This window comes from Paractinoplanes lichenicola, from assembly GCF_016785085.1.
Classification (GTDB): Bacteria; Actinomycetota; Actinomycetes; order Mycobacteriales; family Micromonosporaceae; genus Actinoplanes; species Actinoplanes lichenicola.
This window is the reverse complement of sequence record NZ_JAENHO010000018.1, coordinates 57,672-113,226: the sequence shown is the minus strand read 5'-3', so window position 1 is coordinate 113,226 and position 55,555 is coordinate 57,672. Positions and strand designations below refer to the sequence as shown.

Annotated in this window: 57 protein-coding genes and 1 riboswitch (2 of these 58 only partly in view); of the genes, 12 read left to right on the top strand and 45 right to left on the bottom strand. The window is 70.7% G+C overall.

From position 1 onward, the window contains the following. Together JKJ07_RS44195 and JKJ07_RS44190 are read left to right on the top strand one after the other, a co-directional pair. Positions 1 to 712 carry the 3' portion of a helix-turn-helix transcriptional regulator gene (locus tag JKJ07_RS44195; RefSeq protein ID WP_202998034.1) on the top strand. The gene continues 167 nt to the left of window position 1, outside the view, so only the last 712 of its 879 coding nucleotides appear in the window; the start codon falls outside the window, past its left edge; the stop codon is at positions 710 to 712. Between the two features lie 10 nt (positions 713 to 722). After that, on the top strand, positions 723 to 1,547 hold the full coding sequence (locus tag JKJ07_RS44190; RefSeq protein ID WP_202998032.1) for an alpha/beta fold hydrolase: 825 nt from the start codon (positions 723 to 725) through the stop codon (positions 1,545 to 1,547). 39 nt (positions 1,548 to 1,586) lie between these two features. Here the strand turns inward: JKJ07_RS44190 and pheT are convergent, their stop codons facing one another. From pheT to JKJ07_RS44140, 10 genes are all read right to left on the bottom strand, one after another. Beyond that, positions 1,587 to 4,064, bottom strand: a complete 2,478-nt coding sequence (gene pheT, locus JKJ07_RS44185) for a phenylalanine--tRNA ligase subunit beta (RefSeq protein WP_202998030.1) — start codon at positions 4,062 to 4,064, stop codon at positions 1,587 to 1,589. Between the two features lie 4 nt (positions 4,065 to 4,068). After that, complete coding sequence (gene pheS / locus JKJ07_RS44180; RefSeq protein WP_202998150.1) at positions 4,069 to 5,130, bottom strand: phenylalanine--tRNA ligase subunit alpha; 1,062 nt, start codon at positions 5,128 to 5,130, stop codon at positions 4,069 to 4,071. Positions 5,131 to 5,288: 158 nt separating this feature from the next. Next, positions 5,289 to 6,293: an alcohol dehydrogenase catalytic domain-containing protein gene (locus JKJ07_RS44175; protein ID WP_202998028.1), complete on the bottom strand. Its 1,005-nt coding sequence runs from the start codon at positions 6,291 to 6,293 to the stop codon at positions 5,289 to 5,291. Further along, positions 6,293 to 7,069 (bottom strand): TrmH family RNA methyltransferase, encoded by a 777-nt coding sequence (locus JKJ07_RS44170; RefSeq protein ID WP_202998149.1) that lies wholly within the window; start codon positions 7,067 to 7,069, stop codon positions 6,293 to 6,295. Before JKJ07_RS44170 ends, JKJ07_RS44175 begins: the two co-directional genes overlap by 1 nt. A 284-nt stretch (positions 7,070 to 7,353) precedes the next feature. Beyond that, on the bottom strand, positions 7,354 to 7,746 hold the full coding sequence (gene rplT / locus JKJ07_RS44165; RefSeq protein WP_133875640.1) for a 50S ribosomal protein L20: 393 nt from the start codon (positions 7,744 to 7,746) through the stop codon (positions 7,354 to 7,356). A 39-nt stretch (positions 7,747 to 7,785) separates the two neighbouring features. After that, a complete protein-coding gene (gene rpmI / locus JKJ07_RS44160) occupies positions 7,786 to 7,980 on the bottom strand; it encodes a 50S ribosomal protein L35 (RefSeq protein WP_184956366.1) in 195 nt (64 codons plus the stop codon). 70 nt (positions 7,981 to 8,050) lie between these two features. Next, positions 8,051 to 8,671 (bottom strand): translation initiation factor IF-3, encoded by a 621-nt coding sequence (gene infC / locus JKJ07_RS44155; protein ID WP_202998148.1) that lies wholly within the window; start codon positions 8,669 to 8,671, stop codon positions 8,051 to 8,053. A gap of 293 nt (positions 8,672 to 8,964) precedes the next feature. Next, on the bottom strand, positions 8,965 to 9,402 hold the full coding sequence (locus JKJ07_RS44150; protein WP_202998026.1) for a PH domain-containing protein: 438 nt from the start codon (positions 9,400 to 9,402) through the stop codon (positions 8,965 to 8,967). Next, positions 9,402 to 10,247, bottom strand: coding sequence for an ATP phosphoribosyltransferase (gene hisG, locus JKJ07_RS44145; protein WP_202998024.1), 846 nt, complete (start codon positions 10,245 to 10,247; stop codon positions 9,402 to 9,404). The genes JKJ07_RS44150 and hisG overlap by 1 nt, the downstream gene beginning before the upstream one ends. 48 nt (positions 10,248 to 10,295) lie before the next feature. Then, positions 10,296 to 10,559: a phosphoribosyl-ATP diphosphatase gene (locus JKJ07_RS44140; RefSeq protein ID WP_202998022.1), complete on the bottom strand. Its 264-nt coding sequence runs from the start codon at positions 10,557 to 10,559 to the stop codon at positions 10,296 to 10,298. A 77-nt stretch (positions 10,560 to 10,636) separates the two neighbouring features. Between JKJ07_RS44140 and JKJ07_RS44135 the strand changes: the two genes are divergently transcribed. From JKJ07_RS44135 to JKJ07_RS44115, 5 genes are all read left to right on the top strand, one after another. Continuing rightward, on the top strand, positions 10,637 to 11,509 hold the full coding sequence (locus tag JKJ07_RS44135) for an ABC transporter substrate-binding protein (protein WP_202998020.1): 873 nt from the start codon (positions 10,637 to 10,639) through the stop codon (positions 11,507 to 11,509). Continuing rightward, positions 11,506 to 12,369 (top strand): amino acid ABC transporter permease, encoded by an 864-nt coding sequence (locus JKJ07_RS44130; protein WP_202998018.1) that lies wholly within the window; start codon positions 11,506 to 11,508, stop codon positions 12,367 to 12,369. The genes JKJ07_RS44135 and JKJ07_RS44130 overlap by 4 nt, the downstream gene beginning before the upstream one ends. Continuing rightward, complete coding sequence (locus JKJ07_RS44125) at positions 12,369 to 13,109, top strand: amino acid ABC transporter ATP-binding protein (protein ID WP_202998017.1); 741 nt, start codon at positions 12,369 to 12,371, stop codon at positions 13,107 to 13,109. Before JKJ07_RS44130 ends, JKJ07_RS44125 begins: the two co-directional genes overlap by 1 nt. 103 nt (positions 13,110 to 13,212) lie before the next feature. Beyond that, positions 13,213 to 13,629, top strand: a complete 417-nt coding sequence (locus JKJ07_RS44120; protein ID WP_202998016.1) for a hypothetical protein — start codon at positions 13,213 to 13,215, stop codon at positions 13,627 to 13,629. A 10-nt stretch (positions 13,630 to 13,639) separates the two neighbouring features. Further along, positions 13,640 to 14,056, top strand: coding sequence for a hypothetical protein (locus tag JKJ07_RS44115; RefSeq protein WP_202998015.1), 417 nt, complete (start codon positions 13,640 to 13,642; stop codon positions 14,054 to 14,056). On the opposite strand, the gene ribH is transcribed toward JKJ07_RS44115, so the two are convergent. The 6 genes from ribH to rpe form a co-directional block, all read right to left on the bottom strand. Next, entirely contained in the window at positions 14,053 to 14,532 is a 480-nt protein-coding gene (gene ribH, locus JKJ07_RS44110) for a 6,7-dimethyl-8-ribityllumazine synthase (RefSeq protein WP_202998014.1), read from the bottom strand. The genes JKJ07_RS44115 and ribH overlap by 4 nt on opposite strands. A 48-nt stretch (positions 14,533 to 14,580) precedes the next feature. After that, entirely contained in the window at positions 14,581 to 15,786 is a 1,206-nt protein-coding gene (locus tag JKJ07_RS44105; protein ID WP_202998013.1) for a bifunctional 3,4-dihydroxy-2-butanone-4-phosphate synthase/GTP cyclohydrolase II, read from the bottom strand. Further along, a complete protein-coding gene (locus JKJ07_RS44100) occupies positions 15,779 to 16,378 on the bottom strand; it encodes a riboflavin synthase (RefSeq protein WP_202998012.1) in 600 nt (199 codons plus the stop codon). Before JKJ07_RS44100 ends, JKJ07_RS44105 begins: the two co-directional genes overlap by 8 nt. Before the next feature lie 124 nt (positions 16,379 to 16,502). After that, on the bottom strand, positions 16,503 to 17,558 hold the full coding sequence (ribD, locus tag JKJ07_RS44095) for a bifunctional diaminohydroxyphosphoribosylaminopyrimidine deaminase/5-amino-6-(5-phosphoribosylamino)uracil reductase RibD (RefSeq protein WP_202998011.1): 1,056 nt from the start codon (positions 17,556 to 17,558) through the stop codon (positions 16,503 to 16,505). 121 nt (positions 17,559 to 17,679) lie between these two features. Next, positions 17,680 to 17,855: riboswitch (FMN riboswitch) on the bottom strand. Positions 17,856 to 17,955: 100 nt separating this feature from the next. Beyond that, the gene (locus tag JKJ07_RS44090) at positions 17,956 to 18,963 is read right to left on the bottom strand and encodes a GGDEF domain-containing response regulator (protein ID WP_202998010.1); all 1,008 of its coding nucleotides are present in this window, start codon (positions 18,961 to 18,963) and stop codon (positions 17,956 to 17,958) included. Then, on the bottom strand, positions 18,960 to 19,628 hold the full coding sequence (gene rpe / locus JKJ07_RS44085; RefSeq protein ID WP_202998009.1) for a ribulose-phosphate 3-epimerase: 669 nt from the start codon (positions 19,626 to 19,628) through the stop codon (positions 18,960 to 18,962). Before rpe ends, JKJ07_RS44090 begins: the two co-directional genes overlap by 4 nt. Positions 19,629 to 19,956: 328 nt before the next feature. Here rpe and JKJ07_RS44080 point away from each other — a divergent pair, with 328 nt between their 5' ends. After that, on the top strand, positions 19,957 to 20,820 hold the full coding sequence (locus JKJ07_RS44080; protein ID WP_202998008.1) for a septum formation family protein: 864 nt from the start codon (positions 19,957 to 19,959) through the stop codon (positions 20,818 to 20,820). 81 nt (positions 20,821 to 20,901) lie between these two features. Here JKJ07_RS44080 and JKJ07_RS44075 read toward each other — a convergent pair whose 3' ends face one another. The 4 genes from JKJ07_RS44075 to JKJ07_RS44060 are packed head-to-tail and all read right to left on the bottom strand — an operon-like array spanning position 20,902 to position 25,273. Further along, complete coding sequence (locus tag JKJ07_RS44075; RefSeq protein WP_202998007.1) at positions 20,902 to 22,374, bottom strand: RsmB/NOP family class I SAM-dependent RNA methyltransferase; 1,473 nt, start codon at positions 22,372 to 22,374, stop codon at positions 20,902 to 20,904. Continuing rightward, complete coding sequence (gene fmt, locus JKJ07_RS44070) at positions 22,371 to 23,297, bottom strand: methionyl-tRNA formyltransferase (protein ID WP_202998006.1); 927 nt, start codon at positions 23,295 to 23,297, stop codon at positions 22,371 to 22,373. Before fmt ends, JKJ07_RS44075 begins: the two co-directional genes overlap by 4 nt. 5 nt (positions 23,298 to 23,302) lie before the next feature. Continuing rightward, positions 23,303 to 23,860, bottom strand: coding sequence for a peptide deformylase (def, locus tag JKJ07_RS44065; RefSeq protein ID WP_202998005.1), 558 nt, complete (start codon positions 23,858 to 23,860; stop codon positions 23,303 to 23,305). 36 nt (positions 23,861 to 23,896) lie between these two features. Continuing rightward, the gene (locus tag JKJ07_RS44060) at positions 23,897 to 25,273 is read right to left on the bottom strand and encodes a cytochrome P450 (protein WP_202998147.1); all 1,377 of its coding nucleotides are present in this window, start codon (positions 25,271 to 25,273) and stop codon (positions 23,897 to 23,899) included. A 279-nt stretch (positions 25,274 to 25,552) separates the two neighbouring features. Here JKJ07_RS44060 and JKJ07_RS44055 point away from each other — a divergent pair, with 279 nt between their 5' ends. Then, entirely contained in the window at positions 25,553 to 27,925 is a 2,373-nt protein-coding gene (locus JKJ07_RS44055) for a primosomal protein N' (RefSeq protein WP_307834765.1), read from the top strand. Between the two features lie 288 nt (positions 27,926 to 28,213). Here the strand turns inward: JKJ07_RS44055 and metK are convergent, their stop codons facing one another. The 13 genes from metK to pyrR all read right to left on the bottom strand — a co-directional run bounded on the left by metK (position 28,214) and on the right by pyrR (position 42,695). Next, a complete protein-coding gene (gene metK / locus JKJ07_RS44050; protein ID WP_202998003.1) occupies positions 28,214 to 29,404 on the bottom strand; it encodes a methionine adenosyltransferase in 1,191 nt (396 codons plus the stop codon). A gap of 75 nt (positions 29,405 to 29,479) precedes the next feature. After that, positions 29,480 to 30,697: a bifunctional phosphopantothenoylcysteine decarboxylase/phosphopantothenate--cysteine ligase CoaBC gene (gene coaBC, locus JKJ07_RS44045; RefSeq protein WP_202998002.1), complete on the bottom strand. Its 1,218-nt coding sequence runs from the start codon at positions 30,695 to 30,697 to the stop codon at positions 29,480 to 29,482. Positions 30,698 to 30,953: 256 nt separating this feature from the next. Further along, complete coding sequence (rpoZ, locus tag JKJ07_RS44040; protein WP_015623990.1) at positions 30,954 to 31,217, bottom strand: DNA-directed RNA polymerase subunit omega; 264 nt, start codon at positions 31,215 to 31,217, stop codon at positions 30,954 to 30,956. 13 nt (positions 31,218 to 31,230) lie between these two features. Next, positions 31,231 to 31,830 carry a guanylate kinase gene (gmk, locus tag JKJ07_RS44035; RefSeq protein WP_202998001.1) on the bottom strand — a complete coding sequence of 200 codons (600 nt, stop codon included), beginning with the start codon at positions 31,828 to 31,830 and terminating at the stop codon, positions 31,231 to 31,233. Positions 31,831 to 31,862: 32 nt separating this feature from the next. Continuing rightward, the gene (mihF, locus tag JKJ07_RS44030) at positions 31,863 to 32,180 is read right to left on the bottom strand and encodes an integration host factor, actinobacterial type (protein ID WP_020517554.1); all 318 of its coding nucleotides are present in this window, start codon (positions 32,178 to 32,180) and stop codon (positions 31,863 to 31,865) included. Positions 32,181 to 32,364: 184 nt separating this feature from the next. After that, entirely contained in the window at positions 32,365 to 33,195 is an 831-nt protein-coding gene (gene pyrF, locus JKJ07_RS44025; protein WP_202998000.1) for an orotidine-5'-phosphate decarboxylase, read from the bottom strand. Positions 33,196 to 33,230: 35 nt separating this feature from the next. Next, positions 33,231 to 34,493 (bottom strand): adenosylmethionine--8-amino-7-oxononanoate transaminase, encoded by a 1,263-nt coding sequence (locus tag JKJ07_RS44020; RefSeq protein WP_202997999.1) that lies wholly within the window; start codon positions 34,491 to 34,493, stop codon positions 33,231 to 33,233. Continuing rightward, the gene (locus tag JKJ07_RS44015; RefSeq protein WP_202997998.1) at positions 34,490 to 35,506 is read right to left on the bottom strand and encodes a quinone-dependent dihydroorotate dehydrogenase; all 1,017 of its coding nucleotides are present in this window, start codon (positions 35,504 to 35,506) and stop codon (positions 34,490 to 34,492) included. The genes JKJ07_RS44020 and JKJ07_RS44015 overlap by 4 nt, the downstream gene beginning before the upstream one ends. Then, complete coding sequence (gene carB, locus JKJ07_RS44010) at positions 35,503 to 38,847, bottom strand: carbamoyl-phosphate synthase large subunit (RefSeq protein WP_202997997.1); 3,345 nt, start codon at positions 38,845 to 38,847, stop codon at positions 35,503 to 35,505. Before carB ends, JKJ07_RS44015 begins: the two co-directional genes overlap by 4 nt. 2 nt (positions 38,848 to 38,849) lie before the next feature. Continuing rightward, positions 38,850 to 39,956: a glutamine-hydrolyzing carbamoyl-phosphate synthase small subunit gene (gene carA / locus JKJ07_RS44005; protein WP_202997996.1), complete on the bottom strand. Its 1,107-nt coding sequence runs from the start codon at positions 39,954 to 39,956 to the stop codon at positions 38,850 to 38,852. Then, complete coding sequence (locus tag JKJ07_RS44000; RefSeq protein ID WP_438871501.1) at positions 39,953 to 41,158, bottom strand: dihydroorotase; 1,206 nt, start codon at positions 41,156 to 41,158, stop codon at positions 39,953 to 39,955. The genes carA and JKJ07_RS44000 overlap by 4 nt, the downstream gene beginning before the upstream one ends. Positions 41,159 to 41,214: 56 nt before the next feature. Continuing rightward, positions 41,215 to 42,138: an aspartate carbamoyltransferase catalytic subunit gene (locus tag JKJ07_RS43995; RefSeq protein ID WP_202997994.1), complete on the bottom strand. Its 924-nt coding sequence runs from the start codon at positions 42,136 to 42,138 to the stop codon at positions 41,215 to 41,217. Beyond that, positions 42,135 to 42,695 carry a bifunctional pyr operon transcriptional regulator/uracil phosphoribosyltransferase PyrR gene (pyrR, locus tag JKJ07_RS43990; RefSeq protein WP_202997993.1) on the bottom strand — a complete coding sequence of 187 codons (561 nt, stop codon included), beginning with the start codon at positions 42,693 to 42,695 and terminating at the stop codon, positions 42,135 to 42,137. Before pyrR ends, JKJ07_RS43995 begins: the two co-directional genes overlap by 4 nt. 290 nt (positions 42,696 to 42,985) lie before the next feature. On the opposite strand from pyrR, the gene bldD reads away from it, so the two are divergent. Continuing rightward, the gene (bldD, locus tag JKJ07_RS43985) at positions 42,986 to 43,474 is read left to right on the top strand and encodes a transcriptional regulator BldD (protein WP_020517563.1); all 489 of its coding nucleotides are present in this window, start codon (positions 42,986 to 42,988) and stop codon (positions 43,472 to 43,474) included. 480 nt (positions 43,475 to 43,954) lie between these two features. On the opposite strand, the gene JKJ07_RS43980 is transcribed toward bldD, so the two are convergent. Next, a complete protein-coding gene (locus JKJ07_RS43980; protein ID WP_202997992.1) occupies positions 43,955 to 44,446 on the bottom strand; it encodes an NUDIX hydrolase in 492 nt (163 codons plus the stop codon). Between the two features lie 96 nt (positions 44,447 to 44,542). Here JKJ07_RS43980 and JKJ07_RS43975 point away from each other — a divergent pair, with 96 nt between their 5' ends. Then, the gene (locus JKJ07_RS43975) at positions 44,543 to 45,037 is read left to right on the top strand and encodes a GNAT family N-acetyltransferase (RefSeq protein WP_202997991.1); all 495 of its coding nucleotides are present in this window, start codon (positions 44,543 to 44,545) and stop codon (positions 45,035 to 45,037) included. A 179-nt stretch (positions 45,038 to 45,216) separates the two neighbouring features. Here the strand turns inward: JKJ07_RS43975 and nusB are convergent, their stop codons facing one another. From nusB to aroB, 4 genes are all read right to left on the bottom strand, one after another. Continuing rightward, positions 45,217 to 45,627, bottom strand: coding sequence for a transcription antitermination factor NusB (nusB, locus tag JKJ07_RS43970; protein ID WP_202997990.1), 411 nt, complete (start codon positions 45,625 to 45,627; stop codon positions 45,217 to 45,219). 25 nt (positions 45,628 to 45,652) lie between these two features. After that, complete coding sequence (efp, locus tag JKJ07_RS43965) at positions 45,653 to 46,210, bottom strand: elongation factor P (RefSeq protein WP_184956334.1); 558 nt, start codon at positions 46,208 to 46,210, stop codon at positions 45,653 to 45,655. 62 nt (positions 46,211 to 46,272) lie between these two features. Further along, positions 46,273 to 46,707: a type II 3-dehydroquinate dehydratase gene (gene aroQ, locus JKJ07_RS43960; RefSeq protein WP_202997989.1), complete on the bottom strand. Its 435-nt coding sequence runs from the start codon at positions 46,705 to 46,707 to the stop codon at positions 46,273 to 46,275. Beyond that, the gene (gene aroB, locus JKJ07_RS43955; RefSeq protein ID WP_438871499.1) at positions 46,704 to 47,765 is read right to left on the bottom strand and encodes a 3-dehydroquinate synthase; all 1,062 of its coding nucleotides are present in this window, start codon (positions 47,763 to 47,765) and stop codon (positions 46,704 to 46,706) included. Before aroB ends, aroQ begins: the two co-directional genes overlap by 4 nt. Before the next feature lie 68 nt (positions 47,766 to 47,833). On the opposite strand from aroB, the gene JKJ07_RS43950 reads away from it, so the two are divergent. Beyond that, complete coding sequence (locus JKJ07_RS43950; RefSeq protein ID WP_202997987.1) at positions 47,834 to 48,550, top strand: Clp protease N-terminal domain-containing protein; 717 nt, start codon at positions 47,834 to 47,836, stop codon at positions 48,548 to 48,550. On the opposite strand, the gene JKJ07_RS43945 is transcribed toward JKJ07_RS43950, so the two are convergent. The 7 genes in view from JKJ07_RS43945 to JKJ07_RS43915 are tightly spaced (at most 34 nt apart) and all read right to left on the bottom strand, a layout consistent with a single transcriptional unit that may run on beyond the window. After that, complete coding sequence (locus tag JKJ07_RS43945) at positions 48,547 to 49,050, bottom strand: shikimate kinase (protein ID WP_202997986.1); 504 nt, start codon at positions 49,048 to 49,050, stop codon at positions 48,547 to 48,549. The genes JKJ07_RS43950 and JKJ07_RS43945 overlap by 4 nt on opposite strands. Further along, positions 49,050 to 50,228: a chorismate synthase gene (gene aroC, locus JKJ07_RS43940; RefSeq protein ID WP_202997985.1), complete on the bottom strand. Its 1,179-nt coding sequence runs from the start codon at positions 50,226 to 50,228 to the stop codon at positions 49,050 to 49,052. The genes JKJ07_RS43945 and aroC overlap by 1 nt, the downstream gene beginning before the upstream one ends. 34 nt (positions 50,229 to 50,262) lie before the next feature. Continuing rightward, on the bottom strand, positions 50,263 to 51,099 hold the full coding sequence (locus tag JKJ07_RS43935; protein WP_307834752.1) for a shikimate dehydrogenase: 837 nt from the start codon (positions 51,097 to 51,099) through the stop codon (positions 50,263 to 50,265). Positions 51,100 to 51,111: 12 nt separating this feature from the next. Further along, complete coding sequence (mltG, locus tag JKJ07_RS43930; RefSeq protein WP_202997984.1) at positions 51,112 to 52,311, bottom strand: endolytic transglycosylase MltG; 1,200 nt, start codon at positions 52,309 to 52,311, stop codon at positions 51,112 to 51,114. Continuing rightward, entirely contained in the window at positions 52,308 to 52,766 is a 459-nt protein-coding gene (gene ruvX, locus JKJ07_RS43925; RefSeq protein WP_202997983.1) for a Holliday junction resolvase RuvX, read from the bottom strand. Before ruvX ends, mltG begins: the two co-directional genes overlap by 4 nt. Positions 52,767 to 52,789: 23 nt before the next feature. Continuing rightward, on the bottom strand, positions 52,790 to 55,474 hold the full coding sequence (gene alaS, locus JKJ07_RS43920) for an alanine--tRNA ligase (protein WP_202997982.1): 2,685 nt from the start codon (positions 55,472 to 55,474) through the stop codon (positions 52,790 to 52,792). After that, on the bottom strand, positions 55,471 to 55,555 hold the end of the coding sequence (locus JKJ07_RS43915; protein WP_202997981.1) for a hypothetical protein. It continues 191 nt past the right edge of the window; 85 of the gene's 276 nt are visible here — the last part of the coding sequence; its start codon lies beyond the right edge, outside the window; it ends in the stop codon at positions 55,471 to 55,473. The genes alaS and JKJ07_RS43915 overlap by 4 nt, the downstream gene beginning before the upstream one ends.

Below are 55,555 nucleotides of genomic sequence, written 5' to 3'. Positions count from 1 at the left end.
GGGTCGCGGGCCGCATCCGTCGGCCGCTGTGCTGGCGGCGATCTCGGCGGCGTTGCGGCTCACCGGTGACGAGCGGGCCCACCTGTTCCGGTTGGCCGGGCAGTCCGCGCCGGCCCCGGCCGAGCCGGAGCGGCCGGTCGAGGTCGATCCCGGGCTCGCGCACCTGCTGGACGCGGTTTCCGACACCACCCCGGCCTTCGTGACCGACGACCTGGGCACCGTGCTCGCGCAGAACTGGCTCAACGTCACGCTGTTCGGGCGGTTCGCCGGGCGGCCCGGCCTGGCCGGCAACCTGGTCTGGCACTGGTTCACCAGCCCCGCCTGGCGTGACCGGCTCGACCCGCCCGAGTCGCAGGAACAGACCGGCTACGCGTACGTGGCGGATCTGCGCGCCGTCCTCGCCGAGCACGGGCCCGGCGGCCGCGCCGAGCGGCTGGTCGAGCGGCTGACCGCAGCCAGCGGCGAGTTCCGGGCGATGTGGGAGCAGCACCCGGTGGCCACCCTGCACTGTGCGACCAAGGTGGTGCACGACGAGCGCGTCGGCCGGCTCGACCTCGACTGCGAGATCGTGATGAGCCCGGGCGCGCGGCAACGGATGCTGATGATGAAACCGGCGGCCGGCAGCCCGAGCGCCGACCGGATCGCGGCGCTGCACGCCCACCGGCCAGACCCGCACCATCAGGACGTGGTTGACGAGGCGAGCCGTCCCTAGCGTCCTTCGCATGCGTAACGTCATTCTCGTGCACGGCTTCTGGCACGGCAGCTGGTGCTGGAGCCCGATCACCGCTCGTCTCGCCGCGCGTGGCATCCCTTCGGTCGCCGTCGACCTCGATGGTCACGGCCTCGGGGCGCGGGCGCCGCGCTCCCGCTGGTCGGTTCCGTTCGACCCACAGACGTACGCCACCGAGCCGTCACCGGTCGCCGGCATCACCGCGTCGTCGGCCGCGGCGACGCTGATCGAGCAGGTCCGGACGATCGGTGGCGGCCGGCCGTGCGTCGTGGTGGCGCACAGCATGAGCGGGCCGGTGGTCACGCTGGCCGCGGAGCGGGAACCCGGCCTGTTCGCTCACATCCAGTACGTGTCGGCGTTCGCGCCGGTCAGCGGGCACGCCACCGCCGACTACATCGGGCTGCCGGAGAACGCCGGCGACCTGGTGGCCCCGCTGCTGGCCGCCGACCCGGCCGTGGTCGGCGCGCTCCGCATCCGGACGGACGACCACGCGGCCCTGCGTGAATGCTTCTACGGCGACGTCGAGCCGGCCCGGGCCGAGGCCGCGATCGCCTTGCTCAGCGTCGACGGCCCGATGGGCATCCCGGGTGAGGCGTTCCCGGTGACGCGGGCGCGGTTCGGGGCGGTGCCGCACAGCTATGTGATGTGCACCAGGGACAACGCCGTACGACCGGAGCTGCAGCGCCGGCTGATCCGCGAGCTCGACGCCGTGTCGGCCGCGCCCACGAAGGTCTTCGAGCTGGACTCGTCGCACTCGCCGTTCCTGTCGCGCCCGGACGAGCTGACGGACGCGATCGAGACGGTCGTTCTGCCCTAGGCAGCGCCGGGCGGGGAATGCCCCGCCCGGCGCAACCCGTCAGGCGCCGCGCAGGACGGCGCCGAAGCGGGACGTCACCGCGGCCACGGCGGCGTCCCTGGCGGCCAGGGTCTCCTCCGTGGTGAGGGTGCGGTCGGGCGCGCGGAAGGTCAGCTTGTAGGCGAGCGACTTCTTGTTCTCGCCGAGTTGCTCCGACTCGTACAGGTCGAACAGGGACACCGACTCGAGCAGGGTGCCCGCGCCGGAGGCCAGCACCGCGGAGACGTCGGCGGCGGGCACCGCGGCGTCGAGCACCAGGGCCACGTCGATCAGGGCGGGCGGGAACGACGAGATCGCCGGGGCCTGCGTGACCGGCGGCAGCGGCAGCACGTCCAGGTCGAGCTCCGCCACGCAGGTGCGCTTGGGCAGCTCGAACGCGGACACGACGGCCGGGTGCAGCTCGCCCGCGTGCCCGACGACCGCGCCGTCGACCGAGATCGCCGCGCAGCGGCCGGGGTGCCAGGGGGCCAGCTCGGCCGCGGCCACCGACACCCGGTCGGCGGTGACTCCGGCCGCCGACAGGGCGATCCGGGCCGCCTCGACGGCGTCGGCCCACGACGCGGCACGACCCGGGCCCCACCAGCCGGCGGGCTCGATCTCGCCGGTCAGCGCGACCGCGAGGTGCCACGGCTGCACGGGCACGATCTCGTTGGCCGCCGACCACTCGGTGGCGGTGGGCCGGCGGTCGACACCCATCGCGGGCGGGGCGGTCGAGGCCAGGCGGGGCAGGAACACCGTGCCCATCTCGAACAGGGCCACGTCGCGCTTGCCCCGGCCCAGGTTGCGGCGGAGCGTGCCGAGCAGCGTCGGCAGCAGCGACGTGCGCAGCAGCGGCTCCTGCTCGCTGAGCGGGTTGGTCAGCCGCACGGCGCTGCGCCGCGGGTCGTCGGCCGCATAGCCGAGCTGGTCGGCCGCGGCGGGCGCCACGAACGGATACGACAAAACCTCGACGTAGCCGTTCTCGGCCATCGCCCGGCCCACCGTGCGCCGGCGACGCTGGGCCGCGGTGAAGCCGCTGCCGCCGCGCGCGGGCGGCAGAAGCGAGGGGATGTCGTTGTAGCCGCCCAGCCGGGCCACCTCTTCGACCAGGTCGATCGGGGCCAGCAGGTCGGGCCGCCACGACGGCGGGGTGACCTCGAGCGGGCCGGCCCCGGTGACCTGGCAGCCGACCCGCGACAGCAGCGCGGTCACCTGCTCGGTGTCGTAGGCCAGGCCGATCCGCCGCGTCGGCAGGGCCGGGTCGAGCGTGATCGTCGCGGGGGCGGCCACGTGGTCGATGTCGAGCACCCGCTCGTCGACCGTGCCGCCGGCGTGCTCGGTCAGGATCCGCACCGCACGCTCGAGCGCGACCAGGGTGAGCTGCGGGTCGACGCCGCGTTCCCAGCGCTTGGCGGCCTCGCTGAACAGCTTGTGCCGGCGGGCCGTGCGGCCGACCATCACCGCGTCCCAGTGGGCCGCCTCGAGCAGCACGTCGACCGTGTCGGCCTGCCACTCGCTGGTCTCGCCGCCCATGACCGCGGCCAGCGAGATCGGGCCGGTGTCGTCGCAGATCACCATGTCTTCCGCGTCGAGCACCCGGGCCACGCCGTCGAGCGTGGTCAGCTTCTCGCCGGGCCGGGCGCGCCGCACGACCAGGCCGCCGTTGAGCCGGTTGAGGTCGAACACGTGCATCGGCTGGCCGAGCTCGAGCATCAGGTAGTTCGTGATGTCGACGGGCAGCGAGATCGTGCGGATGCCCGCGGCGACCAGGCGCTGCTGCATCCACGCCGGCGAGGGCGCACTGGGGTCGATGCCGCGCACGACCCGGGCCGAGAACCGGTCGCAGCCAACCGTGTCCTCGATTTTGACCTCATACGGGGCTTCTTCCGTCGCGCCCTGAAAGGACAGCGCAGCGGGGTCGGTGTAGGCCGCGTCGAACACGTAGGACAGCTCGCGGGCCAGGCCGCGCAGGCTCATCTCGTAGCCGCGGTCGGGCGTGATCTCGACCTCGACCAGCACGTCGGCCAGCCCCACCACGGGACGCGCGTCGTCGCCGGGCTTCGCGGCGCCCTCGCCGAGCACGATGATGCCGTCGTGATCGCCGCTCAGGCCCAGCTCGGCGGCCGAGCAGATCATGCCGTTCGAGTTCCGCCCGTACGTCTTCCGGGCGCCGATCTTGAAGCCGCCGGGGAGCTCGCCGCCGGGCAGGATGACGGCCACCAGGTCGCCCTCGGCGAAGTTGCGGGCGCCGCAGACGATCTCCTGCGGCTCCGACCGGCCGACGTCGACGGTGGTGAAGCGGATCGGCTTCTTGAACCCGGTCAGCTCCTCGATCGTGAGCACCCGGCCCACCACCAGCTCACCCCGTACGGTGGCGGCCTGGTCGACGATCGACTCGACCTCCATGCCGAGGTTGGTCAGGGCCTCGTCGAGCCGCTCGGCGGTGAGGCCCGCGGGCAGCTCGACGAATTCACGAAGCCAGGACAGTGAAGTCTTCATGTGCTCAGACCTCCATTCCGAAGTTGGCGGTGAACCGGACGTCGCCCTCGACCATGTCGCGCATGTCGCTGACGCCGTTGCGGAACATGAGGGTGCGCTCGACGCCCATGCCGAACGCGAAGCCCGAATAACGCTCGGGGTCGATGCCGCAGGCGGTCAGCACCCGCGGGTTGACCATGCCGCAGCCGCCCCACTCGACCCAGCGCGGGCCGTCGCGATGCTGGGCGAACCAGACGTCGAACTCGGCGCTCGGCTCGGTGAACGGGAAGTAGTGCGGGCGCCAGCGGGTGCGCGCGTCGGGGCCGAACATCGCCTTGGCGAAGTGGTCGAGCGTGCCGCGCAGGTGGGCCATCGTGATGCCCTCGTCGACGACCAGGCCCTCGATCTGGTGGAAGACCGGCGAGTGGGTGGCGTCGAGCTCGTCCGAGCGGTAGGCCCGGCCGGGGCTGACCACATAGATCGGTGGCTGCCTGGTGAGCATCGAGCGCACCTGACCGGGTGAGGTGTGCGTGCGCATGACCAGACCGGGCAGGTCGACGTAGAACGTGTCCATCGACCCGCGTACGGCGTTGTCGGGCCCGATGTTGAGGGCGTCGAAGTTGGCCCACTCCAGCTCGAGCTCGGGCCCCTCGACGATGTCGTAGCCCATGCCCGCGAACAGGTCGCCCATGTGCTCCATGAGCGTGGTCAGCGGGTGCCGCGCGCCGCGGGGGCGACGGTCCCAGGGCAGCGTGACGTCGACGCGCTCCTCGACCAGCACCCGGGCCGCGCGCTCGATCTCGAGCTCCTCCAGGCGGGAGTCGTACGCACCCTGGACGGACTGCCGGGCCAGGTTGACCCGCTTGCCGGCGTCGGACTTGGCGGCCGGCGGCAGCGAGCCGATCTCGCGGCGGGCCAGGGACACGGGGGCGCGATCGCCGAGGTGCGCGGACTTGAGCGCGGCCAGCTCGTCCAGGTCGGACGCGGCGTCGAAGGCCTTGCGGGCCTCGTCGACGGCGCCCTCGAGCGCGGCCGGGTCGAGCAGGGCGGCCTGCTTCGGGTCGTATGGATCGTTGCGGTAGGACATTGTCTCCCTCACGGTCATGCCGGACGGCATTCTACGGAGGCGCGGCTGGGCCGCAGCCCGCCGGTCAGGGAGACGAGGGTGTGTCAGACCCGCAGCCCGCGACCAGCGGGCCGGCTAAACAGCGTCATCGGGGTCTGCACGTCGTCGAGCATATCGCCTCACCCGGGCCGGACGGCGACGACCATGCCCGCGTGCGCCGGGATCGGCGAGTCCATGGCGGTCAGCGCGACCCCGGCCGCCTCCAGGGGGATCTCGGAGCCGACGAGGCGGCCCGGGTCGAGCCGGCCCCGCGCGACCAGGTCGAGCATCGGCGCGTAGTCGGCCGCGGCCATGCCGTGCGAGCCGACCACCTGCAGCTCGCGGGCCACCACCAGATCCCAGGGCAGCGGGGCACGGGCGTCGGCCCCGAGCATCAGGCCGACCTGCACGTGCCGGCCGCCGCGGCGCAGGGCACGCACCGAGGCCTCGGCGGTGGCGGCCGACCCGTACGCGTCGATCGCGATGTCGGCCTCCTCGTTGATCTCGTGGACGATCACGGCCCCGAGCGCGGCGGCCAGCGAGTTCGCCGCGGGTGACGGGTCGACGGCGAGCACGCGCATCTTGAGGGCGGTGGCGATCAGGATCGCCGACAGGCCCACGCCGCCGCAGCCGTAGACGGCGATCACGGCGTCGTCCCGTACGGGTCCGTGGCCGGTCAGGGCGCGGAAGGCGGTGGCGAACCGGCAGCCCAGGGAGGCCGCCTGCACGAAGTTGACGCTGTCGGGCAGGCGGACGAGGTTGGTGTCGGCCGCACGCACGACGACCCGCTCGGCGAACGAGCCCGCGTGGGTGAAGCCGGGCTGGGTCTGGTCGGGGCAGATCTGGGCCCGGCCCTCGGCGCAGAACTCGCAGGCGCCGCAGCCGTTGACGAAGGGCGCGGTCACCCGGTCGCCGATCTCGAAGTCCTTGACGGTCGGGCCGGTGCTCACGACGACCCCGGCGAACTCGTGCCCCGGAACGTGCGGCAGCGGCACCGGGTCGTGGCCGCGCCAGGCGTGCCAGTCGGAACGGCAGATGCCGGTGGCCCGCACGTCGATCACGGCCCCGCCGGGCGGGCAGATCGGCTCGGGCACCTCGGCCACGCGCGGGGCGGCCCCGACGGCGTCGTAGACGATCGCCCGCATCAGCGCTGCGCCCGGGCCGACGAGTAGAGGCAGACGGCGGCGGCCGCGGCCAGGTTGAGGCTCTCGGCGCCGCCGTAGATCGGCACCCGCACCTGCCGGTCGGCCCCGTCGAGCAGGTCGTCGGGCAGGCCATGGGCCTCCGAGCCGAACAGCCACGCGGTCGGCTGCCGCAGGACGCCGTCGTCGGCCAGCGTGTCGAGGTCGTCCGCGCCGTAGCCGCTGGTGGCGAGCACCTGCAGGCCCGCCTCGCGCAGGGGGGTCACAACATCCAGAGGGGTTCGCACCACATCTACATGAAACAACGAGCCGGCCGACGCGCGGACGCATTTGCCGTTGTAGGGGTCCACCGCGTCCCCCGCGAAGATGACCGCCCCCGCTCCCGCGGCATCCGCCGTGCGCAGGACCGTCCCCGCGTTCCCGGGATCGCGGATCTCCGCCACCACCGCCACGAGCCGCGGCCGCTTGGCCAACGCATCCGTCAGCGACACATCCACCTGCTCGCACACGGCCACCAGACCCTGCGGCTGTACGGTGTCGGCCAGCCCCGCCAGAGCCTCGTCGTCGACGACCGACACCACGGGCGCGTGCGCAGCCAGATCGGCGTGCTTTTCGATGGCGTCGGCGGTCGCGAACAACTCGACCACCACCCCGCTCGCCAACGCCTCCCGCACCGCCTGCGGCCCCTCGGCCAAAAACCGGCCACTCTGATCGCGATCACGCCGGCGCTGCAGTTTCCGCGCGGCTACAACCCGAGGAGTGCGAGAAGTGAACGTCATCAACCGATCCAGGTTCTTGATCTTGATGTTGGATTTGGCTTTGGGGTCTCGCTTTTTGGGCGCAACCACTCACTCACGTCGCCCGGGCGGATTTCGCGTTCTGGACGCGCCAGCGGCCAGCGAAAGCCGCCCGGGTCCCCGCGGGAGCGACGGCCCGTACCCACCACCCCGCTGGGACAAAAAGCATTTGATCTTGCAGCTGTTGAATTTGATCTTGCCGGGAGGAGGCGCTAAAACACCGCAGGCGCCCCCCATTTCCGGGAGACGCCTGCGGAGAGACTTACTTATGCGGTTTGGGCAGCTGCGCCGCCCGTACCCTCAGCTGCAACAGCAGCCTTGGCCACCTCGACGATGGCCGCGAAGGCAGCCGCGTCGTTCACCGCGAGGTCGGCCAGGATCTTGCGGTCGACCTCGATCTCGGCCAGCCGCAGCCCCTGGATCAGGCGGTTGTAGGTCAGGCCGTTGGCCCGGGCGCCCGCGTTGATGCGCGTGATCCACAGCTGGCGGAAGTCGCCCTTGCGGTCACGGCGGTCGCGGTACGAGTACTGCATCGAGTGCAGCACCTGCTCCTTGGCCTTGCGGTACAGGCGGGAGCGCTGACCGCGATATCCGCTGGCGGTCTCCAGCAACGTGCGACGCTTCTTCTGGGCGTTGACTGCCCGCTTGACGCGTGCCATTTCGGTACTCCTAACAGGGGAACGTGTGTGGCGCGCGCGTCAGCGGCCCAGCAGCTTCTTAACTTGCTTGAGGTTCGACTCGTCGACAACCGTGGTGCCGGTCATGCGGCGGGTGACGTGCGACGACTTGCCCTCGAGCAGGTGGCGCTTGCCGGCCTTCTGTCGGACGATCTTGCCCGAACCCGTGACCTTCACCCGCTTGCCGGTGCCGGTGTGGGGCTTGAACTTAGGCACTTGGAGCCTCTTTCTGATCTTTCCGCACGTCAGGGGGCCCGTTGCGGCCCCCTACGCGCGGAAAAGCTGTCTACTCTGCGGTGGTTTCGGCAGCAGCCGCCGATGCCTCGGCGGGTGCTTCGCCTTCGCGCGGCTCGCGCCCCGGCTTGCCCGTCACCGCGGCCACGGCCGCGGCCTTGGTCGCCCGGTGCGGTGCGAGCACCATGATCATGTTTCGGCCGTCCTGCTTCGGACTGGCCTCCACGAATCCGAGCTCCGAGATCTCCTCGCTGAGCCTGCGCAGGAGCCGGAATCCCAGCTCGGGGCGGCTCTGCTCGCGACCGCGGAACATGATCGTCACCTTGACCTTGTCGCCCGCCTTGAGGAACCGCACTACGTGACCCTTCTTGGTCTCGTAGTCGTGCGGGTCGATCTTCGGGCGGAGCTTCATCTCCTTGATGACGGTCTGCTGCTGGTTGCGCCGTGCTTCGCGTGCCTTCAGTGCGCTCTCGTACTTGAACTTGCCGAAGTCCATGAGCTTGCACACCGGCGGCCGCGCCATGGGAGCAACCTCGACCAGGTCCAGATCGACGTCCGCGGCCAGCTGGAGGGCGCGCTCGAGCGGGACGATGCCCACCTGCTCACCCTCGGGGCCGACCAGTCGGACCTCACGTGCCCGGATCTGTTCGTTAACGCGTGGTTCGACGCTGATGGGGCCTCCTCAGAACGGTTACACATGCCAATGTCGGTCGGCCCCGTCGCCCCTTTGTTGCAGGGCCGGGAAAGCAGAAGACCCCGGCATGGGTATGCCAGGGCCCGCTCGACCGGTCATCGGCGCCCATGAGGACGCTCCCCGAGCGCTGGTTATTCCCCAGCGTTCAGGTGACCGGACCCGGCCCTCAAGGAAAGGGCGGCGGGTGGGAACCAGCGGGCTCCTCTTTCGCGCTTGCTCTCTTGCGAGAGGCAGGCGTGGTCGACGTTCCCTAGCCTACCAGGTGCTTGTTGTCACGCCTCCACCGCGGCCGAGTGCAGCTTTCGCAGGGTGCGCACACCCTCGACCGCGTAGTCCTTGTCGGCCGCCTGCAGCGCGTGGATCGAGACCTGTTCCTCGTCGTGCAGCTCGAGCTGGGCCCACGGCGAGTTGCGGTCGAAGCGCACGGCCCGCACCACCGACCACGGCAGCTCGTAGCCGCCGACGACGTTGCGGATGCGGATCTTCTCCTCGTCGGCGATCACGCGCGGGCGCAGGAACGCCAGCACGCCCATGCCGATGAGGACGCCGAGGCCGATCATGGCGGCCTGGTCACCGCGCTGGAACGAGCCCGAGTTGTCGAACCCGGCCGACCCCTTGAGGCCGAAGCTGAGCACGGTGAACAGGATCACCACGGCCACGGCGATCGGGATGGCGACCAGGCGGATCTTCTTGGGGCGATACGTGACCATCACAACCTGCAATTCGCGATATCGGTCACGAGGATAGCGCGGGCGCCCAGCTCGTAGAGCTCGTCCATCACCCGGTGCACATCCTTGCGGGGCACCATCGCCTGCACGGCCACCCAGCCCTCGCGGTGCAGCGGCGAGACGGTCGGCGACTCGATGCCCGGGGTGAGCGCGCCGGCGCTGTCGAGCAGATCGGCCCGTACGTCGTAGGCGAGCATCACGTAGGACCGGGCGACCAGCACGCCTTGCAGGCGGCGGGTCAGCTGGGCGACCCCGGCGGCTTCGGTGCCGCCGGCCGGGCCGATCAGGATGGCCGACGAGCGCAGCAGCGGCTCGCCGATCGTGACCAGGCCGGCCTGGCGCAGCGTGGCACCGGTCTCGACGACGTCGGCGATCAAATCGGCCACGCCCAGGCGGACGGCATTCTCGACCGCGCCGTCGAGCCGCACGACGTCGGCCTTGAGCTCGTGCTCGGCCAGATAGCGCTCGACCACGCCGGGGTAGGCCGTGGCGATGCGCCGCCCGCCGATCTCGTCGGCCGTGGTCAGCGAGCCGGCCGGGGCGGCCCAGCGGAACGTGGCGCCGCCGAAGTCGAGGTCGAGCATCTCGGTGGCCGGCACGCCGGAGTCGACGAGCAGGTCACGGCCGGTGATGCCGAGGTCGAGGTCGCCCGAGCCCACGTACGTCGCGATGTCACGCGGGCGCAGGTAGAAGAACTCGACGTTGTTGGCCTCGTCCCGGCAGAGCAGGTCTTTGGGGTCGGTGCGCTGGCGGTAACCGGCGTCGCGCAGCATCTGCGACGCGGGCTGGGACAGGGTCCCCTTGTTGGGGATGGCGATGCGCAGCATTACGGGCGTGCTCCTTCTCTTTCCACTGACGGGAGGCGAGGCGGCACGTCACAGATGTCGATACACGTCCTTCAGGTCGAGCCCGGTCGCGATCATCAGGACCTGAGCCTGGTAGAGCAGCTGAGAGATCTCCTCGGCGGCCCGCTCGGGGCCCTCGTGCTCGGCGGCCATCCAGGATTCGGCCGCCTCTTCGACGACCTTCTTCCCGATGAAGTGGACTCCGCGATCCAGCGCGGCGACGGTGGAGGAACCCGGGGTCCGCTCCGCCGCTTTCGCCTGGAGCTCGGCGAACAGCTCTTCGAACGTCTTCACGGCGGCCATTTTGCCAACTCGTCACGGGATGGCGACGAACGGCCCCAGCAGGTGAGACGTGTTCTAGGCTCCCGGACATGGTCAGCCGATTCACCCTTCTCACCACCGGCGGCGCCGTGCTCGCGCTCGCCGCCCTCGCGGGCTGCTCGCCCGTCGAGGAGAACGCCGCCCCCACCGCGTCGGCCAGTGCCTCCGCGGACGTTTGCCCTGCCGGCGCCCTTCCGACGAAGACCGCCGGCAAGTTGACGATCGGCACCGACACCCCGGCCTACGAGCCGTGGTTCTCCGACAACGACCCCAAGAACGGCAAGGGGTTCGAATCGGCCGTCGCGTACCAGGTCGCCCAGCGTCTGGGCTATTCGCCGGACAACGTGATCTGGACCTCTGTGACGTTCAACAACGCCGTGGCCCCGGGTCCGAAGGCGTTCGACTTCGACATCAACCAGTTCTCGATCACGCCCGAACGGCGTAACGCGGTGGACTTCTCGTCGCCCTACTACCTCGTACGGCAAACGGTGATCACCACGAAGGGCTCGAAGATCGCCGCCGCCAAGACGCTGGCCGACCTCAAGGAGGCCAAGCTCGGCGCGCAGGTCGGCACGACCAGCTATCAGGCCGTGACCGAGCTGATCAAGCCCAGCAACCAGCCGTCCGTGTTCAACAACAACGACGACGCCAAGGCGGCGCTGGTCAACGGCACCGTCGACGGCATCGTGGTGGACCTGCCGACCGCGTTCTACATGACCGCGGCCGAGCTCAAGGACGGCCTCATCGTCGGCCAGCTGCCGCAGGTGGGCGTGCCCGAGCAGTTCGGCTTGGTGCTCGACAAGGGCTCCGCGCTGACCAGCTGCGTCGGCACCGCGGTCGACCAGCTGCGCCAGGACGGCACGCTGGCCGTGCTCGAGAAGACGTGGCTGTCCGGTTCGGGCGGGGCCCCCGAGCTCCAGTGACCGCTCCTCATCAACCGAGCCGCACCCAGCTGGAACGGATCGCTTATCGCCGCAAGCGGGCGATCCGTTCCACGCTGATCGCCGCGTTCTCCACCGCCGTCGTCGGGCTGCTGCTCTATCTCGGGGTCACCGGCTCGCCGGGCTGGGCGCGGGTCAAGTCGTCGTTCCTCGACTGGGACATCGCCGTCAAGGCGCTGACCGGCCGCGACAACTACCCGTCGATCCTGTCCGGGCTGTGGCTCAACATCCGGCTGATGGTGATCTGCACGGCCTGCGCGCTCGCGCTCGGGCTGCTCATCGCGATCCTGCGCACCCTGCGCGGGCCGGTCACCTTCCCCGTACGGGCCCTGGCGACGACGTACACGTACTCGTTCCGGGGTCTGCCGCTGATCATCGTGATCTACCTGTTCGCGTTCGGCATCCCGGGTCTGCGGCTGCAGGGCACGCCGAGCGTCACGGTGCTCGGCGCGGCGGCCATCGTGGTCACCTACGGGGCGTACCTGGCCGAGGTGTTCCGGGCCGGCATCGAGTCGGTGCACCCGAGCCAGGTGGCGGCGGCCCGCTCGCTCGGGCTCAGCTATCGCCGCACCATGCGTCACGTGGTGCTGCCCCAGGCCATCCGGCGGGTCACGCCGCCGCTGCTCAACGACACCGTGGCCCTGCAGAAGGACGTCGGCCTGATCTCGCTGGCGGGCCCGATCGACGCGATCCGGGCCGCGCAGATCAACCAGGCGGGCACGGCCAACTTCACCCCGTACGTGGTGGCCGGCGTGCTCTTCGTGCTGCTGGCCCTGCCGCTGATCGGGGTCACCGACTGGGTGACGCTACGGGCCGCACGCCGGCAGAACGCGGGTAACTGATGCTGCTCTCCTGCACGGACGTCCGGAAGACGTTCGGCGCCAACGTGGTCCTCGACAACCTCAGCCTCGACGTGGCCGAGCACGAGGTGGTCGCGCTGATCGGCGCCTCCGGTTCGGGCAAGTCGACCCTGCTGCGCTGCGTCAACCTGCTCACCGAGATCGACGACGGGGTCGTGCGGCTGGACGGCGAGGACATCACCGATCCGCGGGTCGACCCCGACCTCGTACGGCAGAAGATCGGCCTGGTCTTTCAGTCGTACAACCTGTTCCCGCACATGACCGTTCTCGACAACATCACCCTGGCCCCCGTACGGGTGCACAAGCGCCCCGTCGCCGAGGCGCGCTCGCAGGCCATGGAGTGGCTGTCCCGGGTGGGCCTGGCGGACAAGTCGGGCAGCTATCCCGACCGGCTCTCGGGCGGGCAGCAGCAGCGTGTCGCGATCGTGCGGGCGCTGGTCAACAGTCCCCGGCTGCTGCTGCTCGACGAGGTCACGTCGGCGCTCGACCCGGAGCTGGTGGGCGAGGTGCTCACGATGATCCGCGAGCTCAAGGGCGAGGGCATGACGATGGTGCTGGCCACGCACGAGATGGGGTTCGCCCGGCAGGTGGCCGACCGGGTGGCCTTCCTCGACAAGGGGCGCGTCCTCGAGCAGGGGCCGCCGTCGCAGGTGCTGGGCGATCCGGCCGAGGCCCGCACGAGGCAGTTCCTGGCCCGGATCATCGAGGCGGGCCGTCTTTAAGGCCTAGCGGATCGAAGCTGGTGCATGACATGGTGTCACCGCGGGCACGGGGGTGAACCGCCGAAACACGGGGAGGCGGCCCTCTGCCCTGGAGAGGACCGTAATGCGCCGAATTCTGGCATTCTCCGGCTTCTTGGCCGCTCTCGTCACCGGGTCCCTGCTCGTCGCGCCGGCCGCCAACGCGGCCACCGGCCCGTCGTCGACCCGCATCGATTCCGTCGACCGTCGCCAGCAGGGCGACCGGGTTCTGGTCAACCTCAGCTACAACTGCCCGGCGGGGGCTCGCATTCAGCTCGTCGTGACCGTCACCGGGGCCAACGGCGACCGCATCGCGCAGGGCACCCGGCAGAAGCGGGTCGACTGCACGGGTGACTGGGCGGCCACCGAGATGCGGATCGACCGTGATCTCGCGGGCGCCATCTTCATCGTGGGCCTGGCCACCGCGCGTACGGTGCGCACGGTCTGCGACGACACGAGCTGCGAGACCATCCCGTTCGACGAGACCATCCGGATCAGCTGAGGAGGCTGCTGTGCGCCGACGTATCGCTCTTGCTTCCGCCCTGTCCGCCTTCGCCTTCGCGTCCCTCGGGGCGGCCCCGGCTCAGGCCGCCGCCGACGCCACCGTCAGCCCCATGTTCGCCTTCCGGGTCGCCCGGGGCGCCGCCGTCGACGTGTCGTACGGCATCACCTGCCCGGCCGGCTACAACGCGACCGTCACCGTCTCGCTCGACCAGGTTCGCAAGGACGGGCTGCGGGCCAGCGGCACGGTGACCGAGCAGCTGACCTGCGCCGGCACGGGCGTGCTGGAGATGGGCCGGGTCACCGCGCACATCAGCGGCGCCCCGTTCCAGGTCGGGAAGGCCTCGCTGGCCATCCTGGCGACCGGCTGCAACGACCAGGACTGCTTCGTCGTGCCGGTCAACCAGGAGATCCAGGTGCAGAACTAGCTCGGCTTGCTGATCTCGCGGAGGACGAGGGCCGCGTCGAGCACGGCGACCGTGCTCTGCCAGCCCTTGTCCTCCACCGAATCCTCCAGGCCGGCGCGATCCCGGGCCTGGCCCAGGCTCATCACGGTCAGCACGCCGTGCGCGACCGGGGTCTGCTCGTCGAGCGCGACCCGGGTCAGGCCCGCGGTCACCGAGTCACAGACGTATTTGAAGTGGTCGGTCTCGCCCTTGATGACCACGCCCAGGGCGACCACGGCATCACACTGGCGGGCCAGCGCCTGCGCCACGACCGGCAGCTCGACCGATCCCGCCACCCGCACCACCACGACGTCCTCGACGCCGCATTCCTCCGCCGCCGCCTGCGCCCGTTCGATCATGTGATCGACCAGGTCCGAGTGCCAGCGCGAGCCGACGATCCCGAGCCGCAGCCCGGCGGCGTCGACCGTCTCCAAATGCGGATCCCCGAAGCCGGCCATGTGTCCCCCTCTGTGAAAGTTCATCCTCACCCGTACCGGGCGGGAAAATCAGCCCAATGCTTCGAACAGGTGCCCCATGCGGTCACGTTTGGTTCGCAGGTAACGCACGTTTTCGGGGTGCAGGCGCACGGGCAGGGCCTCGCGACCGGTGATCGTCAGGCCGTAGCCCTCGAGCCCGGCCCGCTTGGCCGGGTTGTTGGTGAGCAGCCGCATCGAGCGCACACCCAGCTCGTAGAGGATCTGGGCGCCCGTGCCGTAGTCGCGGGCGTCGGCCGGCAGGCCCAGCTCGAGGTTCGCGTCGACGGTGTCGAAGCCGCGGTCCTGCAGCTGATAGGCCTGCAGCTTGTGCAGCAGGCCGATCCCCCGGCCCTCGTGCCCGCGCATGTAGAGCACGACGCCCCGGCCCGCCTCGGCCACCCGCTGCATGGCCGCGTCGAGCTGCGGGCCGCAGTCGCAGCGCTGCGAGCCGAAGACGTCGCCGGTCAGGCACTCGGAGTGGACCCGGACCAGCACGTCCTCGCCGTCGCCGAGCTCTCCGTAGACCAGCGCCACGTGCTCGCTGTCGTCGGTGTGCGAGCGGTAGCCGACCGCGGTGAACAGGCCGTGCTCGGTGGGCAGCCGGGTCTCGACCACCCGCTCGACCTGGGTCTCGCGGTGCCGGCGGTAGGCGATCAGCTCGGTGATGCTGATCAGCGCCAGGTCGTGCTCGATCGCGAACTTCTCGAGGTCGGGGCGGCGCTGCATGGTGCCGTCGTCGTTGACCATCTCGCACAGCACGCCGGCCGGCCGCAGCCCGGCCAGCACGGACAGGTCGATCGCGGCCTCGGTGTGGCCGGGGCGGCGCAGCACCCCGCCCGGCTTGGCCCGCAGCGGCACGACGTGGCCGGGGCGGGACAGATCCGAGGGCTTGGTCTCGGCCGAGGCCAGCAGGCGGATGGTGCGGGCCCGGTCGGCGGCCGAGATGCCGGTCGCGACACCCTCGCGGGCGTCGACCGTCACGGCGTACGCGGTGCCGCGGGCGTCCTGGTTGGTGTGGAACATGGGCGGGAGGTCGAGCCGGTCGGCCTCGTCCTCGGTGATCGGCACGCAGATGTAACCCGACGTGTAGCGGACCATGAAAGCGACCAGCTCCGGCGTGGCCTTCTCGGCCGCGAAGATCAGATCACCCTCGTTCTCGCGGTCCTCGTTGTCGACCACGATCACCGCGCGTCCGGCCGCGATGTCCGCGATCGCCCGCTCGACCTGCTCAAACATTGCGGCCTCCCAGCATCTTCTCCACGTACTTGGCGATCACGTCGACCTCGAGGTTCACCGGCTCGCCCGGCTGCTTGCTGCCCAGGACGGTCAGCTTGGAAGTAGTGGGGATCATCCCGATGCTGAACGTCTCGTCGTCAACGGCCATGACCGTGAGCGACACGCCGTCAACGGTGATCGAGCCCTTCTCGACCACGTATTTGGCCAGCTCGGCGGGGAGCGAGAAGCGCACGACCTCCCAGTCCGCGGCGGGCTCGCGACCGACGACCCGCGCCACGCCGTCGACGTGACCCTGCACCAGGTGACCGCCGAGACGGCTGCCCAGCGCGGCCGCCCGCTCCAGGTTGACCTGGCTGCCCACGTCGAGCGCGCCCAGCGACGAGCGGCGCAGCGTCTCGCCCATGACGTCGGCGGTGAAGACCCCGTCGACGTTGTCGATCACGGTGAGACAGACGCCGTTGACCGAGATCGAGTCGCCGTGCTTCGCGTCCTCGGTGACCAGGGGGCCCCGAACGGCCAGCACCGCGGAGTCGTCAGTGGTGTGCTCGAGGCGGACGATCTCGCCCAGCTCCTCGATGATGCCCGTGAACATCCGATCTCCTTCTTGGGCGCCTTGCCCTCGTGCCTCACGGCCCTTGCCTTACCGACTTGCCTGCCTTGCCGCCTTGCCCTACCCCACCCACACCCGATTTGCCCGTTTTGCGAGGATGTGCGCATCAGCTCTCCTTTTGCCGGAGCGATGCGGTGAAGCGCAGGTCGGGGCCGATCTGCGCGATGTCCTTGAGGTCGAGCTCGATGGCGTCGCCGATGGTGGCCACGCCCGCGTCGACCAGGGCCGCCTTGCCCGCGCCGAGCAGCTTGGGCGCCACATAGCCGATCACCTGGTCGACCAGGCCGGCCTCGAGGAACGCGCCGGCCAGCGTGGGGCCGCCCTCGAGCAGCACCGACCGGATGCCCCGGCCGAACAGGGCGGCCAGCAGCGCGTGCAGGTCGACGCGGCCGTCCGGGCCGGCGCCGAGCTCGCGCGTCGTGGCGATCCAGGTGGGAGCGGCGGCGTCCTTCACTCGCGCTTTCTCCGGCGTACGGCCCTCGGAGTCGACGACCACGCGGAGCGGCTGCTTGATGGCGAGCGTGCCGTCCTTGAGGTCACGCACGGTGAGCTGCGGGTCGTCGGCGATGACGGTACCGACGCCGGCCACGATCGCGTCGACCGTGCTGCGCAGCACGTGCACGTCCGAGCGGGCGGGGGCCGAGGTGATCCACTGGCTGGTGCCGTCCTCGGCGGCCGAGCGGCCGTCCAGCGTGGCCGCGAACTTCCAGGTCACGTACGGGCGGCCGCGGCGCACGGCGGTCAGCCAGGCCACGTTGCCCTCGGCGGCCTCCAGGCGGCGGACGCCGGTCTCGACCTGCAGCCCGGCCGCGCGCATCGTGACCGCGCCACCCGCCGCGACGGGCGTGGGGTCGTCGACGGCGATCACCACGCGGCGGATGCCCGCGTTGATCAGGGCGCGGCTGCAGGGGCCGGTGCGGCCGGTGTGGTTGCAGGGCTCGAGCGTGACGACGGCTGTGCCGCCCTGGGCCCGCTCGCCGGCCTGGGCCAGCGCGACGATCTCGGCGTGCGGGCCGCCGGCGTAGGCGTGGAAGCCCTCGCCGACGATCTCGCCATCGCTGTCGAGCAGGATGCAGCCGACCACCGGGTTGGGGCTGGTCGTGCCGAGGCCCCGGGCGGCCAGCGCGATCGCGCGGCGCATCGCCTCGTCCTCGGTCACCATCGCCGTCTTCCTCTCACAACGCGGTCGAATCACGCGCTGTGCAGTGGGAGGAAACGCCGGGAATCGGGCACAAGGGTACGCTTCGCGCACCCCGGACATGGCCAGGCCATGGTCCGATTCCGCGCGCTGTCTCCCATCCGGACTGTCTGATCGGGCTGCTGCCTGATCAACCGTCGGCCCTGGATTCTCACCAGGTCCACCGTGCGTCGTCGGGTGACGACGTCCGGGTCGCGGGCTTACCGATCACAAGATCGGATCACCGCCGGTTCGGAATTTCACCGAGTCCCGCCAGCGCGTGGTGGGTCAATCCCGAGTTTGACACGACAACGAAATTTTGACACCCCCGGGGCGAGGCATCTCACACCTTGGTCGACTCGACGGGGGTTGACCAGCGCTTTCAGCCCTCTTCGCCCTCGGCGCGGCGGCGGTCGATCGCCACATACGACCCGGGCTGCGACTTGGCCACCTTCTTCATCTCGGACGCCACGGCGATCACCACGCGCGGGTCGGTGAACCGGCGCCCGTCGCGCGTCGCCTGGGCCACGCCGATCGACAGCGTGACCAGGGCGGCGCGGTTCTTGTTGCCGCGGCGGTCGGGCACCTCGATGTAGCCCCGCTCGGCGTCGCGGGCGTCGTACAGCTGGTCGGCCGCCTGCTCGAAGTCGGTGACCGTGAGCTTGGTCAGCGGCAGCACCTGATCGGGGGTGCAGATGAAGACGAAGTCGTCGCCGCCGATGTGGCCCAGGAAGATCGAGGGCGGGCCGACCGTGGTGACCGCGCGGTGCAGGCTGCGGGCGAGCGCGGTGATGAACTCGTCGCCCCGGTCGAACCCGTACACGTCGTTGACGCTCTTGAACCGGTCGACGTCGATGTAGCCCACCGAGTATTCGCCGCCGAGCTTCATGCGGTCGGAGATCTCACGCCGAACCCGCGCGTTGCCGGGCAGGCCGGTCAGCGGCGAGACCTCGCGGAACTCCTTGTTGCGGCGCAGGGTCGAGGCCACGCGGGCGATCAGCTCGGCCGTGTCGAACGGCTTGACCAGATAGTCGTCGACCCCGGCGGTCAACCCGACCACCTTGTCGACGGTCATGCTCTTGGCGGTCAGCATGATCACCGGAAGGGCCGAGGTGAGCGGCTCGGCGCGCAGCCGGCGGGTCAGCTCGACGCCGTCCATGCGCGGCATCATCCAGTCGACCACGGCCAGGTCGGGCCGGTTGTTCTGCATCAGGTCGAGCGCGGCCTGGCCGTCGGGGGCGCGAATCACCTCGTAGCCGTGGACCTTGAGGTTGAACTCGACGAAGCTCGCGATGTCCTGATCGTCGTCGACGACCAGGATCAGATCGGGGCGGTCCTCGGGCTCGGGACCGAGCTCCTCCGGCTTGGGATCGGCGACCCCTGTGCTCATCCGGCTCCTCCCGCCAGTGCTCGCAGCTTACGAATGGCCTCGGCGGGATCCTGCGCCCCGTAGACCGCCGTGCCGGCCACAAAGGCGTCGGCGCCCGCCTCGGCCGCCTGCTCAATTGTGTCGGCCGCGATGCCGCCGTCCACCTCCAGGCGCACTTCGAGTTGCTCGGCATCGATGCGGCGGCGCACCTCGCGCACCTTGCCGAGCGTCTCGGGCAAGAATTTCTGACCGCCGAACCCGGCCTTGATCGTCATGATCAGCAGGGTGTCCACATGGGGCAGCAGGTCGAGATAGGGCTCGACGGGGGTGTCCCGGTCGATCGCCAGGCCGGCCTTGGCCCCCGCCGCACGCAGGGTTTTCGCCAGCGCCACGGGGTCGTCGGTGGCCTCGGCGTGGAAGGTGACGTTGTAGGCCCCGGCCTCGGCGTAACCCGGCGCCCAGCGCTCCGGATCGGTGATCATCAGATGCACGTCGAACGGGATGCTGGTCGCCTTGCGCAGACTCTGCACAACCGGGAGCCCGATTGTCAGATTGGGCACGAAGTGGTTGTCCATGACGTCGACATGCGCCCAGTCGGCCGACCCTTCGATGGCGTGCACCTCATCAGCCAAACGAGCAAAATCGGCGGCCAGGATGCTGGGGGCAATGATCAGTGATGGCTCCACGGGACGAAGTCTATGGCCTCCCTCTGCCCGCGCCCCTGCTTCCCTCCTTCACCCTCCCCTTCTTCCCTCTTCCGTCTCTCCCCTTCACCGCCTTTCCCTCTCCCTCCTCGTCCCCTTCCGCTTCGCCCTTCTTCCTTCCCGCTCTCTTCCGCTTCGCCCTTCTCCCCTCTCCCCGCCCTTTGCCCCTCCCCGCCCTCTTCCCCTTCCTCCTGCCTTCTTCCCCTCCGCCCCGGCCGCCTCCGCCTTCGGTTGCTCGCATTCCATGGACCGATCTCACTGTCGTTACCGATAGAGTGACGGCCCTTGACCGCTCGACTGGGGGAACCGCATGCGACGGTGGGCTGCCGCTGCGCTCGTGCTCGCCCTCGGCGGCTGTGCCGACCTGCCCGAGGGCGTCGACGGCGACCTCACCGGCGGCTGGCCCGCCCCGCCCGCGGCCCAGCAGTTCCGGCCCACGCCCGGCTGCCACCCCGACGTCGTCGAGGAGGGCACGATCGACAACTGGTCCCCGGTGGCCTGCGCCGGGCCGCACCTGACCGAGACGGCCGTGATCGCCGAGGTCGCGAACGGCTCACCCGGCAGCACCGCCTCGACCCATCGCGGCCAGGCGTTCCGGGAGTGCTCGAAGCGGGTCAACACGTTCCTCGGCGGCGACTGGCGCACCGGCTGGCTGGTGCTGCAGCCGGTGCTGCCGAGCCAGGCCGCGTGGCAGGGCGGCGCCCGGTGGTATCGCTGCGACCTCGTCGAGACCTCACCCGTCGACGGCGAGCTGGTTCGCCGGTCCGGCAGCCTCAAGGGGTCGCTCGGCGGCGCCGGCAAGATGCGGATGACCTGCGCCAACCCGAAGGTCGTGGACGAGCGGGTGACCGCGATGCACCCGGTGGCCTGCTCGGGCGCGCACACGTCGGAGTTCGCCGGGCTCTTCGTGAGCTCGCGCGCCACCGTGGCCGGCCTCACCCCGGGCGAGCTCGAGAGGGGCTGCGACGCGGCGATCGCCAAGTTCGCCGGCATCCCGAACGACGGGACCGTGCGCAACCGCGTGGGTTGGCTCGGCTTCCCGCCGGACGCGACGTCATGGAAGCTGGGCGACCGCGCGGTCCGCTGCTTCCTGTGGCTCAACGGCGAGCGGATGACCGGCTCCTACCGGAATGCCGGCACCCGCAAGCTCAAAATCCACTACATCTACCGCTAGGCCCCGCATCTACCGCTGGGCCCGCCGCGGCCCAGCTGCCGCAGACGCCGTGTCCGCGCCGGCCGTTGCTGCGTGCCGCGGTCAGCTCGTGCGGCGCAGGACGGCCAGGAACATCGCGTCGGTGCCGTGGCGGTGCGGCCAGAGCTGCACCGTCGGCCCCGAGCCGAGGCCCGGCATGCCCGGCGGCAGCAGCGGCCGCGCGTCCACGAAGTCGACCTCGACCCCGCTGCGGCGCGACCCCTCGGTCACGGTCACCTGGGTCTCGACCATATGGGGCGAGCACGTCACATAGGCCACCACGCCACCCGGCCGGACCGCCCGCAGGGCCGCCACCAGCAGTTCCCGCTGCAGCTTGGTCAGCGGCGGCAGGTCGGCGGGCTGACGGCGCCAGCGCGACTCGGGCCGCCGCCGCAGCGAGCCCAGCCCGGTGCACGGCGCGTCGACCAGCACCCGGTCGAACGACTCCTCCGGCAGGTCGGGATCGCGCCCGACGGACCGTCCGTCCATCGGCAGCACGGTCACCGGCATGCCCTCGGTGGCCTGCTCGACCAGGCGGGCCCGATGCTCGGCGACCTCGACGGCGGTCACCTCGGCCCCCCGGCTCGCGGCGATCGACCCGATCAGGCCCGTCTTGCCGCCCGGCCCGGCGCACAGGTCGAGCCAGCGCGTGTCCTGCCCCTCGATCGGCGCGGCCAGCAGCGCGGCCGCCACCAGCTGGGAGCCCTCGTCCTGCACGTGCGCGCGACCGCTCCGGATCGCGGCCAGCTCGCGCGGGGAGCCACCGTTGAGATAGACCGCGTACGGCGAGAACGCCCCCGGCACCCCACCGACCTCGTCGGCCAGATCGACCGCGTCGACCCGGCCCGGACGGGCGCACAGGTGCACCACGGGCGGCTGGTTGTCCTCGATCAGCAGCCGCGTGGTCTCGGCCAGATCGCCGCCCAACGCCTCGGAGAACGCCCGAATGATCCACTCGGGGTGGTTGTGGTGCACCGCGAGGTTGCCGACCGGGTCGGCCTCGTAGTCGGGCGCGAGCCTGTCGAGCCACTTCTCCAGCGGCGTCTCGGCGATCGTGCGCATCACCGCGTTCGCGAACCCGGAAGCCCCCGGCGCGACCGACCGCACCAGGTCGACGGTCTGGTTGACGGCGGCGTGCGCGGGCACGCGGGTGTGCAGCAGCTGATAGGCGCCCAGCCGCAGCGCGTCGCGGGCCGGCGGGTCGATCCGGGACACCTCGCGCCCGGCCGCGTCGGCCACGATCAGGTCGAGCGTGCCCAGCATGCGCAGCGTGCCGTAGGTCAGCTCGGTCGCGAACGCGGCATCCCGCCCGGCCAGCGCCATGCCCCGCAAGATCTCAGGCAACACCAGGTTCGCGTACGCGTCGTCGCGGTGCACAGCCGCAATGGCCTCGTACGCGGCCTGACGCGCCGGATCCGACGGCGGCCGCCCACCCCGAGGTGCCCGCCCCGAGCGCGCATCGCGGTCGTATCCCGGGCCCCCGGGCCGCCGTGGCCGCCCCGAACCGTGGGGCCGATCTGCCCTGTGCTCGGTCACTGGAGCTTCTCCCCCGGCTGGATGCGGAGCCCGCGGGCCCAGTCGGTCGCCGCCATCGGCTTCTTGCCCGCGGCCCGCACCTCGCCCAGCGCCACCGGCGTGGTCGCCGTGCCGACGAGCACCTGGGTCCGCTCGACGAGCAGGTCGCCGGGGGCCAGGTCGGGCCCGTTGGCCACCGGCTTGACCGGGCCGAGCTTGAGCCGGTCGTCGCGCAGGGTCGTCCACGCGCCCGGCGCCGGGGTGCACGCCCGGATCCGCCGATCGACGCCGAACGCGGGATCACTCCAGCGGATGCGCGCGTCGTCGACGGTCAGCTTCGGCGCGAGGGTGATGCCGTCGGCCGGCTGCGGATGCGCGCGGGCCGTGCCGGACTCGATCGCGTCGAGCACCGCCACGAGCAGGCCGGCGCCCTCGGTGGCGAGCCGCTCGAGCAGGTCACCGGAGGTGTCGGTGGGACGGATGTCCTCGGTCAGGGTGCCGTAGACCGGGCCGGTGTCGAGGCCGGCCTCGAGCTCGAACACGCTCGCGCCGGTCACCTCGTCGCCGTGCAGGACGGCATGCTGCACCGGAGCCGCGCCCCGCCACGCGGGCAGCAGCGAGAAGTGCAGGTTGACCCAGCCGTGCTTCGGGATCTCGAGCGCGCTCGGCGGCACCAGAGCCCCGTACGCCACCACGGGCACGCAGTCGGGCGCGAGCGAGCGCAGCCGCTCCTGGAACTCGGGCTCACGCGGCTTCTCGGGCGTGAGCACCTCGATGCCACGCTCGTCGGCCCACGCGGCGGCGGGCGAGCGCACGAGGCGGCGGCCCCGGCCGGCGGGCGCGTCGGGACGGGTGACGACGGCGAGCAGGTCGTGACCCGAGGCCGCGATCGCGTCGAGGCTGGGCACGGCGACGGCCGGCGTGCCGGCGAAGATCAGGCGCATCCCGGTCACCGCCCCAGACCGAAGAGGCCACGACCGTGCGGGCTCTCCTTGATCGTCGGCGGCTTGCCCGCGTCGTACCAGTCGGCGGCGCGGATCTGCTTCATCGCGTCCTTTCGCGAGGCGGCGTCGAGCCGGTCGAGGAACAGCACGCCGTCGAGGTGGTCGGTCTCGTGCTGGACGCAGCGCGCCATCAGCCCGGTGCCGACGATCTGGATCGGGTCGCCGTGCTCGTTGAACCCGGCAGCCACCACGTTCTGCCGGCGCTTCGTGTCGATGTAGATGCCCGGGATCGACAGGCAGCCCTCCGGCCCGTCCTGCTCCTCGTCGTCGGGGAACGACAGCTCCGGGTTGATGATGTGGCCCACGACGTCATCCACGTCGAACGCGAACAGGCGAAGGCCGACACCGATCTGCGGGGCGGCCAGGCCGGCGCCGCCCTCCTCCAGCATGCTGTCGGTCAGGTCCTTGACCAGGGTGCGCAGTTCCTTGTCGAAATCGACGACGGGATCGGCCGGAGTCCGGAGGACCGGATCGCCGAACAGACGGATGGACTGGACGGTCACGCGGGCAGACTCCTGACATCTCGGCTCGGCACTTGACTAGTCTACGGAGTGGCTCGGACCAGGCACGGCTCGCGTCACACCAGCCGCCCCCGGGGTGCCCGGCGTCACGACCGCACCCGGCGCCCCCGAGGTGTCCGGCGTCACGGCGACATCCGGCGCCGCCGACGTGACCTGCGTCCCCGACGGGCCCAGCGCCGCAGGTCCGCCCAGCGTCACCGGCAGCGCGGACCAGCCACGCAGGTTCATTCGCGGCCGGCGGGTGGGCGGCCCGGCCGGCGCCAGCTCGGGGAACCGTGTCAGCAGGGCCGGGAGCGTGATCTGCGCCTCCAGCCGGGCCAGCGGCGCACCCAGGCAGTAGTGGGCGCCCGCGCCGAACGACAACGGCGCGTTGCCCGGCCGGTCCGGATCGAAGACACCTGGATTGCCGAACCGCGCCGGATCCCGATTCGCCGCCCCGAGCAGCAGCACGAGTTCGGCGTCGGCCGGCACCTCCGTCCCGCCGATCACGGCCGGTCGTGACGTGTAACGCTCGGTCAGCTGCACCGGCGACTCGACCCGCAGAACCTCCTCCACGTACGCCGTCGCCAGCGCCGGATCGGCACGTAGGCGTTCCGCGAGCGCCGGGTGCTCGAGCAGCAACACGATGCCGTTGCCCAGCAGGTTGGTCGTCGTCTCGAAACCCGCCACCAGCAGCAACGCGAGGTTGCCGAGCAGCTCCGCGCCGGTCAGCTGCTCACCGCCGGCGTCGTGCGCCGCGGCCAGGGCGGTGACCAGGTCGTCTTCCGGCTGCTCGCGGCGCAGCGCGACGAGGTCGGTGAAATACGCCTCGAGCTCGAGCGCGGCCTCGTGCGCGAGCCGCCTGTCCTCCTCCGTCCAGCGCACCTCGAGCACTGCCGTGAGCGCCTCGGCCAGCCGCCGGAACCGCCCCCGATCGGCGGCGGGCACCCCGAGCAGGGCGGTGATCACCCCGATGGGCAGCGGGTAAGTCAGGTGGCTGACCAGGTCGACGACCCCGCTTTCGGCCCGCTCGGGCAGCGCCGCGATCGCCTCGTCGACCTGAGCCGTGATCACCTCGCGCAGGGCGCTCACCCGACGGGCGGTGAACACCCCGGCGGCGAGGCGGCGCATGCGGGTGTGCCGCGGCGGGTTGGTCCGCAGCATGGAGTCGGCGAACAGCGCGACCGCCCGGTTGTCACGCCAATCGGACCACTGACTGTCGAGGCGGCGCGCGTCGTAGGCCTCCATCGCCGGATCGCGCAGCACGGCGTCGACCTCGGCATAGCCGGAGACGAAGTAGTAACCGCGGCCCGCCCGCACGACGGGGCCGTGGTGATGAAGCGCCTCGTACGCCGGGACGGGGTCGTGATTCGCGCGCGGATCCAGCAGCATCGCGACCGCCGCGGCCGCATCCATCGGACCCCCGTGGGTGATCGTCACCACTGCGCTCTACCTCCCACGGTCCATCGAGGAACTGACGCCACCCACCGTAGGGAATAGGGGCCGGGTCCGCGTCAACCCGGGGTTCGACTTTCGCGTCGACCCGTGGGTTGACGACACGGCGACGCGATCCGGCAAGGATCTGGGAGCGACCAGGATTGTCGGAGGGGGCGGGCAGAATGTTCAGCGATGGCGACAAAGGGCGGACGCAGCGAACGGGTGCCGGCGGAACGGTTACCCGTGGCCCGCGTGTGCGTGGATGTGCCGCTGGCCCACCTCGACCGCCCGTTCGACTATCTGGTGCCCGCGGCCGACGACGAGGCGGCCCAACCGGGCGTGCGGGTGCGGGTGCGCTTCGCCGGCCAGCTGATCAGCGGCTTCCTGCTCGAGCGGGCGGAGTCCTCGCCCCACGGCGGCAAGCTGGCCTATCTCGACCGGGTGGTCTCCCCCGAGCGGGTCCTCGACCCCGAGATCGCGCAGGCGGCCCGGGCGGTGGCCGACCGCTACGCGGGCAATCTGTATGACGTCCTCCGTCTGGCCGTCCCCCCACGCCACGCCCGCGTCGAGGCCCAGCCCCCCAAAACGGGCACCGCCCCCGCGCCCACCTACGACACCCCGGACACGCCCGTCCCCGGCGGGGAATCAGCTCTCGCCGCCGGCACCGCTTCGACGGCGACCACCGAGCCGAGGACCGACCCCAACGGCAACACGCAAGCTGCCGCGGCCTTGGACGGCGAAGTCGGCACCACTGAGCCGGAGAGAGCCGGCCCTGTGGCCGGCGAGCAGGTCACCGACGAGCCGCTCAGTCGCTCCGACGCGGAGGGGCCGGGCGGCGGCGAGTCGGGCGCTAGTGGGCCGCGCGCGGGTGAGCCGGGCGGCGGCGAGTCGGATAGGGGATCTGCCGTAGCCGGGCCAGTCGCCGCGCTGGCAGCCGCCAATTCCGGCGCCACTGCACCTTCCGCCACCCGGACGACCGCCAGCGCCGCGCCCCCGGGTGTGAGCGGTGCCGACGGCCCCGCGGGAGGGGGCGGCCCGGCGGGAGGGGGCGGCCCCGCGGGAGGGGGCGGCCCCGCGGGGGGCGATGGTCGGTGGGGGCAGTACGTCGCTGGGCCTGCGTTTTTGCGGGCGTTGGCCGACGGGCGGAATGCTCGGGCCGTTTGGGGGGCGCTGCCGGGTGAGAATTGGGCGGCGCGCATTGCTGAGGCCGCCGAGGCGACCGTGCGGGGTGGGCGCGGTGTCGTGATCGTGGTGGCCGATGCGCGTGACCTCGAGCGGGTTGATCGGGCTCTTGGCGTGGTGCTCGGGCCGGGGCGGCACGTGGCGCTCAACGCTGCGCTGGGCCCGGGCGAGCGCTATCGGCGTTTCCTGAAGGCCAGCCGTCACCAGGTTCCGGTGGTGGTCGGCACCCGGGCCGCGATGTGGGCGCCGGTGGCCAAGCTCGGGCTGGTAGTGATTTGGGACGACGGTGACGATCTGCACGCCGAGCCCCGCTCGCCGTATCCGCACGCCCGCGAGGTGTTGCTGACCCGCGCCCAGCTGGCCGACTGCGCGGCGTTGGTGGGGGGCTTCGCTCGTACGGGCGAGGGGCAGCTGCTGCTCGAGACCGGCTGGGCCCGCGAGATCGGCGCCGCCCATGATGTGCTCCGCCTGCACGCGCCCGCGATCGCGCCCACCGGTGACGACCCGCAGATGGCCCGCGACCCGGCCGCCGCCACCGCCCGGCTGCCCAGCCTGGTCTGGGAAACAGCTCGGCAGGCCCTTAAAACGGGCGCGCCCGTGTTGGTTCAGGTGCCGCGGCGGGGCTATCTGCCGTCGATCGCCTGCAACGACTGCCGCACCCCGGCGCGCTGTCCACAGTGTTCGGGGCCGCTGGGGCTGCACGGGGCCCGCGAGGTTCCCACCTGTCACTGGTGCGGCCGCGCGGCCGCTGCCTACGCGTGTCCTGCCTGCGGTGGCCGGCGGTTGCGGGCCTCGATCACCGGCGCCAAACGGACGGCGGAGGAGTTGGGCCGGGCCTTCCCCGGTTCCCCCGTACGCACGTCGGGCCGCGACGAGATCCTCGACACAGTGCCGGGCGAGCCCGCCGTCGTGGTCGCGACGCCCGGGGCTGAGCCGGTGGCCGAGGGCGGCTACGGCGCGGTGCTCCTGCTGGACGCGTGGGCGCTGCTCACCCGCTCCGACCTGCGCGCGGCCGAGGAGACGATGCGCCGCTGGCTTAATGCGGCCGCCCTGGCCAAGCCCGCCCCGGCCGGTGGGCGTGTCGTCGTGGTGGCCGACGGCTCGCTGGCCACGGTGCAGGCGTTGATCCGCTGGGATCCGGCCTGGTTCGCCTCGCGTGAGCTGGCCGAGCGGCGCGAGCTGTCGTTCCCGCCGGCCTCCCGGATGGCCAGCCTCACCGGCAAGGCCGAGGCGGTGGCCGACTTCCTCAACATCGCCAAGCTGCCACCCGACACGGAGCTGCTGGGCCCTGTCCCCGCCGATGAGGAGCAGGAACGCATGCTGCTGCGGGTCCCCCGCTCCAAGCTGGCCCCGCTGGCACGAGCCCTGCACGAGGCGGCCGCGGTCCGAAGCGCCAAGAAGGCCCCGCTCGTCGTCCGCATCGAGATCGACCCGTCCGCCCTCTTCTAGCGGCCCGGCGAAGAGGGGGCGAGCTAGGCAGGGAAGGGCGAGCCAGGCAGGGAAAGGCGAGCCAGGCGGGGAAGAGGCTGGCGCGGAGCAGTGCTGGCGCGGAGCAGTGCTGGCGCGGAACAGGCCGCCGCAGACGAGAACCGGCGCGGAAGAGGCGCCGGAGGCATGGGCGGAGGTGCCTGGGCGGAAGAGGCACGGGAGGCCTGGGCGGAAGAGACACGGGGGGCTGGGTGAGGAGAAAGAACGGCGCCCCCGCGAATTCCGCGGGGGCGCCGGTGGAGCTTGTGATCAGGCGGCGGCGTTCTTCAGGTCCTGAGCGCGGTCCGTGTTTTCCCAGAGGAGCTCGGGGATCTCGCGGCCGAAGTGGCCGTAGGCGGCCGTCTGCTGATAGATCGGGCGCATCAGGTCGAGGTCGCGGATGATGGCGGCCGGGCGCAGGTCGAAGACGGCGTTGATGGCCTTCTCGATCCGGTCGACCGGCACGTTCTCGGTGCCGAACGTCTCGACGAACAGCGACACCGGGTGGGCCTTGCCGATCGCGTAGGCCACCTGGGTCTCGCAGCGCTCGGCCAAGCCGGCCGCCACGACGTTCTTGGCCACCCAGCGCATCGCGTACGCCGCCGAGCGGTCCACCTTGGACGGGTCCTTGCCGGAGAACGCGCCGCCACCGTGCCGGGCGTAGCCCCCGTACGTGTCGACGATGATCTTGCGGCCGGTGAGGCCGGCGTCGCCCATCGGGCCGCCGATCTCGAAGCGGCCGGTCGGGTTGACCAGCAGGCGGTAGCCCTCGGTGTCGAGCCCCAGGCCCTCCAGCTCGGGCGCGATCACGTGCTCGCGGATGTCGGGCGTGAGCAGCGACTCGAGCGAGATGTCGGCCGCGTGCTGCGACGAGACGACCACCGTGTCGAGGCGGACCGGCTTGAGGCCGTCGTACTCGATCGTGACCTGGGTCTTGCCGTCGGGCCGCAGGTAGGGAATCGTGCCGTCCTTGCGGGCGGCCGAGAGCCGGCGGGCCAGGCGGTGCGCGAGGGCGATCGGCAGCGGCATCAGCTCGGGGGTCTCCGAGCAGGCGAAGCCGAACATCATGCCCTGGTCGCCGGCGCCCTGGGCGTCGAGCACGTGCTCGCTGTCACCCTCGCGCAGCTCGAGCGCGCTGTCGACACCCTGGGCGATGTCGGGCGACTGCGAGCCGATCGACACGCTGACGCCGCAGGACGCGCCGTCGAAGCCCTTCTTCGACGAGTCGTATCCGATCTTCAGGATCGTGTCGCGCACGATGCTCGGGATGTCGGCGTAGGCCTGGGTGGTGACCTCGCCCGCCACATGCACCTGGCCGGTCGTGATCAAGGTTTCCACCGCGACCCGGCTGCGGGGGTCCTGCGCCAGCAGGGCGTCGAGAATGCCGTCGCTGATCTGGTCAGCGATCTTGTCCGGGTGGCCTTCCGTGACCGACTCGGAGGTGAACAGGCGGCGTGCCACGGTGCTCCTCAGATTTGTCGAATACAACGTAACGCGGAAGTGTAGCCACCGCGCCGGACCGGGGGCGTCCGGGTGCTACGCCGTCCCATCGTCTGCCACCTGGCGTTCCAGGAGCGTCACGACATGGTCATAAATCATATCGGCCACGTCGTCTTTCGGGAGTTCGGCATGGCTGGCCGCGCTTCCGTCGGCCCCCAGCAACGTGACCTCATTGTGGTCGGCGCCGAAGACGCGGTCCACTCCGACTTCGTTAACGACGATCAGGTCGGCGCGTTTCTTGATCAACTTGGCCCGCGCGTGTTCGATCGCGTCGTGTGTCTCGGCCGCGAACGCCACCAGGATTTGCCCGGGTCGTTTGCTCGCGCCCAGTTCGGCGGCGATGTCCGGGTTGGTCACCAGTGCGATCGGCGCCGGAATTCCGTCGTCGGTCTTCTTGATCTTTTCGGCGGCGAAGGTGGCCGGGCGGAAGTCCGCCGGTGCGGCCGACATCACCACCACATCGGCGTCGGCCGCGGCCTTCACGACCGCCACCCGCAGCTCCTCGGTCGTCCCGACGCGCACGATGTCCACCCCCGCGGGGTCGGGCAGCGTCACGTTGGCCGCGATCAGCGTCGTCCGCGCCCCCCGCGCCGCGGCCGCCTTGGCCAGCGCGTACCCCTGCTTGCCGGACGACCGGTTGCCGAGGAAACGCACCGGGTCGAGCGGCTCACGCGTGCCGCCCGCCGTCACCACCACGTGCCGCCCGGCCAGATCAAGATCAAGACCGCGTTTCCGTACGCGTCGTGCCAGTTCCCAGATCTCCGAGGGGTCGGGCAACCGCCCCTTGCCGGTGTCCTTGCCGGTCAGCCGGCCCACCGCCGGCTCGATCACCACCGCGCCGCGGGCCCGCAGGGTGGCGACGTTGGCCTGGGTGGCCGGGTTCTCCCACATCTCCGTGTGCATGGCCGGCGCGTACACGATCGGGCAGGTCGCCGTGAGCAGCGTGTTGGTCAGCAGGTCGTCGGCGATGCCGTGGGCGGCCTTGGCCAGCAGATCGGCGGTCGCCGGGGCGACGACGACCAGCTCGGCCGCCCGCCCGATCCGCACGTGCGGCACCTCGTGCGTGTCGTCCCACACCTCGGTCGCCACCGGCTGCCCGGACAGCGCGGCCCACGTGGGCGCCCCGACGAAGTTGAGCGCGGCGGAGGTCGGCACGACCCGCACCCGGTCACCCGACTCGGTAAACAGCCGAAGCAGTTCACAGGCCTTGTAGGCGGCGATGCCACCGCCCACCCCGAGCACCACTTCAGTCACCGCAGGACCCCCTTCGAGCGCCGTCGGAGCCAACGCTAGCCCGCCACGGCGTCGCGCAGGGACCGGACCCGGCGGCCTGTGGACAACCACGACCCGGCGTCCACAGGATGGTCGCGCGCAGCACCGGAGGATCGGCTGCGAACCGATGGAGAAACGCTCAAAAGCAAAGATCCCGCGCCCGAGGATCGGGAACGCGGGATCGATGGGTGACGGCGCCGCCCCGGCTGGGGGCGCGGCGCCGGTCAGGCAGCCCGGGTCACGGGTTGTCGGTCGCCTCGGCGGTCAGGAGGCCGGCGTTGATCTCACGCATGGCGATCGAGAGCGGCTTCTCCTGCGGCGTGGTCTCGACCAGCGGGCCCACGTATTCGAGGAGGCCCTCGCCGAGCTGGCTGTAGTAGGCGTTGACCTGGCGGGCGCGCTTAGCCGCGAAGATCACCAGCGAGTACTTCGACGAGGTCTTGTCGAGCAGCTCGTCGATCGGCGGGTTGGTGATGCCTTCGGGGTTCGCGATGGTTCCCACAGTTTCAAAGTCCTTAATGCTCTGGGGCTTGCGCTGGCGTCAGAAATGACGAACCGAGCAATCCTACCAGCTCATCGGCCGCGCGCTCGACGAAGTCGTTCACGACCGTACGGTCGAACTCCTTCTCGGCCGCCAGTTCCTCGTCCGCGTGGGCCAGCCGGCGGCGGATGGTCTCCTCGTCGTCGGTGCCCCGGCCGATCAGCCGGCGCTTGAGCTCCTCGACGCTGGGCGGGGCCAGGAAGACCAGCTGGGCGTCGGGCATCGTGGCCCGTACCTGCCGGGCGCCCTGGAGGTCGATCTTGAGCAGGACCGGCCGGCCCTGCGAGATCCACCCCTCGACCTGCGCCCGTGGCGTGCCGTAGAGGTTGCCGGCGAACTCGGCCCATTCGAGCAGCTGACCGCCGTCGATCAGCCGCTGGAACTCCTGCCGGTTCACGAAGTGGTAGTGCTCGCCGTCGGTCTCGTAGTCGCGCATCTTCCGCGTCGTCACCGAGACGGACAGCTTGATCCAAGGCGAGCGCGCCCGGATCAACTCGATCACGCTGTCCTTGCCGACCCCGGAGGGGCCGGACAGGACGGTGAGGCGGGCTGCCGGGCGCGCGTCGTCATCCATGCTCACAGGCTCATTCAACACGAGCCCATGAGTCAGTTCGCAGCGAACTCCCCCAGGAGGGCCTTGCGCTGCTGGTCGCCGAGACCGCGCAGCCGGCGGCTGTCAGCGATCTTGAGCTTCTCCATGATCTGGGTCGCGCGGATCTTGCCGATGCCCGGCAGCGCCTGAAGCACGGCCGAGACCTTCAGCTTGCCAACGACCTCGTCCTCCTCCGCGCGGTCAAGCACAGCGGCGAGGGTGGTCTTGCCGGACTTGAGCTGTTCCTTCAGCTCAGCCCGAGCCTTGCGAACTTCCGCGGCCTTCTCCAGCGCGGCAGCGCGCTGCTCGGGGCTCAGTGACGGGAGCGGCACCAGTTCTCCTCAGGTCCCTATCGCGCCGTAGTCGAATACCGGCGCTTCTGTGAAACGTGGTGTGCCAGGGAACCAAAGGGGCATGTGGTTCCCGGCGCCGGGAAAACTAGCGGTCAACGGCGCTTTCGGCAACGTGGGGGTACCCCTGACCCGGCTCTCCCACGCCCTGATAAGCAGGCGCGTTTCACCCGAGAGCGGTCTCACAGTCGGCCGCGGCACGCTCGGCGGCGGCCCGCAACTCGACCACGCCGGGTCCCGCCGCGAGGACTTCCCGTGAGTACGACGGCAGCACGTTGCGCAGGCTTTCGCCGAAGACGGACCGCAGGTCGGAGGGGGTGGCGCCCTGCGCGCCGAGCCCCGGAGCGAGCAGCGGACCGTTCACTCGGGACAGATCGTGGCCGGTATCGCCGATCGTCGCTCCGATTACGAGCCCGAGGCTTCCGAGCGGCTCCGCACCGGCGTTGAGCTGGGAAATCTCGTCGATCACGGTCTGCCCCACGGTCCTTTTGTCCGATGCGACAGCATGCTGGACGGACGGTCCCTCCGGATTGGACGTCAGGGCCAGGACAAACACGCCGCCGCCGTTGGCCGCCGCGACGTCGAATGCCGGCTGCAACGAGCCCACTCCGAGGTAGGGACTCACAGTAATCGCGTCAGCACACAGCGAACTTGCAGGATCGAGGTACGCGCCGGCGTACGCGGCCATCGTCGAGCCGATGTCGCCGCGCTTCACGTCGAGAAGAACCAGCGCACCGGCCTCGCGGGACTGTCGGATAGTTGACTCAAGAATTCCGATGCCACGTGACCCAAATCTCTCGAAAAACGCCGACTGCGGCTTGAGCACGGCCACCCGATCGGCCAGGGCTTCGACCACCGTACGGGCGAAGCGTTCCAGGCCGGCGATGTCGTCCGAGAGGCCCCACCTGGTCAGCAGGGCGGCGTGCGGATCGATGCCGACACAGAGCCGGCCCCTCTTCTCGGTGGCCTCCGCGAGGCGCTTGCCGAAGGTCTGCACAGGGACTCCTCAAAAGTGGGTGGTCAAGTGGTCAGTCAGGTTGCCGCCACCGCCGCGGCGATCCCCGAGACGATCAGGTCGACGTCCTCGGGGGCCGTCACGAACGGCGGCATCGTGTAGATCAGGTCGCGGAACGGGCGCAGCCACACGCCCGCCTCGACGGCCGCCGCGGTCGCCGCCGCCATGTCGACGGGACGGTCCAGCTGGACGACCCCGATCGCGCCGAGCACCCGCACGTCGGCCACCCCGCGCGCGTCCCGCAGCGGCTCCAGGCCCGTACGGAGACCGCTTTCGATCACCCGTACGCGGGAGGCCCAGTCACCGGATCGCAGGAGGCCCAGCGACGCGTTGGCCACCGCGCAGGCCAGCGGGTTGCCCATGAAGGTGGGCCCGTGGGCGAGCCCGCCGCCCTCCCCCGCCGAGATCGCCGCGGCCACCTCGGGAGTGCACAACGTCGCGGCCATCGTCAGGTAGCCACCCGTCAGGGCCTTCCCGACGCACATGATGTCGGGTGTCACCCCGGCGAGGTCGGCCGCGAAGAACGACCCCGTACGCCCGAAGCCCGTCGCGATCTCATCGAAGATCAGGAAGATGCCGTGCGCGGCCGTCACGTCGCGCAGGACACGCAAATACGCCGGATCGTGGAACCGCATGCCCCCGGCGCCCTGCACGACCGGCTCGACGATCACCGCCGCGATCTCGTCCGCGTGCCGGGCGACAAGGTCGGCGAGCTGGTCGGCGTACGCCTGATCGAAGGAGACAGGCGGGGGCGGAGCGAAGATCTGGGCCGGCAGCACCCCGGTCCACAGCGAGTGCATGCCGCCGACCGGGTCGCACACGCTCATCGGGTGGAACGTGTCGCCGTGATAGCCGCCGCGCCACGTGGCGAGCTTGCGCCGGCCCGGCCGCCCGAGGGCGAGCTGGGCCTGCAGCGCCATCTTGATCGCCACCTCGACCCCGACCGAGCCCGAGTCGCACAGGAAGACGTGCTCGAGGCCGTCCGGCGCGAGGTCGACCAGCGTGGTGGCGAGCCGGATCGCGGGTTCGTGGGTGAGCCCGCCGAACATCACGTGGCTCATCCGCTGCGACTGCTCGACCAGCGCCGCGTCGAGCACCGGGTGCCGATAGCCGTGGATGGCCGCCCACCACGACGACATCCCGTCGACCACCTCCCGGCCGTCGGCGAGCCGGAGCCGTACGCCTTGCGCGCTCTCGACCAGGTAGGGCTCGCTGCGTCCGGGCATCGGCCCGTACGGGTGCCAGACGTGCGCCCGGTCGAGGGCGAGCAGGTCGGTCATATCGAGCGCGCCGCCGCCCGCACCAGCGCCGGCCCGCGATAGATGAACCCGCTGTAGAGCTGGACCAGGGCGGCGCCCGCGTCGAACAGCCGCGCGGCGTCGTCGGCGCACATCACCCCGCCGACCCCGATGATCGGCAGCCGCCCGGCGGTCTCGGTGTGGACGAAGTGGACGACCTTGCGGGCCTTCTCGGTCAGCGGCGCCCCGGAGAGCCCGCCCGCCTCGACCGCACGGGGCTGGTCGGCGGGGGCGAGCCCCTCCCGCGCGAGGGTCGTGTTGGTCGCGATCACCCCGGCCGCGCCGTGGCTGAGACACACCTCGAGCAGCTCGGCGATGGCCGGCTCGGTGAGGTCGGGGGCGATCTTCACCAGTACGGGGGTCTCGCCGCGCAGCGCGCCGAGCAGGTCCGCGATCGCGTCCTTGTCCTGCAGCGTCCGCAGCCCGGGGGTGTTGGGCGACGAGACGTTGACCGCGATGTAGTCCGCGTACGGGTGCAGCAGCCGATACGACGTGAGGTAATCCTCGACCGCCTCACCCAGCGGGGTGACCTTGGATTTGCCGAGCGAGACGCCGAGCGGCACTCCCAGCTTGGACGAACGCAGCGGGCCCAGTCGCTGCAGCCGCTCGGCCAGGGCGGCCGCCCCGGCGTTGTTGAAGCCCATCCGGTTGATGATCGCCTCGCTGTCCCGCAGGCGGAACAGGCGCGGCTTGTCGTTGCCCGGCTGCGCGTGCGCGGTGACCGTGCCGACCTCGACGAAGCCGAACCCGAGGGCGGGCCAGGCCGGCAGCGCGACGCCGTTCTTGTCCATGCCCGCGGCCAGCCCGACCGGGTTGGGGAAGCGCACGCCGAACACCTCGACCGGCTTGGCCGTGGCGTAGCGCGCTTTGAGGGCGGCGCGAACCGGAGCCGGCAGCGCGGCCAGGCGCTTGAGCGTGAACTCGTGCGCCCGCTCGGCGTCGCCGCCGCCCACCCGGAACAGGACCGGGCGGACGGCGGACTCGAACAAGGTCACTTCGTGCCCCGCAGGACGGCGTGCAGCTCCTGCAGCGGCCGCACGGACATGTCGCCGCGCATCAGCGCCTCGATGCCCATCACCGCGGCCGCCGCGCCCGGCACCGTGGTGATGCTCGGAATGTCCGCGGTGACCGCCGCGCTGCGGATCTCGTACCCGTCGTTGCGGGCGTGGGCGCCCGACGGCGTGTTGATGATCATCGCGATCTCGCCGGCCAGGATGAGCTCGACCGCGTTCTTGCCGGGGCTCTCGTAATGCTTGGGGACGACCTCGCAGACCACGCCGTAGCGCCGGAGCACCTCGCCGGTGCCGGCCGTGGTGACGATTGTGAAGCCGAGGTCGGCCAGCCGCTTGATCGGGAAGACCATGGCCCGCTTGTCGCGGTTGGCCACCGAGACGAAGATCTTGCCGGCGGTCGGAAGCGACCCGTACGCCGCGGCCTGCGACTTGGCGAACGCCTGCCCGAAGCCGGCGTCGATGCCCATCACCTCGCCGGTCGACTTCATCTCGGGGCCGAGCAGGCTGTCCACGCCCTGGCCGGCCGGGGTGCGGAACCGCTTGAACGGCAGCACCGCCTCCTTGATCGCGATCGGCGCGCCCTCGGGCACCGTGCCGCCGTCGCCCTCGGGCAGCAGCAGGCCCTCGGCCCGCAGCTCGGCGATGGTGGCGCCCAGCATGATCCGGGCGGCCGCCTTGGCCAGCGGCACCGCGGTCGCCTTGGAGACGAACGGGACCGTACGCGAGGCTCGGGGGTTGGCCTCGAGTACGTAGAGCGTGTCGTCCTTGAGGGCGTACTGCACGTTGAGCAGGCCGCGCACCCCGACCCCGCGGGCGATCGCCTCGGTGTAGCGGCGCACCTCGGCCAGGTGCGAGCCGGCCAGGGTGATCGGCGGCAGCGAGCACGACGAGTCGCCGGAGTGGATGCCGGCCTCCTCGATGTGCTCCATCACGCCGCCCAGATAGACCTCGCCGGTCTCGTCGCAGAGCGCGTCCACGTCGATCTCGACCGCGTCGTCGAGGAACCGGTCGACCAGCACGGGGTGGTTCGGCGAGATCTCGGTGGCCCGCTCGATGTACCCCTGCAGCGTCGGCTCGTCGTAGACGATCTCCATGCCGCGGCCGCCCAGCACGTACGACGGGCGCACCAGCACCGGGTAGCCGATCGTGTCGGCGATCGTCTTGGCCTCGTCGAAGCTGGTCGCGGTGCCGTGGTCGGGCGAGCGCAGGCCGGCCTTGGCCAGCACGGCGCCGAACAGGCCACGGTCCTCGGCCAGGTCGATCGACTCGGGCGTGGTGCCGACGATCGGGACGCCCGCGGCCTTGAGCCGGTTGGCCAGGCCGAGCGGGGTCTGCCCGCCGAGCTGCACGATCACGCCGACCACGCCGGGGCCGCCGGCCGCCTTGCCGCTGGAGTCCTCGGAGTGGAACACCTCGAAGACGTCCTCGAACGTGAGCGGCTCGAAGTAGAGCCGGTCGGCGGTGTCGTAGTCGGTCGACACGGTCTCGGGGTTGCAGTTGACCATGACGGTCTCGAAGCCTGGGCCAGCTAGACCGGCTTCGCCGGAAGTCAAGGGCGCGGAGCGAAGGGCCATGACCGCGTGCACGCAGGAGTAGTCGAACTCGATGCCCTGGCCGATGCGGTTCGGACCCGAGCCGAGAATGAGCACCTTGGGCCGGGCCGACGGCGCGACCTCGGTCTCCTCGTCGTACGTCGAGTAGTGATACGGCGTGTCGGCCTCGAACTCGGCCGCGCAGGTGTCGACGGTCTTGTAGACCGGGCGGATACCCAGCCGGTGCCGCAGGGTGCGCACGCCGTCCTCGCCCGCGAACTCGGGGCGCAGGGCCGCGAGCTGCTTGTCGGAGACGCCCGAGCGCTTGGCCCGGCGCAGCAGCTCCGCGTCGAGCACGGGGGCGTCGATGATCTCCGTACGGAGGTCGACCAGCGCCTTGATCTCGTCGAGGAACCAGGGGTCGATCCGCCCGCTGGCCTCGTGCACCTGCTCGACCGTCGCGCCCAGCCGCAGCGCCCGCTCGACCGTGTAGAGGCGGCCGTCGTGCGGCACCCGCAAGGCGGCGAGAGCATCCTCGACCGAGTCCGACTTGTCGACTGCGGTCCAGAAGCCCGCGGCCGAGGTCTCGAGCGACCGCATCGCCTTGTTGAGGGCCTCGGCGAAGTTGCGCCCGATGGACATCGCCTCGCCGACCGACTTCATGGTCGTGGTCAGCTCGGGGTCGGCCCCCGGGAACTTCTCGAACGCGAACCGCGGGATCTTCACGACCACGTAGTCGAGCGCGGGCTCGAACGCGGCCGGCGTCTTGAGCGTGATGTCGTTGGGGATCTCGTCGAGCGTGTACCCGATGGCCAGCTTGGCCGCGATCTTGGCGATCGGGAAGCCGGTCGCCTTGGAGGCCAGCGCCGACGACCGCGAGACGCGCGGGTTCATCTCGATGACGACCAGGCGGCCGTTGTCCGGGTTGATCGCGAACTGGATGTTGCAGCCGCCGGTGTCCACGCCGACCTCGCGCAGCACGGCGATGCCGAGGTCGCGCAGGTTCTGGTATTCGCGGTCGGTCAGGGTCATGGCCGGGGCCACGGTCACCGAGTCGCCGGTGTGCACGCCCATCGGGTCGACGTTCTCGATCGAGCAGACGACCACGACGTTGTCGTGCTTGTCGCGCATCAGCTCGAGCTCGTACTCCTTCCAGCCGAGCACGCTCTCCTCGATGAGCACCTCGTGCACCGGGGAGGCGGCCAGGCCGGCGCCCGCGATGCGCTCGAGGTCCTCGTCGGTGTGGGCCATGCCCGAGCCGAGGCCGCCCATGGTGAACGAGGGCCGGATGACCACCGGCAGGCCGAGGTCGGCCACCGTGGCCTTGACCTCGTCCATCGAGTGGCAGACGCGCGAGCGCGGGGTCTCGCCGCCGGCCTTGGCCACGATCTCCTTGAACAGCTGGCGGTCCTCGCCGCGGCGGATCGCCTCGACGTCCGCGCCGATCAGCTCGACGCCGTACTTCTCGAGCACGCCGCTCTCGTGCAGCGCGATGGCGGTGTTGAGCGCGGTCTGGCCGCCCAGCGTCGGCAGGATCGCGTCGGGGCGCTCCTTGGCGATGACCAGCTCGACGAACTCCGGGGTGATCGGCTCGACGTACGTGGCGTCGGCGAACTCGGGGTCGGTCATGATCGTGGCCGGGTTGGAGTTGACCAGCGAGACGCGGATGCCCTCGGCCCGCAGCACCCGGCACGCCTGGGTGCCCGAGTAGTCGAACTCGCAGGCCTGGCCGATGACGATCGGGCCCGAGCCGATCACCATGACGTGCTTGAGATCTTCACGCTTCGGCATGATCAGGCCTTCCGTTCCACGAGCTCGACGAACCTGTCGAAGAGGTAGTCGGCGTCGTGCGGGCCCGCCGCGGCCTCGGGGTGATACTGGACCGTGAACGCGGGCACCTCGATGCCGCGCAGGCCCTCGACCACGTTGTCGTTGAGGCAGACGTGCGAGACCTCGACGCCGCCGAACTCGGTGTCGATCACGGTGTTGAGCGGCGCGTCGACCGCGAAGCCGTGGTTGTGGCTGGTCACCTCGACCTTGCCGGTGGTCTTGTCGAGCACCGGCTGGTTGATGCCGCGGTGGCCGTAGCCCAGCTTGTAGGTGCCGAAGCCGAGCGCGCGGCCCAGGATCTGGCTGCCGAAGCAGATGCCGAACAGCGGCTTCTGGCGGCGCATGACCTCTCTCGCCAGCGCGACCGGGCCGTCGGCGGTGGCCGGGTCGCCGGGGCCGGGCGAGAAGAACACCGCGTCGGGCGACACCGCGAGCAGGTCCTCGATCGACGAGGTGGCCGGGAAGACGTGCGTGGTCACCCCGCGCGCGGCGAGCCGCTGCGAGACGTTCCGCTTGATCCCGAGGTCGAGCGCGGCCACCGTGTACCGGTGTTCGCCGACGGCGTCGACGGTGTAGCGGGACGAGGTGGTGACCTCGGCCGACAGGTCGGCGCCGATCATCTGCGGCGCGGCCTGCACCCGGGCCAGCAGCGACTGCGGATCGAGATCGACCGAGGAGATGCCCACGCGCATCGCGCCCCGCGACCGAAGATGCCGCGTCAGCGCCCGGGTGTCGATCCCGCTGATGCCGACCACGCCCTCGGCCGCCAGCCGCTCCCCCAGGTCGCCGGTCGCGCGCCAGTTCGACGGCCGGCGAGCCGGATCCCGTACGACGTAGCCCGCGACCCAGATCTTCGAGGACTCGTCGTCCTCGTCGTTGACCCCGGTGTTGCCGATCTGCGGAGCCGTCTGCACGACCACCTGCCGGTGATACGACGGGTCGGTCAGCGTCTCCTGATAACCGGTCATGCCCGTGGTGAAGACGGCCTCGCCGAACGTCTCGCCCAGCGCGCCGTAAGCGAGACCGGTGAACGTCCGTCCGTCCTCGAGCACGAGGATCGCTTTGCTCATTTCACTGCCTTCCCGTCCAGGACCGTCGGCTCTCCCCGGAGGAAGGTCGCGACGATGCGACCCGGCAGGGTGGTGCCCGCGTACGGTGTGTTGCGGCTGCGGCTCGCCAGCTCGGACGGGTCGACGACCCGCCGGGCGGACGGGTCCACCAGCGTGAGGTTGGCCGGGTCGCCGACGTTGAGGTCGGTGCCGTGGCCGGTCAGGCCCGCGATCCGCGCGGGCGTCCGGGACATGCGCTCGGCGATCAGATCCCAGCGGTCACCCAGCACGGAGAGCACCACCGGCAGGGCGGTCTCGAGACCCACCATGCCCGGCCGGGCGTACGCCCATTCGCATTCCTTGTCCTCTGTCGCGTGCGGCGCGTGATCCGTGGCGACGATGTCGATCACGCCCTCGACCAGCGCGGCGCGCAGGGCCTCGACGTCGGAGGCCGTACGGAGCGGGGGGTTGACCTTGTAGACCGGGTCGTAGGAGGCGGCGAGCTCGTCGGTCAGCAGCAGGTGGTGCGGCGTGACCTCGGCCGTCACCCGCACCCCGCGCGCCTTGGCCTGGCGCAGCACCTCGACCGAGCCCGCCGTCGAGACGTGGCAGACGTGCAGGCGGCTGCCCACGTGCTCGGCCAGCAGCACGTCGCGCGCGATGATCGCCTCCTCCGCGACGGCCGGCCAGCCGGTGAGCCCGAGCCGGGTGCTGACCTCGCCCTCGTGCATCTGCGCGCCCTCGGTGAGCCGCGGCTCCTCGGCGTGCTGGGCGATGATGCCGTCGAACGCCTTCACGTATTCGAGCGCGCGGCGCATCAGGCGCGGGTCGGCGACGCAGTGCCCGTCGTCCGAGAAGATCCGCACGTTGGCCGCGGAGCTGGCCATCGCGCCCAGCTCGGCCAGCTGCTTGCCGGCCAGCCCGACCGTGACCGCGCCGATCGGCTGCACGTCGACCAGGCCGGCCTCACGCCCGAGCCGCCAGACCTGCTCGACCACGCCGGCCGTGTCGGCCACCGGGGAGGTGTTGGCCATCGCGAAGACCGCCGTGTAACCACCGAGCGCGGCCGAGCGGGAGCCGGTCTCGACCGTCTCTGCGTCCTCCCGGCCGGGTTCGCGCAGGTGGGTGTGCAGGTCGACCAGGCCCGGGAGCGCAACCAGGCCCGCGGCATCGATGATCTCGGCATCCGCGGGCAATTTGTCCGAAATGCGACCATCAACCAGGGCCAAGTCCTGCGATGCGGCGCCCAGCACCGAAACACCGCGCAGCAGATATGAGGTCACGCCTTGCCTCCCAGCAGCAGATAAAGAACAGCCATCCGGGCACTGACCCCATTGGCGACCTGTTCGACGATCGTGGAACGCGACGAGTCCGCCACCTCGGGCGTGATCTCCATGCCGCGGTTCATCGGGCCGGGGTGCATCACGATCGCGTGCTCCGGCAGCTTGCGCATGCGCGCGAGGTCGAGACCGTAGCGGCGGCTGTACTCCCGGGACGAGGGGAAGTACGAATCCTGCATGCGCTCGGTCTGCACTCGCAGCATCATCACAACGTCCATGTCGGGCAGGACGCTATCCAGGTCGTACGACACTTTGGTCTGCGGCGACAGCGCGGCGGCGATGTCCACCGGAATGAGCGTCGGCGGTCCCACCAGGGTGACCTGAGCGCCCAGCGTCGTGAGCAGCAGAACGTTGGAGCGGGCGACTCGGCTGTGAAGCACATCACCCACGATCGCAACCCGCAGACCGTCGAGGCGGCCCAGCCGCGAGCGCATCGTGTACGCGTCGAGCAGCGCCTGCGTCGGGTGCTCGTGGGTGCCGTCGCCGGCGTTGACCACCGACCCGTCGACCCACGCGGCCAGCCGGTGCGGCGCGCCCGAGGCGGGGTGCCGGATCACGACCGCGTCGGCCCCCATGGCCTGCAGGGTCAGCGCGGTGTCCTTGAGGCTCTCACCCTTCGACACGCTGGAGCCCTTGGCCGAGAAGTTGATGACGTCGGCCGAGAGCCGCTTGGCCGCCGCCTCGAACGAGATTCGCGTACGGGTCGAGTCCTCGTAGAAGAGGTTGACCACCGTCCGGCCGCGCAGCGTCGGCAGTTTCTTGACCTCGCGGCCGGCCAGCGCCGCCATCTCGCCCGCGGTGTCCAGGATCAGGGTGGCGGTGGCCGCGTCCAGGTCGGCGGCCGAGCGCAGATGCTTGATCACAGGTCACCCCCGGTCAGCTTGACCTCGTCGAGGCCGTCGATCTCGGTCAGCGAGACCCGGACGCTCTCGGACAGCGAGGTCGGAATGTTCTTGCCCACGTAGTCGGCGCGGATCGGCAGCTCCCGGTGGCCCCGGTCGACCAGCACCGCGAGCTGCACCGAGCTGGGCCGGCCCTCGTCCTTCAGAGCGTCGAGCGCGGCCCGGACCGTACGGCCGGAGAAGAGCACGTCGTCGACGAGGACGACCCGCCGCCCGTCGATCCCCCCGCCGGGCAGCTCGGTCTTGCCGAGCGCGCGGGTGGCCTGCAACCGCAGGTCGTCGCGGTAGAGCGTGATGTCGAGCGAGCCGACCGGGACGTCGATGCCCTCGAAGGCGTGGATGCGGGCGGCCAGTCGCTGGGCCAGCGGCGCGCCACGAGTGGGGATGCCGAGAAGCACCGTGCCGGTCGCGCCGGAGGTCTTCTCGAGAATCTGATGAGCGATGCGATCGACGACCCGCTGCAGGTCGGACGCACTCAAAATGATCTTGCTGGGCGCGTCGGCGCGTGGCGATGCCACGGCGGACCTCCTTCCCCGCCTCACGGGACGGGTCGTTAAAGGATGTCGTCGGAGCGACCCTTTCAGGGGTCGGCCCCTATGGCTGACGCTACGTTACCAGTGGGCGCGGCGATGACCATGGTGACGTGGCCGACCTAAGAACACGCCGGGCGAATCAGACACTTCGCCCCGCGTAGGTGCGACTCATAGGTAACCGACACTTGACCAGGGGTCGCAAACTCCGTACCGTCACGCTGCGTAGCGATCGCCGAGGGGAACCCTCGGGGCCAGCACAGTGGGAGTGTTCTTCAATGCCGTCTGAGTATGCCAAGTCGCTGGGTGCGCGCCTGCGCTCCATCCGGCAGCAGCAGGGCCTGTCCCTGCAGGGTGTGGAAGAGAAGTCGAACGGCCGGTGGAAGGCCGTCGTGGTGGGCTCGTACGAGCGCGGCGACCGTGCCGTCACCGTCTCGCGCCTCGCCGAGCTGGCCGACTTCTACCGGGTGCCCGTCTCGGAGCTGCTGCCCGACGGCAGCGGTGTCCGGCTCGAGGCCACCAACAAGATCGTGCTCGACCTCGAGAAGCTCTACGACACCACCGGCGAGGACCTCGCCTACGTCGCCCGTTACGCCCGCGCCATCCAGCAGCAGCGTGGCGACTACAACGGCCGCGTCCTCTCCATCCGCGCCGACGACCTGCGGGCGCTGGCCATCGTGTACGACATCTCGCCGTCGGGCCTGATCGAGCGCCTGACCGAGCAGGGCGTTCTCGTGGCCGACCCCCGGGCCTTCTTCGCCAGCTAGTCCGCTTCACAACCGGCCCCCAACCGGTCACATCCCCCATCCTCGACCACGCCGAATCCACCATCGGCGCGAGTCCCGAGCCCGAAAAGCCCGCTGTTTCATTAGCGGGCTTTTTCGCTTTCCAGGATCAACTTCATCCCGTACGAGTCGTGGCTCCCACAAACGCATTCGCGGTAGCCCCCGGCGTGCCGGCGACCTGGGTGCGACACCGGGCCATAGGGCCCGCACGTGATGTTCCCGGTGGTACAGCAACGAACACAGCCGACATCACTGATCGTGTCGGCCGCGTTTACGATGATCAACTTTGCCGCCGGAATTTGCGCGATCAGTGATGACGGCGCCGCACACGGTCAGTTTTTTCGCGCTACCTGACCAGCCACTTGAGTGATCACCCGCCGCACACACCCCACCCGGCCCGCCCGCGTCCATCTGCCGCACATGTGGCAGGCCCGCGCCCAGCCGGGCCGCCGGCGAGCCCGATCAGCCGGCGTGGTGCCAAGGCAGTTCGACGAGCCGTGCCGACGGCCGCCCGGCCACGAGTTCGGTGAGCAATTCACCCAGCCGGAACGGGTAGACGGTCTCGTCCGTGATCATCAGGTCCGCGGCCGACCACCACCGGAATCCCGCATAGTGCTTTCGTTCCAGCTCCGTGTGCCCGCTGGTGTCCACCTCGTGCCGGTCGACGCGGTGCACGAAGAAGTCGTCCCGGAACAGGCCCTTCGCGAACGTGAGATCGGCATACCCGGTGGTGAACGCGACCGCCCGCAGCTCGCGCGGCCGGACCGTGAGCCCGACCTCCTCGCGCAGCTCGCGGGCCGCGGCCGGCCTGAGTCGTTCCCACCACTTCACGCCGCCGCCCGGGGTGAACCACGCGAACCCGGGCTCGGACAGCAACGCCGACCGCAGCAGCAACACCCGATCCTCGGCATCGATCAGCAGGACGCGGGCCGAGCGACGGGCATAGCGAGGCATGACCACACCCTACGACGCCCATCGATGACCGGAACGTGACCGTTCCCGGGCCGGCGGGCACGAAAAACAGGTGGACAGGGCTGGCAGGCTGTCGGCATGTCGATCGAGATCCGCCCGCTGACCGAGAGCGACCTACCCGCTGTAGTCGAGTTCTCCCTACGCGCCTGGGCCCCGGTGTTCGCGTCGTTCGAGCAGGTGCTGGGCCGGCGGATCTTCGAGCGGATCTATCCCGACTGGCGCCGGATCCAGGCCGAGGCGGTCGAGCAGACGTGCCGCGAGCTGACCGAAACCACATGGGTCGCTGTCGAGAACGGTCAGCCGCTGGGTTTCGTCGCCGTGGTGCATCACCGCGAACAACCGAGCGAGCCGAACAGCGCCGAGATCGAGATGATCGCCGTCGACCCGGCCGCCCAGCGCCGCGGCATCGCCCGCGCACTGACCGAGTTCGCCCTGGAACACATGCGTCAGGAGGGCTTCGAACTGGCCATCGTCGCCACCGGCGGAGACCCCGGTCACGCTCCCGCTCGGGCGGCCTACGAACAGGCCGGCTTCACCGCACTCCCGCTGGTCCGCTACTACCAAGTGTTGTAAGGAACACCATCGGCAACATCACGTGCGGGCGCTACGGCCCGGTGTTGCACCCAGGTCGCCGGCACGCCCAGAGCCGCCCCACCTGCGGTTGCCGGAGCCGACGACTCGTACGGGATGAGGTTGATCTTAGAAGCGCAAGAGGCTCCGACCGTAAGCAACGGTCGGAGCCTCAAACCGAACTATCGCGTGGCGAACTCGGCGATTCGACCCAGGATGCCGTTGAGGAAGCGCGGGCTGTCGTCGGTCGACATCGTCTTGGCCAGCTCGACCGCCTCGGTGATCGCGACCGGGTCGTCGATCTCGGGGACGTAGAGCAGCTCGTAGACCGCGATCCGGGCCAGGTTGCGGTCGACCACTGGCATGCGGTCGATCGTCCAGCCCTCCGCGTAGCTGGCGATCAGCTCGTCGATGCGGTCGAGATGCTCGGCCACGCCCTCGACCAGGCCGACCGCATACTCCAGGTGGTCGGGATGCGGCTTGGCGATCCGCTCGAGGTAGGTCGCCAGCACCTGCCGGGGCGGCAGGTCGCGCAGGTCGGCCTCGTAGAGCACGTCGAGGGCCCGCTTGCGCGCCTTGCGACGCGCGGGCATCTGCGTCTTGGGACCTTCCGACATCTCAGGAACGACCGAGGTAACGGCCGTCGCGGGTGTCGACCTTGATCTTCTCACCGGTGGTGATGAACAGCGGCACGTTGACCGTGGCGCCGGTCTCGACCGTGGCCGGCTTGGTGCCGCCGGTGGAGCGGTCGCCCTGCAGGCCGGGCTCGGTGTAGGTGACCTCGAGGAAGACGCTGGTCGGAAGCTCGATGTAGAGCGGGACGCCCTCGTGCAGCGCGACCGTGGCCTCGGCCTCGGGGAGCAGGTAGTTGGCGTTCTCGCCGACCGTGCCGCCCTGGACGGTGATCTGGTCGTACGTGTCCAGGTCCATGAAGACGAAGTCCTCGCCGTCCTGGTACAGGTATTGCATCGTGCGCTTGTCGACCGTGGCGGTCTCGACCTTGGTGCCGGCGTTGAACGTCTTGTCGACGACCTTGCCGGAGAGCACGTTCTTGAGCGTGGTGCGCACGAACGCCCCGCCCTTACCCGGCTTCACGTGCTGGAACTCGACGACCGACCAGAGGTCGCCGTCGAGGTTGAGCACCAGGCCGTTCTTGAGGTCGTTCGTGGAAGCCATGTTGTCTGCAAACCCTCTGAGTTATGAAAGAACCATCGGTGACCGACCGAGTTTACCGGCGCTTATGCGTTCCCGGCGAATCGGGCCAGGTGCGTCAACGCCAGGCGGTACCCATCGATTCCGAGCCCCGCGATGACACCGGTGGCGACGGCCGAGATGACCGAATGATGCCGGAACTCCTCGCGCGTGTGGATGTTGGAGATGTGCACCTCGACGAGCCGTCCGCGCAGCATGGACGCGGCGTCCCGGATCGCGATGTTGTAGTGGCTCCAGGCGGCCGGATTGAGCACCACGTCGGCGCCCTCGTCGGCGGCATCGTGCAGCCACTTGATCATTTCGTGCTCGGCGTCGGTCTGGCGCACCTCGACCTCGACGCCGAGCTCGGCGCCCGTCCCGAGGCAGAGCCGCTCGAGGTCGGCGAACGTCGTGGAGCCGTAGATCTCGGGCTCGCGGGTGCCCAGCCGGCCCAGGTTCGGCCCGTTCAGCACGTAGATCATCGGGCCACCTCCGCGTACGCCCGCTCCAGCAGCGCCTCGTCCGGTCCGGCCAGGATGCCGGGCTTGGCCAGCTCGTCGAGCACGACGAAGCGCAACGTGGCCGCCCGGGCCTTCTTGTCGACGCGCATCGCGCTCAGCAGCTCGGGCCACGCTTCGGGCGCGTACGACGTGGGCAGGCCGACCAGCGACAGGATCGCGCGGTGCCTCTCGAAGACGTCGACCGGCAGCCGCCCGGACAGATGCGACAAAGCCGACGCGAAGATCAGCCCGACGGAGACGGCATGGCCGTGCTTCCAGGTGTATTTCTCGCGCTTCTCGATCGCGTGGCCCAGCGTGTGCCCGTAGTTGAGGATCTCGCGCAGCCCCGACTCCTTGAGGTCGACGCCGACCACCTCGGCCTTGACCCGGATCGCCCGCTCGACCAGCTCGCGCAGCACCGGCGACTCGGGGTCGACGACGGCGGCCGGGTCACCCTCGATCAGGTCGAGGATCGCCGGGTCGGCGATGAACCCGCACTTGATCACCTCGGCCAGGCCGGCCAGCAGGTCGTCGGCGGGCAGGGTGCCCAGCGCGTCGAGGTCGCAGAGCACGCCGGCCGGCGGGTGGAAGGCGCCGACCAGATTTTTGCCGGCGGCGATGTTGACCCCGGTCTTGCCGCCGACCGCCGCGTCGACCATGCCGAGCAGCGACGTCGAGCAGGGCACCCAGCGCACGCCGCGCAGCCAGCCCGCGGCCACGAAGCCGGCCAGGTCGGTCACGGCGCCGCCGCCGACCCCGACCACCACATCCGTACGGGTGAAGTTGTTGTCGCCCAGTTTGTCCCAGCACATGGCGGCGACCTCGACGGTCTTGCCGCGCTCGGCGTCGGGCACCTCGATCAGCAGGGCCGGCACCCCGGCCGCCTCGGCGATCTGCTCGGCCCGTGCGCGCAGGGGCGCCGAGAACAGCACCGCCGCCTGGGCCGCGCCTTCGATCAGCGCCGGCAGCTCATCCTCGAGCGCCCGGCCGACAAGCACGTCGTACGGACGGTCACCACTCACCTGAATCCGTGTCACCACGGCGGTCACCCTATCGGCGCGGAAATGGGGTTATATCTTTCTACCCCCACAGGGGTTACAAAGACCTCATGCCGAAAATCAACGTGTACCTTCCCGACGATCTGGCCGAGTCCGTCCGTGAGAGCGGCATCCCGGTCTCGGCCATCTGCCAGCGGGCCCTGGAGCAGGCGGTGCAGCGGGTGACCACGATTCGCGCGGCCATCCTCGACGATCTGTCGGCCGACGATCTGAGCCAGCGCCTGCAGTCCTTCACGGCCCGCATGGTCACCGTGCTGACGCTGGCGGCCGAACGAGCGCGCGAGGCCGGCGCCCCTTCGGTGTCGACGGGCGACCTGCTGCACGGCGTGCTGGCCGAGGGCAACAATCTGGCGCTGCAGATCCTGACCGCGATCGACGTCGCGCCGGCCTCCCTCACCGCACCCGCCGGCCCCGAACCGGGGGGCGCGAGCGAGGGGTTGCGGTTCAGCCGGCCCGCGGCGATCGCGCTGGAGCAGGCGGTGGCCGAGGCGATCGGTTTCGGACACAACTACGTGGGCTGCGAGCACCTGCTGGTCGCCCTGGCCGCCGAGCCCGACGGCGCCGCGGGCAAGCTGCTGCGCGAGCGCGGCGCCGACGCCAAGGCGACCCGCCGCGCGGTCGGGGTGGCCCTGGCCGGCTATGCCCACCTGCGGGCCAACATCAGCCAACCCGGCGCGCCCGGCCCGGCTGCCCTCCTGACCGCGGTCCGCGCCGAGATCGCCCCGCTGATCGCCCGCATCGAGCGGCTGGAGGCCAACGCGAGCTAGCGCTGCAACAGCGCGGCGGCCTCGGTCGCGATATCGTCGGGCTCGCGCCCGTCCGTCTTGATCGTGTGCGTGGCCACCTCGGCGTAGAGCGGGCGGCGCTGGTCGAGCAGGTATTTCAGGGTGGCGCGGGGGTTGATGGCCAGCAGGGGCCGGCCCGCGCCGAGGCCCACCCGCTTGACCGCGTCGCTCAGCTCGACCGACAGATAGACCACCGTCTGCTTGCGCAGCAGCTCGCGGGTGCCCGCGTCGAGGATCGCGCCGCCGCCCAGGGCCAGCACGCCGTCGTACGACTCGAGCGCCGTGGCTATGACCGAGCGTTCGAGCGCACGGAACGCCTCTTCCCCGTCGTCGATGAAGATCTCGGGGATCGGCTTGCCCGCCTCCACTTCGATGATCGCGTCGGCGTCGGCGAACGGGACCCCCAGCAGCCGGGCGACCGCGGCGCCGATGGTCGACTTGCCGGCGCCGGGGGCGCCCACGAATACGGCCCGCGGCGCCATCAGCGGATGACCAGGTTGTCGAGGTAGCCCTGCAGGTTGCGGCGGATCTCGCCGACCGAGTCGCCGCCGAACTTCTCGACCGCGGCCTCGGCCAGCACCAGCGCGACCATCGCCTCGGCCACGATCGCGCCGGCCGGCACGGCTACCACGTCGGAGCGCTGGTTGATCGCCGTGGCGGGCTCGCCGGTGGTGACGTCGATCGTCTGCAGCGCGCGGTTGAGCGACGAGATCGGCTTGAGCGCGGCCCGCACCCGCAGCGGCTCGCCGTTGGTGATGCCACCCTCGAGGCCGCCGGCCCGGTCGGTGACCCGCTTGACGCCGTCGTCGGTGGGGACGATCTCGTCGTGGGCCACCGAGCCGCGCGAGCGGGCCTGGGTGAAGCCGTCGCCGATCTCGACGCCCTTGACCGATTGGATCGACATGAGGGCGGCGGCCAGGCGCGAGTCGAGCTTGCGGTCCCACTGCACATGCGAGCCCAGACCCGGCGGTACGCCGTAGGCCAGCACCTCAACGATGCCGCCCAGGGTGTCGGCGTCGCTCTTGGCCGCGTCGACCTCGGCCACCATGCGCGCGCTGGCCTCGGGGTCGAGGCAGCGCAGCGGGTCGGCGTCGATGCGGTCGAAATCGGACGGCGTGGGGATGAGGCCGGTCTTGGCCGCGACCGAGCCGAGCTCGATCACGTGCGAGACGATCTCGATGCCGAGCGCCTGCTTGATCAGGGCCTTGGCCACCACGCCGACGGCGACGCGGGCGGCCGTCTCGCGGGCGCTGGCCCGTTCGAGGATCGGGCGGGCGTCGGTGTGCGCGTATTTCTGCATGCCGGCCAGGTCGGCGTGGCCGGGCCGGGGGCGGGTCAGCGGCGCGTTGCGGGCCTGCGCGGCGAGCTCCTCGGGGGCGACCGGGTCGGCCGCCATCACCGTCTCCCACTTGGGCCACTCGGAGTTCGCCACCCGGATGGCGACCGGGCTGCCCAGCGTGAGCCCGTGCCGGATGCCTCCGATGATCTCGACGACGTCCTGCTCGAACTTCATGCGGGCGCCGCGGCCGTAACCGAGCCGTCGGCGCGCGAGATCGCGCCCGATCTCGGTGCTCGTCACCTCGATCCCGGAGGGGACCCCCTCGAGGAGCGCGACGAGTGCCGGACCATGCGATTCACCTGCGGTTAGCCAGCGCAACACGGGACACAGTCTGGCATGGTCCGCTTGAGCGGCGCTAACGGGCCGCCGCAGCGGCGAGCAGGGCCGACCGCATCGCCTCTTCCGGGGCCGGAGTGACCCCGGTGAACTGCTCGAACTGGCTCAGCGCCTGCGCCAGCAAAAGGTCAAGACCCGACAGCACCCGTACGCCATGGGCCAGCGCGTCGGCGGCGAGGGGTGTCGGCCACGGGTCGTAGATCGCGTCGAAGAGCACCGTCCCGTCTCGCCATGCCACCCGGCCGGCCAGGTGGTCGGCCGCGCCCTTGGGCACCGTGGAGATCACGGCGTCGGCCTGCATCATCTCGAGCCCGGCCTCCCACGATCCGCCCAGCATCGTGATGCCGAGCGCCGCCGCGGCCGGGGCCAGCTCGGTCAGCGCGTCCGGCCGGCGGGTCACGACCGTCACCGCCGAGGCGCCGAGCTGGGTGGCGGCGGCCAGGGCGGCGCGCGCCGTGCCACCGCCGCCGAGCACGGTGACCGTCGGCGCGGGCTTGAGGCCGGCGTCGCGCAGCACGCGCACCATGCCCGCCACGTCCGTGTTGTCGGCGTGCCAGCTGCCGTCGTCCCGCCGTACGAGGGTGTTGGCGGCGCCGATCGCCACCGCGACCGGGGTCGCCACCGCGGCCAGGCGCAGGCCCTCCTCCTTGAGCGGCATGGTCAGCGACAGCCCGGCCCACTCGGGGCCGAGCCCGCCGACCAGGGCGGCCAGGTCGGCCTCGGCGCACTCGAAGGACGAATAGGCCCAGCCGGAGAGGCCCGCCGCCGCGAAGCCGGCATTGTGGATCACCGGCGACAACGAGTGGGCGATCGGCCGGCCGCACACGGCGGCGCGGTGGGACGGGGTCGCGGTCACGCCGACAGGCTACTAACGGTTCGCACAGTTCAGGTTGATGCCGTTCGCGCACGCCTTGTCGATGTTCTTCTCGTGCTCGGCGTCGGTGACGGCGAAGGCCGAGTTGCCCGCCTTGTCGACGGCCACGAAGAACAGCCACGGGCCGGCCGCGGGCTTCATCGCGCCCTCGAGTGCCGCCCGGCCCGGGTTGTCGATCGGGCCCGGCGTGAGGCCGGCCTGGCTCACCGAGTTGTACGGGTTCTTGGGGTCGTTGAGCTCCTGCGGCGAGAGCTGACCGGAGTGCTTGGCCGCGCTGCCCTTGAGCTGCAACCAGTAGTTCGCGGTGACGTCGAACTGCAGCGGCATGGCCGGTTGCTGCTTGTACGTACGGTTGTAGGCGACCCGGGCGATCTTGGGCAGGTCTTTGGCCACGCCGGACTCGGCCTCGGCCAGCGACGCCACGATCAGCGCCTCGAACGGCGAGACCGACAGGTTCTTCTGCACGGTGTCGACGAAGCCGAGCTCGGTGACCGTGTCGTTGAAGCGCCCGATCATCACCTCGAGGATCGCCTTGGCGTCCATCTTGGGGTCGAACTCGTACGTGTCGGGGAAGAGGAAGCCCTCGACCGTCTTCTTGGCCGCCTTGCCGTCCCGCCGGTTGAACCAGAACTCGGGCACGCCCAGGCCGATGGGGTCCTTCGCCGCTTGCACGAAGTCGTCTTCCGGGATCTTTGTGGCCTTCGAGAGCAGAGCGAACGTCTGCATCATCGTCAGGCCCTCGCGGAAGGTGAGGCCCTTGGTGACCCGTGTCTTGGGGTCGAGCAGCAGGGTCACGGCGCTCTCGGCCGACATCTGCTTCTTCATGTTGTAGGTGCCGGACTGGATGTTCTTGCCCTTGGGGTTCGCATCCGCCGCGTTCACGAAGGCCTTGGTGCTCTTGACGACGTCGACGTCGACCAGCGCGTTGCCGATGTCGGTGAGGGTCGCGTTCTTCTCGATGGTCACCTGGATGGGGTCGCCACCCGCGCCGTCGTAGTCGGCGGCCGTGAAGAAGTCCTTGACCTTGTTGTAGCCGAAGTAGACGCCGCCGCCGAGGGCGGCCAGCAGGACAAAAGCCATGACGAAGGCGATGCCGGACTTGCCGGAGCTCTTCTTGCCGCCCCGGCCCCGGCGGTGCCGGGGTTTCGTCTTGTCGGCGTGCTCGTCGAACGCCAGATCCAGCTCGTCGATCATCTCTGCCTCCGCTGCGCGTCCAGCCAGCTCTGCAGGATCTCCACCGCGGCCGCCTGGTCGACGACCGCCCGCTGGCGCTTCCCTCGGACGCCACGCTCGGCAAGCCTACGGGTTGCGACCACCGTCGACATCCTCTCGTCCGCAAAGGCAACCGGAACCTCACCGGCCGAAGCCGCCAGTCGCCCAGCGTACGCACGAATGTCGATGGCGGCAGGTCCCTCGGCCCCGTTCAGGCGAACCGGGAGCCCCACCACGATCTGCACCACCTCGTGTTCCCCCACGAGGCGGACGAGCTCAGCTATGTCGCTAGGCACGGCATCATCTGCCGCACCCATGTCACGGGGCACCGTGACCAGGGGGGTGGCCAGGATCCCGTCAGGGTCGCTGATCGCGACCCCGACGCGCACCTTACCGACATCGACGCCCAGTCGCCTACCCCGCGACAGCGCGCTCATCCGGCCACCCTCCGTAGTCTCAGCTATGCAGCGGCGTCTCCTACTGCCTTCTCGACCGCCGCCAAAAGTACCGGCACCTGGTCGGCCGGCACGCCACCACCCTGGGCCAGGTCGGCGTTGCCGCCACCCCGGCCGGACAGCGCGCCCTTGACCAGATCGGCCGCGGCGAGCCCGCGATCCTTGGCCGCGCCGTTGATCGCGACGATCAGCGACGCCTTGCCGTTGGACCGGGCCGCCACCGCGACGACCGCGGGCCGCACCGCATCGATCTTGCCGCGGATCTCCTGGGCCAGCGTACGCACGTCGTTGCCGGCCGCGCCCTCGGGAGCCTCGGTGCCGACGAAGGCCACCCCGCGCAGATCCTTGGCCTGGGCCGCGAGCGTGCCCGCGCCGCCCAGCACCATCTGCGCGCGCATCTTCTCGAGCTCCTTCTCGGCGTCGCGCAGCGCGGTCACCGTCTGCTCGACCCGCTCGGCGACCTGGTCGCCCGGCACCCGGAACATCTCGGCCAGCCGCGCCACGAGCAGGTGCTCCTTGGCCAGGAAGCCGAACGCGTCGATGCCGACGAGCGCCTCGACCCGGCGCACGCCGGAGCCGATCGACGACTCGTTGAGGATCTTCACCAGGCCCAGCTGACCCGACCGCGCCACGTGCGTGCCACCACAAAGCTCACGCGCGTAGTCGCCGACTTCAACCACTCGGACCTCGTCGCCGTACTTCTCTCCGAACAGCGCCATCGCGCCCAACCGGCGCGCCTCGGACTGGGAGGTGACGAACGCGTGAACTTCCAGGTCGCGCAGCAGCACCTCGTTGACCTGCTGCTCGACGTCGTGCAGCACCGCGGGCGAGACGGCCCCCGGCGTGTTGAAGTCGAAGCGCAGCCGGCCCGGCGCGTTGAGCGAGCCGGCCTGGGTCGCCGACTCGCCGAGGAACGCGCGCATCGTCTGGTGGATCAGGTGGGTCGCGGTGTGCGACCGCGAGATCGCCTTGCGCCGGGTCACGTCGATCTCGGCCTCGGCCGCCTCACCCGTACGCACCTCGCCGCGGATCACCCGCGCCTTGTGCACGATCAGGCCCGGCAGCGGCTGCTGCACGTCGACGATCTCGAGCTGGCCGCCGCCGACCTTGATCACGCCGGTGTCGGCCTGCTGGCCACCGCCCTCGGCGTAGAACGGCGTGGTGTCGAGCACCAGCTCGACGAAGTCACCCTCGCCGGCCACCTCGACCGCGCCGCCGCCACCGATCAGCGCCCGCACCCGCGACTCGCGCGTGACCTCCTGATAACCGGTGAACTCGACCGGGCCGCCCAGATCCAAAGCGTTCCGGTACGCACTGAGGTCGGCGTGACCCGTCTTGCGCGCGGCCGCGTCCGCCTTCGCGCGGGCCCGCTGGTCGGCCATCAGCCGCCGGAAACCGTCCTGGTCGACCTCGAGGCCCTGCTCCTGCGCGATCTCCAGGGTCAGGTCGATCGGGAAGCCGTACGTGTCGTGCAGCTGGAACGCCTGGTCGCCGCTGAGCGCCTTGCCACCCTTGGCCCGCGTGTCGCTGATCGCCGTGTCGAGGATCGTCGTGCCCGCCCGCAGCGTGGACAGGAACGCGTCCTCCTCGGCATACGCGTACGTGGAGATCCGGCCGAACTCCTCGGCCAGCTCGGGATACGACGGGGCCATGCAGTCGCGCGCCACCGGCAGCAGCTCGGGCAGCGCCGGCGCCTGCCAGCCGAGCAGGCGGATGGCCCGGATCGCGCGGCGCATGATCCGGCGCAGCACGTAACCCCGGCCCTCGTTGCTGGGCGTGACGCCGTCGCCGATCAGCATCAGCGCGGTGCGCACGTGGTCGGCGATCACCCGCAGCCGTACGTCGTCGGGGTGGGACTCGCCCGCGACGTGACCCGACTTCGCGCCGTACTGCTTGCCGGTCATCTCGGCCGCGCGGGCCAGGATCGGGTTGACCTCGTCGATCTCGTACAGGTTGTCGACGCCCTGCAGGATCGACGCGACGCGCTCGAGGCCCATGCCGGTGTCGATGTTCTGCTTGGGCAGGTCACCGACGACCGTGAACTCCGACTTCGACTTCACGTCGGTGATCTCGTACTGCATGAAGACCAGGTTCCAGAACTCCATGAACCGGTCCTCGTCGACCTCGGGGCCGCCGTCCTTGCCGTACTCGGGGCCCCGGTCGTAGAACAGCTCGGAGCACGGGCCGGCCGGGCCCGGGATGCCCATCGACCAGTAGTTGTCCTTCTTGCCGCGGCGCACGATCCGCGACTCGGGGACCCCGATCGCCTTCCAATACCCGTACGCCTCGTCGTCGTCGAGATAGACGGTCGGCCAGATGCGCTCCGGGTCGAGGCCGAAGCCGCCCTGCTCGACCGGGTTGGTCGACAGCTCCCAGGCGAGCTTGATCGCGCCCTCTTTGAAGTAGTCGCCGAACGAGAAGTTGCCGTTCATCTGGAAGAACGTGCCGTGCCGCGACGTCTTGCCGACCTCGTCGATGTCGGGCGTGCGGATGCACTTCTGCACGCTGACCGCGCGCGGGAAGGGCGGGGTGCGCTGGCCCAGGAAGTAGGGCACGAATTGCACCATGCCGGCGTTGATGAACAGCAGGTTGGGGTCGTCGATAGCGGGCAGCGGGGCACTCGGCACGACCGTGTGCCCGTTGGCCTCGAAATGCGCCAGATAGCGCCGCTTGATCTCCGCCGTCTTCATCGCTTCCCCTCCTGGCCGTCCTGGCCGTCCTCGTCCTCGGAGACGTACAGCTCACCCTCGGCGAACGCCTTGTTGATCTGT

What these genes read in the sequence shown, in the direction of transcription:
- JKJ07_RS44100 (WP_202998012.1), bottom strand. Translation starts at nt 16,378, where the DNA reads ATGTTCACGGGCATCATCGAGGAGCTGGGCGAGATCGTCCGCCTCGAG.
- JKJ07_RS43950 (WP_202997987.1), top strand. Translation starts at nt 47,834, where the DNA reads ATGCCGAAAATCAACGTGTACCTTCCCGACGATCTGGCCGAGTCCGTC.
- JKJ07_RS44170 (WP_202998149.1), bottom strand. Translation starts at nt 7,069, where the DNA reads ATGACGTTCACTTCTCGCACTCCTCGGGTTGTAGCCGCGCGGAAACTG.
- ribH (WP_202998014.1), bottom strand. Translation starts at nt 14,532, where the DNA reads ATGGCCGGCTTCGGGGATCCGCATTTGGAGACGGTCGACGCCGCCGGG.
- JKJ07_RS43945 (WP_202997986.1), bottom strand. Translation starts at nt 49,050, where the DNA reads ATGGCGCCGCGGGCCGTATTCGTGGGCGCCCCCGGCGCCGGCAAGTCG.
- hisG (WP_202998024.1), bottom strand. Translation starts at nt 10,247, where the DNA reads ATGCTGCGCATCGCCATCCCCAACAAGGGGACCCTGTCCCAGCCCGCG.
- fmt (WP_202998006.1), bottom strand. Translation starts at nt 23,297, where the DNA reads ATGCGCCTGATCTTCGCCGGCACGCCGGCCGTCGCCGTGCCCAGCCTC.
- gmk (WP_202998001.1), bottom strand. Translation starts at nt 31,830, where the DNA reads ATGGATGACGACGCGCGCCCGGCAGCCCGCCTCACCGTCCTGTCCGGC.
- nusB (WP_202997990.1), bottom strand. Translation starts at nt 45,627, where the DNA reads ATGCCCGCGCGTCGCAAGGCGCGCAAGCGGGCCCTCGACGTGCTCTAC.
- rplT (WP_133875640.1), bottom strand. Translation starts at nt 7,746, where the DNA reads ATGGCACGCGTCAAGCGGGCAGTCAACGCCCAGAAGAAGCGTCGCACG.
- JKJ07_RS44090 (WP_202998010.1), bottom strand. Translation starts at nt 18,963, where the DNA reads ATGAGCACAGGGGTCGCCGATCCCAAGCCGGAGGAGCTCGGTCCCGAG.
- carA (WP_202997996.1), bottom strand. Translation starts at nt 39,956, where the DNA reads ATGAGCAAAGCGATCCTCGTGCTCGAGGACGGACGGACGTTCACCGGT.
- pheT (WP_202998030.1), bottom strand. Translation starts at nt 4,064, where the DNA reads ATGAAGACTTCACTGTCCTGGCTTCGTGAATTCGTCGAGCTGCCCGCG.
- bldD (WP_020517563.1), top strand. Translation starts at nt 42,986, where the DNA reads ATGCCGTCTGAGTATGCCAAGTCGCTGGGTGCGCGCCTGCGCTCCATC.
- pheS (WP_202998150.1), bottom strand. Translation starts at nt 5,130, where the DNA reads ATGTCCTACCGCAACGATCCATACGACCCGAAGCAGGCCGCCCTGCTC.
- ruvX (WP_202997983.1), bottom strand. Translation starts at nt 52,766, where the DNA reads ATGAGCGCGCTGTCGCGGGGTAGGCGACTGGGCGTCGATGTCGGTAAG.
- JKJ07_RS44105 (WP_202998013.1), bottom strand. Translation starts at nt 15,786, where the DNA reads ATGTTTGAGCAGGTCGAGCGGGCGATCGCGGACATCGCGGCCGGACGC.
- carB (WP_202997997.1), bottom strand. Translation starts at nt 38,847, where the DNA reads ATGCCGAAGCGTGAAGATCTCAAGCACGTCATGGTGATCGGCTCGGGC.
- JKJ07_RS44020 (WP_202997999.1), bottom strand. Translation starts at nt 34,493, where the DNA reads ATGACCGACCTGCTCGCCCTCGACCGGGCGCACGTCTGGCACCCGTAC.
- JKJ07_RS44135 (WP_202998020.1), top strand. Translation starts at nt 10,637, where the DNA reads ATGGTCAGCCGATTCACCCTTCTCACCACCGGCGGCGCCGTGCTCGCG.
- JKJ07_RS43975 (WP_202997991.1), top strand. Translation starts at nt 44,543, where the DNA reads ATGTCGATCGAGATCCGCCCGCTGACCGAGAGCGACCTACCCGCTGTA.
- JKJ07_RS44150 (WP_202998026.1), bottom strand. Translation starts at nt 9,402, where the DNA reads ATGGTCACGTATCGCCCCAAGAAGATCCGCCTGGTCGCCATCCCGATC.
- alaS (WP_202997982.1), bottom strand. Translation starts at nt 55,474, where the DNA reads ATGAAGACGGCGGAGATCAAGCGGCGCTATCTGGCGCATTTCGAGGCC.
- JKJ07_RS44060 (WP_202998147.1), bottom strand. Translation starts at nt 25,273, where the DNA reads ATGGATGCGGCCGCGGCGGTCGCGATGCTGCTGGATCCGCGCGCGAAT.
- mltG (WP_202997984.1), bottom strand. Translation starts at nt 52,311, where the DNA reads ATGATCGACGAGCTGGATCTGGCGTTCGACGAGCACGCCGACAAGACG.
- JKJ07_RS43980 (WP_202997992.1), bottom strand. Translation starts at nt 44,446, where the DNA reads ATGCCTCGCTATGCCCGTCGCTCGGCCCGCGTCCTGCTGATCGATGCC.
- ribD (WP_202998011.1), bottom strand. Translation starts at nt 17,558, where the DNA reads ATGGTGACCGAGGACGAGGCGATGCGCCGCGCGATCGCGCTGGCCGCC.
- aroQ (WP_202997989.1), bottom strand. Translation starts at nt 46,707, where the DNA reads ATGATCTACGTGCTGAACGGGCCGAACCTGGGCCGGCTGGGCACCCGC.
- JKJ07_RS44120 (WP_202998016.1), top strand. Translation starts at nt 13,213, where the DNA reads ATGCGCCGAATTCTGGCATTCTCCGGCTTCTTGGCCGCTCTCGTCACC.
- JKJ07_RS44125 (WP_202998017.1), top strand. Translation starts at nt 12,369, where the DNA reads ATGCTGCTCTCCTGCACGGACGTCCGGAAGACGTTCGGCGCCAACGTG.
- JKJ07_RS44175 (WP_202998028.1), bottom strand. Translation starts at nt 6,293, where the DNA reads ATGCGGGCGATCGTCTACGACGCCGTCGGGGCCGCCCCGCGCGTGGCC.
- efp (WP_184956334.1), bottom strand. Translation starts at nt 46,210, where the DNA reads ATGGCTTCCACGAACGACCTCAAGAACGGCCTGGTGCTCAACCTCGAC.
- JKJ07_RS44080 (WP_202998008.1), top strand. Translation starts at nt 19,957, where the DNA reads ATGCGACGGTGGGCTGCCGCTGCGCTCGTGCTCGCCCTCGGCGGCTGT.
- JKJ07_RS44190 (WP_202998032.1), top strand. Translation starts at nt 723, where the DNA reads ATGCGTAACGTCATTCTCGTGCACGGCTTCTGGCACGGCAGCTGGTGC.